The 55,887-nt window shown below is 73.9% G+C and carries 53 protein-coding genes, 1 pseudogene and 1 riboswitch (2 of these 55 only partly in view); of the genes and pseudogenes, 25 read left to right on the forward strand and 29 right to left on the reverse strand.

The window, feature by feature from the left end:
• Positions 1–1,234, reverse strand: the 5' portion of a protein-coding gene (gene uxaC, locus ACQEUX_RS06625; RefSeq protein ID WP_433042743.1) for a glucuronate isomerase. The gene continues 197 nt to the left of window position 1, outside the view; 1,234 of the gene's 1,431 nt are visible here — the first part of the coding sequence; its start codon is at positions 1,232–1,234; the stop codon falls past the left edge of the window.
• A 25-nt stretch (positions 1,235–1,259) separates the two neighbouring features.
• Positions 1,260–2,588: a Gfo/Idh/MocA family protein gene (locus ACQEUX_RS06630; RefSeq protein WP_433042746.1), complete on the reverse strand. Its 1,329-nt coding sequence runs from the start codon at positions 2,586–2,588 to the stop codon at positions 1,260–1,262.
• 238 nt (positions 2,589–2,826) lie between these two features.
• Between ACQEUX_RS06630 and ACQEUX_RS06635 the strand changes: the two genes are divergently transcribed.
• Genes ACQEUX_RS06635 through ACQEUX_RS06660 form a run of 6 tightly spaced genes read left to right on the forward strand, consistent with a single transcriptional unit; the run spans position 2,827 to position 8,854 of the window.
• Entirely contained in the window at positions 2,827–3,957 is a 1,131-nt protein-coding gene (locus ACQEUX_RS06635; RefSeq protein WP_433042749.1) for a LacI family DNA-binding transcriptional regulator, read from the forward strand.
• A gap of 19 nt (positions 3,958–3,976) precedes the next feature.
• Complete coding sequence (locus ACQEUX_RS06640; RefSeq protein ID WP_433042752.1) at positions 3,977–5,323, forward strand: ABC transporter substrate-binding protein; 1,347 nt, start codon at positions 3,977–3,979, stop codon at positions 5,321–5,323.
• Positions 5,324–5,354: 31 nt separating this feature from the next.
• Positions 5,355–6,338 carry a carbohydrate ABC transporter permease gene (locus tag ACQEUX_RS06645; RefSeq protein ID WP_433042755.1) on the forward strand — a complete coding sequence of 328 codons (984 nt, stop codon included), beginning with the start codon at positions 5,355–5,357 and terminating at the stop codon, positions 6,336–6,338.
• Positions 6,338–7,237, forward strand: a complete 900-nt coding sequence (locus tag ACQEUX_RS06650) for a carbohydrate ABC transporter permease (RefSeq protein ID WP_433042758.1) — start codon at positions 6,338–6,340, stop codon at positions 7,235–7,237. The genes ACQEUX_RS06645 and ACQEUX_RS06650 overlap by 1 nt, the downstream gene beginning before the upstream one ends.
• On the forward strand, positions 7,221–7,940 hold the full coding sequence (locus ACQEUX_RS06655; protein WP_433042761.1) for a hypothetical protein: 720 nt from the start codon (positions 7,221–7,223) through the stop codon (positions 7,938–7,940). The genes ACQEUX_RS06650 and ACQEUX_RS06655 overlap by 17 nt, the downstream gene beginning before the upstream one ends.
• Entirely contained in the window at positions 7,937–8,854 is a 918-nt protein-coding gene (locus ACQEUX_RS06660; protein WP_433042764.1) for a PmoA family protein, read from the forward strand. The genes ACQEUX_RS06655 and ACQEUX_RS06660 overlap by 4 nt, the downstream gene beginning before the upstream one ends.
• Before the next feature lie 79 nt (positions 8,855–8,933).
• Here ACQEUX_RS06660 and ACQEUX_RS06665 read toward each other — a convergent pair whose 3' ends face one another.
• From ACQEUX_RS06665 to ACQEUX_RS06750, 18 genes are all read right to left on the reverse strand, one after another.
• The gene (locus ACQEUX_RS06665) at positions 8,934–9,689 is read right to left on the reverse strand and encodes a hypothetical protein (RefSeq protein WP_433042767.1); all 756 of its coding nucleotides are present in this window, start codon (positions 9,687–9,689) and stop codon (positions 8,934–8,936) included.
• Between the two features lie 45 nt (positions 9,690–9,734).
• The gene (locus tag ACQEUX_RS06670) at positions 9,735–10,196 is read right to left on the reverse strand and encodes a hypothetical protein (protein ID WP_433042770.1); all 462 of its coding nucleotides are present in this window, start codon (positions 10,194–10,196) and stop codon (positions 9,735–9,737) included.
• Positions 10,193–11,122 carry a hypothetical protein gene (locus ACQEUX_RS06675; protein ID WP_433042773.1) on the reverse strand — a complete coding sequence of 310 codons (930 nt, stop codon included), beginning with the start codon at positions 11,120–11,122 and terminating at the stop codon, positions 10,193–10,195. The genes ACQEUX_RS06670 and ACQEUX_RS06675 overlap by 4 nt, the downstream gene beginning before the upstream one ends.
• The gene (locus ACQEUX_RS06680; protein WP_433042776.1) at positions 11,119–11,634 is read right to left on the reverse strand and encodes a phage tail protein; all 516 of its coding nucleotides are present in this window, start codon (positions 11,632–11,634) and stop codon (positions 11,119–11,121) included. Before ACQEUX_RS06680 ends, ACQEUX_RS06675 begins: the two co-directional genes overlap by 4 nt.
• On the reverse strand, positions 11,615–14,320 hold the full coding sequence (locus ACQEUX_RS06685) for a putative baseplate assembly protein (protein WP_433042779.1): 2,706 nt from the start codon (positions 14,318–14,320) through the stop codon (positions 11,615–11,617). The genes ACQEUX_RS06680 and ACQEUX_RS06685 overlap by 20 nt, the downstream gene beginning before the upstream one ends.
• Complete coding sequence (locus ACQEUX_RS06690) at positions 14,317–14,751, reverse strand: GPW/gp25 family protein (RefSeq protein WP_433042782.1); 435 nt, start codon at positions 14,749–14,751, stop codon at positions 14,317–14,319. Before ACQEUX_RS06690 ends, ACQEUX_RS06685 begins: the two co-directional genes overlap by 4 nt.
• Positions 14,748–15,086, reverse strand: coding sequence for a hypothetical protein (locus tag ACQEUX_RS06695; protein WP_433042785.1), 339 nt, complete (start codon positions 15,084–15,086; stop codon positions 14,748–14,750). The genes ACQEUX_RS06690 and ACQEUX_RS06695 overlap by 4 nt, the downstream gene beginning before the upstream one ends.
• Positions 15,086–16,678 (reverse strand): contractile injection system protein, VgrG/Pvc8 family, encoded by a 1,593-nt coding sequence (locus ACQEUX_RS06700; protein ID WP_433042788.1) that lies wholly within the window; start codon positions 16,676–16,678, stop codon positions 15,086–15,088. The genes ACQEUX_RS06695 and ACQEUX_RS06700 overlap by 1 nt, the downstream gene beginning before the upstream one ends.
• Positions 16,675–17,583, reverse strand: coding sequence for a hypothetical protein (locus tag ACQEUX_RS06705; RefSeq protein ID WP_433042791.1), 909 nt, complete (start codon positions 17,581–17,583; stop codon positions 16,675–16,677). Before ACQEUX_RS06705 ends, ACQEUX_RS06700 begins: the two co-directional genes overlap by 4 nt.
• On the reverse strand, positions 17,583–17,897 hold the full coding sequence (locus ACQEUX_RS06710) for a hypothetical protein (protein WP_433042794.1): 315 nt from the start codon (positions 17,895–17,897) through the stop codon (positions 17,583–17,585). The genes ACQEUX_RS06705 and ACQEUX_RS06710 overlap by 1 nt, the downstream gene beginning before the upstream one ends.
• Positions 17,898–19,062: 1,165 nt before the next feature.
• Entirely contained in the window at positions 19,063–19,545 is a 483-nt protein-coding gene (locus ACQEUX_RS06715) for a phage tail protein (RefSeq protein ID WP_030327509.1), read from the reverse strand.
• A gap of 1 nt (position 19,546) precedes the next feature.
• Positions 19,547–20,767 (reverse strand): phage tail sheath family protein, encoded by a 1,221-nt coding sequence (locus ACQEUX_RS06720; RefSeq protein ID WP_433042799.1) that lies wholly within the window; start codon positions 20,765–20,767, stop codon positions 19,547–19,549.
• A 23-nt stretch (positions 20,768–20,790) separates the two neighbouring features.
• On the reverse strand, positions 20,791–21,489 hold the full coding sequence (locus ACQEUX_RS06725) for a carboxypeptidase-like regulatory domain-containing protein (protein WP_433042802.1): 699 nt from the start codon (positions 21,487–21,489) through the stop codon (positions 20,791–20,793).
• Complete coding sequence (locus ACQEUX_RS06730) at positions 21,486–22,094, reverse strand: glycine zipper family protein (RefSeq protein ID WP_433042805.1); 609 nt, start codon at positions 22,092–22,094, stop codon at positions 21,486–21,488. The genes ACQEUX_RS06725 and ACQEUX_RS06730 overlap by 4 nt, the downstream gene beginning before the upstream one ends.
• An 11-nt stretch (positions 22,095–22,105) precedes the next feature.
• Positions 22,106–22,450 carry a hypothetical protein gene (locus ACQEUX_RS06735; RefSeq protein WP_089020759.1) on the reverse strand — a complete coding sequence of 115 codons (345 nt, stop codon included), beginning with the start codon at positions 22,448–22,450 and terminating at the stop codon, positions 22,106–22,108.
• Positions 22,451–22,597: 147 nt separating this feature from the next.
• Complete coding sequence (locus ACQEUX_RS06740; RefSeq protein WP_433042808.1) at positions 22,598–23,401, reverse strand: LppM family (lipo)protein; 804 nt, start codon at positions 23,399–23,401, stop codon at positions 22,598–22,600.
• Between the two features lie 164 nt (positions 23,402–23,565).
• On the reverse strand, positions 23,566–24,303 hold the full coding sequence (locus ACQEUX_RS06745; protein ID WP_433042811.1) for a hypothetical protein: 738 nt from the start codon (positions 24,301–24,303) through the stop codon (positions 23,566–23,568).
• On the reverse strand, positions 24,285–24,863 hold the full coding sequence (locus ACQEUX_RS06750; protein WP_433042813.1) for a hypothetical protein: 579 nt from the start codon (positions 24,861–24,863) through the stop codon (positions 24,285–24,287). The genes ACQEUX_RS06745 and ACQEUX_RS06750 overlap by 19 nt, the downstream gene beginning before the upstream one ends.
• An 87-nt stretch (positions 24,864–24,950) precedes the next feature.
• Between ACQEUX_RS06750 and ACQEUX_RS06755 the strand changes: the two genes are divergently transcribed.
• Positions 24,951–25,418 (forward strand): NUDIX hydrolase, encoded by a 468-nt coding sequence (locus ACQEUX_RS06755; protein ID WP_433042816.1) that lies wholly within the window; start codon positions 24,951–24,953, stop codon positions 25,416–25,418.
• On the opposite strand, the gene ACQEUX_RS06760 is transcribed toward ACQEUX_RS06755, so the two are convergent.
• Positions 25,388–26,551 carry an FAD-dependent oxidoreductase gene (locus ACQEUX_RS06760; protein WP_433042819.1) on the reverse strand — a complete coding sequence of 388 codons (1,164 nt, stop codon included), beginning with the start codon at positions 26,549–26,551 and terminating at the stop codon, positions 25,388–25,390. The genes ACQEUX_RS06755 and ACQEUX_RS06760 overlap by 31 nt on opposite strands.
• A 66-nt stretch (positions 26,552–26,617) precedes the next feature.
• Between ACQEUX_RS06760 and ACQEUX_RS06765 the strand changes: the two genes are divergently transcribed.
• Complete coding sequence (locus ACQEUX_RS06765; RefSeq protein WP_433042822.1) at positions 26,618–27,247, forward strand: TetR/AcrR family transcriptional regulator; 630 nt, start codon at positions 26,618–26,620, stop codon at positions 27,245–27,247.
• A gap of 162 nt (positions 27,248–27,409) precedes the next feature.
• Positions 27,410–28,531: an FUSC family protein gene (locus ACQEUX_RS06770; RefSeq protein WP_433042825.1), complete on the forward strand. Its 1,122-nt coding sequence runs from the start codon at positions 27,410–27,412 to the stop codon at positions 28,529–28,531.
• A 5-nt stretch (positions 28,532–28,536) separates the two neighbouring features.
• On the opposite strand, the gene ACQEUX_RS06775 is transcribed toward ACQEUX_RS06770, so the two are convergent.
• Positions 28,537–29,250, reverse strand: a complete 714-nt coding sequence (locus ACQEUX_RS06775) for an alpha/beta hydrolase (RefSeq protein ID WP_433042828.1) — start codon at positions 29,248–29,250, stop codon at positions 28,537–28,539.
• Between the two features lie 131 nt (positions 29,251–29,381).
• Positions 29,382–30,371: a LacI family DNA-binding transcriptional regulator gene (locus ACQEUX_RS06780; RefSeq protein WP_433042831.1), complete on the reverse strand. Its 990-nt coding sequence runs from the start codon at positions 30,369–30,371 to the stop codon at positions 29,382–29,384.
• Between the two features lie 160 nt (positions 30,372–30,531).
• Here ACQEUX_RS06780 and ACQEUX_RS06785 point away from each other — a divergent pair, with 160 nt between their 5' ends.
• On the forward strand, positions 30,532–31,797 hold the full coding sequence (locus tag ACQEUX_RS06785; RefSeq protein ID WP_433042834.1) for an MFS transporter: 1,266 nt from the start codon (positions 30,532–30,534) through the stop codon (positions 31,795–31,797).
• Between the two features lie 73 nt (positions 31,798–31,870).
• The gene (locus tag ACQEUX_RS06790) at positions 31,871–32,770 is read left to right on the forward strand and encodes an aldo/keto reductase (RefSeq protein ID WP_433042837.1); all 900 of its coding nucleotides are present in this window, start codon (positions 31,871–31,873) and stop codon (positions 32,768–32,770) included.
• Positions 32,771–32,910: 140 nt separating this feature from the next.
• Here the strand turns inward: ACQEUX_RS06790 and ACQEUX_RS06795 are convergent, their stop codons facing one another.
• From ACQEUX_RS06795 to ACQEUX_RS06810, 4 genes are all read right to left on the reverse strand, one after another.
• The gene (locus ACQEUX_RS06795; protein WP_433042840.1) at positions 32,911–33,579 is read right to left on the reverse strand and encodes a hypothetical protein; all 669 of its coding nucleotides are present in this window, start codon (positions 33,577–33,579) and stop codon (positions 32,911–32,913) included.
• 33 nt (positions 33,580–33,612) lie between these two features.
• A complete protein-coding gene (locus ACQEUX_RS06800) occupies positions 33,613–34,125 on the reverse strand; it encodes a hypothetical protein (RefSeq protein ID WP_433042843.1) in 513 nt (170 codons plus the stop codon).
• A 68-nt stretch (positions 34,126–34,193) separates the two neighbouring features.
• Positions 34,194–34,913 carry a hypothetical protein gene (locus ACQEUX_RS06805; protein WP_433042846.1) on the reverse strand — a complete coding sequence of 240 codons (720 nt, stop codon included), beginning with the start codon at positions 34,911–34,913 and terminating at the stop codon, positions 34,194–34,196.
• Complete coding sequence (locus ACQEUX_RS06810; RefSeq protein ID WP_433042849.1) at positions 34,906–35,487, reverse strand: RNA polymerase sigma factor; 582 nt, start codon at positions 35,485–35,487, stop codon at positions 34,906–34,908. The genes ACQEUX_RS06805 and ACQEUX_RS06810 overlap by 8 nt, the downstream gene beginning before the upstream one ends.
• Positions 35,488–35,614: 127 nt before the next feature.
• On the opposite strand from ACQEUX_RS06810, the gene ACQEUX_RS06815 reads away from it, so the two are divergent.
• The gene (locus tag ACQEUX_RS06815) at positions 35,615–35,950 is read left to right on the forward strand and encodes a hypothetical protein (RefSeq protein WP_007460726.1); all 336 of its coding nucleotides are present in this window, start codon (positions 35,615–35,617) and stop codon (positions 35,948–35,950) included.
• 82 nt (positions 35,951–36,032) lie between these two features.
• On the opposite strand, the gene ACQEUX_RS06820 is transcribed toward ACQEUX_RS06815, so the two are convergent.
• A complete protein-coding gene (locus tag ACQEUX_RS06820) occupies positions 36,033–36,740 on the reverse strand; it encodes an MBL fold metallo-hydrolase (protein ID WP_433042852.1) in 708 nt (235 codons plus the stop codon).
• A gap of 326 nt (positions 36,741–37,066) precedes the next feature.
• A riboswitch (cobalamin riboswitch) is annotated at positions 37,067–37,243 on the forward strand.
• A 25-nt stretch (positions 37,244–37,268) separates the two neighbouring features.
• Between ACQEUX_RS06820 and ACQEUX_RS06825 the strand changes: the two genes are divergently transcribed.
• From ACQEUX_RS06825 to cobA, 13 genes and pseudogenes are all read left to right on the forward strand, one after another.
• The gene (locus tag ACQEUX_RS06825) at positions 37,269–37,418 is read left to right on the forward strand and encodes a hypothetical protein (RefSeq protein ID WP_433042855.1); all 150 of its coding nucleotides are present in this window, start codon (positions 37,269–37,271) and stop codon (positions 37,416–37,418) included.
• A gap of 143 nt (positions 37,419–37,561) precedes the next feature.
• Positions 37,562–41,230 (forward strand): cobaltochelatase subunit CobN, encoded by a 3,669-nt coding sequence (gene cobN / locus ACQEUX_RS06830; protein WP_433042858.1) that lies wholly within the window; start codon positions 37,562–37,564, stop codon positions 41,228–41,230.
• A 55-nt stretch (positions 41,231–41,285) separates the two neighbouring features.
• Positions 41,286–43,588: pseudogene (locus ACQEUX_RS06835) on the forward strand (magnesium chelatase subunit D family protein).
• Positions 43,589–43,660: 72 nt separating this feature from the next.
• A complete protein-coding gene (cobO, locus tag ACQEUX_RS06840; protein WP_433042861.1) occupies positions 43,661–44,272 on the forward strand; it encodes a cob(I)yrinic acid a,c-diamide adenosyltransferase in 612 nt (203 codons plus the stop codon).
• Positions 44,266–45,621, forward strand: coding sequence for a cobyrinate a,c-diamide synthase (locus tag ACQEUX_RS06845; RefSeq protein WP_433042864.1), 1,356 nt, complete (start codon positions 44,266–44,268; stop codon positions 45,619–45,621). Before cobO ends, ACQEUX_RS06845 begins: the two co-directional genes overlap by 7 nt.
• Complete coding sequence (gene cobI, locus ACQEUX_RS06850) at positions 45,618–46,397, forward strand: precorrin-2 C(20)-methyltransferase (protein WP_433042867.1); 780 nt, start codon at positions 45,618–45,620, stop codon at positions 46,395–46,397. The genes ACQEUX_RS06845 and cobI overlap by 4 nt, the downstream gene beginning before the upstream one ends.
• Positions 46,394–47,239 carry a precorrin-4 C(11)-methyltransferase gene (gene cobM, locus ACQEUX_RS06855; protein ID WP_433042870.1) on the forward strand — a complete coding sequence of 282 codons (846 nt, stop codon included), beginning with the start codon at positions 46,394–46,396 and terminating at the stop codon, positions 47,237–47,239. The genes cobI and cobM overlap by 4 nt, the downstream gene beginning before the upstream one ends.
• Complete coding sequence (locus ACQEUX_RS06860) at positions 47,236–48,387, forward strand: cobalt-precorrin-5B (C(1))-methyltransferase (RefSeq protein WP_433042873.1); 1,152 nt, start codon at positions 47,236–47,238, stop codon at positions 48,385–48,387. Before cobM ends, ACQEUX_RS06860 begins: the two co-directional genes overlap by 4 nt.
• On the forward strand, positions 48,375–49,640 hold the full coding sequence (gene cbiE, locus ACQEUX_RS06865; RefSeq protein WP_433042875.1) for a precorrin-6y C5,15-methyltransferase (decarboxylating) subunit CbiE: 1,266 nt from the start codon (positions 48,375–48,377) through the stop codon (positions 49,638–49,640). Before ACQEUX_RS06860 ends, cbiE begins: the two co-directional genes overlap by 13 nt.
• A gap of 2 nt (positions 49,641–49,642) precedes the next feature.
• Entirely contained in the window at positions 49,643–51,364 is a 1,722-nt protein-coding gene (gene cobJ / locus ACQEUX_RS06870) for a precorrin-3B C(17)-methyltransferase (RefSeq protein ID WP_433049635.1), read from the forward strand.
• Positions 51,352–51,549 (forward strand): DUF362 domain-containing protein, encoded by a 198-nt coding sequence (locus tag ACQEUX_RS06875; RefSeq protein WP_433042878.1) that lies wholly within the window; start codon positions 51,352–51,354, stop codon positions 51,547–51,549. The genes cobJ and ACQEUX_RS06875 overlap by 13 nt, the downstream gene beginning before the upstream one ends.
• A complete protein-coding gene (locus tag ACQEUX_RS06880) occupies positions 51,546–52,142 on the forward strand; it encodes a precorrin-8X methylmutase (protein ID WP_433042881.1) in 597 nt (198 codons plus the stop codon). Before ACQEUX_RS06875 ends, ACQEUX_RS06880 begins: the two co-directional genes overlap by 4 nt.
• Positions 52,139–53,764, forward strand: a complete 1,626-nt coding sequence (gene cobA / locus ACQEUX_RS06885; RefSeq protein WP_433042884.1) for a uroporphyrinogen-III C-methyltransferase — start codon at positions 52,139–52,141, stop codon at positions 53,762–53,764. Before ACQEUX_RS06880 ends, cobA begins: the two co-directional genes overlap by 4 nt.
• A 3-nt stretch (positions 53,765–53,767) precedes the next feature.
• Here cobA and ACQEUX_RS06890 read toward each other — a convergent pair whose 3' ends face one another.
• Positions 53,768–55,887: the 3' portion of an FtsX-like permease family protein gene (locus ACQEUX_RS06890; RefSeq protein WP_433042887.1), read on the reverse strand. It continues 37 nt past the right edge of the window; only the last 2,120 of its 2,157 coding nucleotides appear in the window; the start codon falls outside the window, past its right edge — the gene reads right to left on this strand; its stop codon occupies positions 53,768–53,770.

Here is a 55,887-nt window from a genome sequence, read left to right on the forward strand (position 1 = left end):
TGTTGTAGAAGCCGGCGCTCTCGGTGACCGCCTCCCGGAACCGGCGCAGCACCTCGGGGGAGTCCAGGAACCACCAGGGCGCGCCGAGCAGCAGCGCGGCGTACCCGCCGGCCAGGGGAGCCAGCTCGCGGGTGAAGGTGTCCTCGTCGAGGGTGTAGAGCACCACCCGCAGCCGTGGGTCGTTGCCGTAGCGCTCCAGCAGCGGGGCGAGTGCGTGCACGTACTCGGTGGCCTGTGGGACGTCGCCGCCGACGTCGCGACCGTGCCGGGCGTGCAGCCAGCGGTTGTGGTTGCGCACCGCGCCGGGGTGCAGCTGCATGACCAGCCCGTCGTCGAGCGACATCCGGGCGAACTCCATGAGCATGTGCGCCCGGAACGCCTCCGCGTCGGCGGCGTCGGCCTCGCCGCGCCGGCCCCGGTCGTACAGCCGCTCGGCCTCCGCCGGTGTCAGGTCCAGCGTGCGCGCGGTGGGGTGGCCGTGGTCGGAGGACGTCGCGCCGGCGGCGATGAACGCGGCCCGCCGGGTCCGCAGTGCGGCCAGATAGCCGGTGTACGTGCCGGTGTCCTCGCCGGCCAGCTCGCCGAGGCGGTCCACATTGGTCGACCAGCCGTCGAACTCCATGTCCACCACGTCGTCGGGGCGGAACGTGGTGACCACCCGGCCGCCGGGACCGCCCCAGCCGTCGGCGGCGAGCTTGGCATGCTGGCCGAGGTCGTTCAGTGGCGACTCGGTGGTGGCCAGCACCTCGATGCCGAACCGCTCGAACAGCGCCCGGGGTCGGAAGTCCGGCTCGGCGAGCCGGGCCGCGATCTCGTCGTAGAGGGTGTCGGCGGTGGCCGGGCCGAGCGGGGTGTGGACCCCGAACACGGTGCGGAAGGTCTGCTCCAGCCAGAGCCGCGACGGTGTACCCCGGAACAGGTGCCAGTGCGCGGCGAAGCGTCGCCATATCACCCGGCCGTCGGTCTCCACCGGGCTGCCGTCGCGGGTGGGCACGCCCAGCTCCGCCGGGGGTACGCCCTGACTGAGCAGCATCCGGGTCAGGTAGTGGTCGGGCACGATGAGCAACCGCGCCGGGTCCGGGAAGGGTCGGTCCTCGGCGAGCAGGGCCGGGTCGACGTGCCCGTGCGGCGAGATGATGGGTTGTTCCGCCGCGAGGGCGTACAGCTCCCGGGCCAACGCGCGCTGGCCGGGTTCGGGCGGCAGGAGCAGATCGGTGTGGTCGAACGTCGGCACGGGGGATGGGCTCCTCGTCGGTGGGTCAGCGGGGGGTGAGCAGGTCGGCGACCCGAACCGGTTGACCGGTCTCGAAGGACCGGTTGGCGGCCAGGCCGGTGAGCAGGGCCAACGCGCCGTCGTCGGCGGTCGCGGCGCGGTCCAGCGGGTCGGGTTGGCCGCCGAAGAGCACCCCGGTCATCCGGGCGTCCGCGCCGCCGTGCCCGTGCCGGCTGCGACCCTCGACCGGGATCTGCCGGGGTGGGGCCCAGAACGGGCGCAGGGTGAGCGTCGCCCCACCGCCCTCGGCTGGCGCCTCGGTGCCGTGCAGCGCGGCACCCTTGACCGCACCGGCGGTGCCCCGGTCGACGAAGTCGTTCTCGGTGACCGCGAGCTCCAGCCGGCCCCGGCTGCCGTTGACCATCACCCGGTAACCCTCCCAGGGGGAGTACGCGGTGAGGTGGTACGTCATCGTGGCGCCGGTGGAGTAGCGGGCGAGCACCGCCATGTCGTCCTCGATGCTGACCCCGGGGGCGAAGACGTTGCGGTCGCGCTGGTAGCCGTCCTCGGCCTCGGCTTCGAGGTACAGCTCACGTAGCCGGGGGTGCGCGTCCAGCCGCAACGCGAACGGGTCGTCGGCGGCGGCAGGGGAGCCGTGCGCCCGGTCGTAGTCGCGGGCGTAGCCGTGCCGGCGGCCGCCCGCACCGTAGAAGAAGAGCCGCCCGGCCGCGTAGACCTCGACGGGGGTTGCGGCGAGCCACCAGTTGACCAGGTCGAAGTGGTGGCTGGCCTTGTGCACCATCAGCCCGCCCGAGGTGGCCTTGTCGCGGTGCCAGCGGCGGAAGTAGTCGGCACCGTGGCGGACGTCGAGCAGCCACTCGAAGTGCACCGAGCCGATCTCGCCGACCGCGCCCTCGGCGAGCAGCCGGCGGACCTGTTCGTGCAGCGGGTTGTAGCGGTAGTTGAACGCGACCGTCACCCGACCGCCGGTCTCGGTCACCGTGTCCAGGATCCGCCGGCAGCGGCGCGCGTCCACGGTCATCGGCTTTTCGGTGATGACCTCCCGGCCGGCGCGCAACGCGGCCACCACGTACTCGTCGTGCGTGACGTCCACGCTGGTCACCAGGACGACGTCGACCCGCTCCTTGTCCAGCATCGTCGCGAACTCGACGGCCGGGTAGGTGGGCACCGGATGGTGGCCCAGCTCGGACAGCCAGCGGTTGTGCGCGTCCATCCGGGCCTGGTTGACGTCGGCGAAGGCGGCCAGCTCGCTGGTGTCGGCATGGTCGAGCACCAGGGCCCGGACGAACATCTCCGCTCGCGCGCCGGTGCCCACGACGGCGTACCGAACTCGGCCGTCGGCTCTCGGTGACATTCGGTCGCCTCCCCAGTGATCCTGCAAAGGTTTGCAATGAAGTAATCACGATCGATCCGGCTGCGTCAACGACGGCGATGCAATCGGCGGTATTTGTCAGTGTTTGCGGGGCGATCAGTCACCAAGGGGAGTCTGGGCGCAACAAAGCCGTAACCATTCGCCGTTGACACTGGAGCAACCGTTTGCATTAATGGGCCACACCCACGTGACCGCCACCACATCGGACGAAGGGGCCGCCGTGCCAGTCACCATCCGGGACGTCGCCCGGGCGTCCGGTGTGCACATCTCCACCGTGTCCCGCACCTTCTCCGCTCCGCACCTCGTCAACCCGGAGACCCGGGTCCGGGTGCTGGCCTGCGCGGAGGACCTGGGCTACCGGCCGAACCGGGCCGCCCGTGCCCTGATCACCGGGCGTACGCACAACATCGGGCTGATCATCGCGGACATCGCGAACCCGTTCTTCCCACCGCTGATCAAAGCGGCGGAGAGTCAGGCCCGGCACCGCGACTACCACGTCTTCGTGGCCGACACCAACGAGGACCCGACCGCCGAGGAGGAGCTGGTCCACGCGCTGGCCAAGCAGGTGGACGGGGTGCTGCTGTGCAGCCCCCGGATGAGCAACAGCCTGATCGAGCAGCTCAGCCGTGAGGTGCCGCTGGTGGTGGTGAACCGCCAGGTGGCCGGCCTGCCCTGCGTGCTGATGGACGTCGGTCAGGGCGCCCGGGCGGCGATCGAGCACCTGGTCGGCCTGGGCCACCGCAGCATCGCGCTGCTCGGCGGGCCGCGCAGCTCGTGGACCAACCGGGAGATGCGCCGGGCCGCCAGCGTGGCCGCCCGAGCCGGCGGCGCCGAGCTGACGGTGCTCGGCCCGAACGCGCCCACCGAGACCGGCGGTTCCGCCGTCGCCGAGCAGGTGCGGCGCAGCGGAGCGTCGGCCGTGCTCGCCTACAACGACCTGATGGCGATCGGCCTCATCGAGGGGCTGGACGCGCTCGGGGTCCGGGTGCCGCAGGAGGTGAGTGTCATCGGGGTCGACGACATCACCCTGAGCCGGCTGACCCGCCCCAAACTGACGACGGTGGCCACACCCACCGGGGCCGCCGGCCGGACGGCCGTCGACATGCTGCTGCAACAGGACACCGAGTCACCGCGCGCCGCGCGGGGATCCGGTGCCGGCACGGCGCTCGGCGTCCGTCGTACCACCGCACAGGTAATGCTCCAGACCGACCTGGTCATCCGCGACTCGACCGGCCCGGGCCCGCACGCCCGACCGGCACGTCCCCTGGCCGCGCGGCAAGGCCCGGACCCGCATTGCCCTGCGGGCCCGGGCATCCCGACGGCGGCCACCGGTGATGCCGTCGCCTCCTAATGCCGAGGAGTGAGCGCACATGCACCCCGCAACGCCCCCCACCACTGACCCGCCCGTCGGGCGCACCCACCGTACCCCTCTGCCCCGGCGGCGACTGCTGCGCGGCCTGCTCGCCGCGACGGTCGCCGCGCCGCTGATGTTCGGTGCCGTCGCCTGCGGAGACGACGGCGGTGCCGCCGACCCGAACGCCCCGGTCAAGCTCTCCATCTTCTGGTGGGGCGGCGACGCCCGGGCCAAGCTGACCGAGGACGCGCTGGCTCTCTACACCAAGAAGCACCCGAACGTGACCTTCGAGAAGACCTGGCAGGCCAACCAGGGCTACTTCGACAAGCTGGCCACGCTCACCGCCGGCGGCAACCCACCGGACCTGTTCCAGATCGACGACAACTACCTGGCCGAGTACGCGGGCCGCAACACCACGCTCGACCTGACCCCCTACCAGAAGTCCGGCAAGCTGGACACCTCCAAGTTCCCCGAGAGCCTCTGGCAGTACGGCGTGGTCGACGGCAAGCTCGCCGGCCTGGCCGCCGGGGAGAACACCCAGGGCCTGGTCTACAACAAGACGCTGCTGACCAAGCACAACCTGCCCGAGCCCACCACCGGAATGTCGTGGGAGCAGCACATCGCCTGGGCCGAGGAGGTGTCGAAGAAGACCGGCGTGCCCGGCACCCAGGACCCGAGCGCCGACTACAAGGCGTTCTGGGTCTGGCTGCGCCAGCAGGGCAAGGACCTCTACAAGGGCAAGGAGCTGGGCTTCACCGCCGAGGACGTGACCAGGTGGTTCGACCTGTGGAAGGGCGCCCGGGACCGCAAGGCCACCCCGACCGCCGACGTCATCCACGAGGGCAACTCCAGCGACATCACCAAGCAACTGGTGGTCACCGGCAAGTCCGCCACCTCCTGGGTCTGGGCCAATCAGATGCCGGACCTGAAGAAGAACACCAAGGACGAGCTGGGCGTCATCGCCTACCCCGGTGACCCGAGTGCGCAGTGGGCTCGGGCCTCGATGTACTGGTCGGTGTTCAAGGGAAGTAAGAACAAGGACGTCGCGGTCGACGTGATCAACTTCCTGAACAACGACCAGGAGGCGGTCAAGCTGCTCGGCACCGACCGCGGTCTGCCGTCCAACCAGGACCTGCGCCGCGTGGTCAGCGACGACACCACCGACCCGGCCATGAAACAGTCCATCGCCGTCGAGGCGGAGCTGACCCAGAAGTTCGGCGAGTCGCCGCAGGTGCCGATCAAGGGGCACAGCAAGGTGCGCTCCGAGCTGATCAAGGCCGCCGAGAACGCCCAGTACGGCCGGGCCACCCCCGCCCAGGCCGCCGCCCAGTTCATCGAGGCGTGCAAGTCCGCCATCGCCTGACCGCCGCACCAGGCGAGGAGAGGAGCTGTTCGTGGCGTTGACCACGGCGCCCGACCCGACCCGACGCGGCCCCGGATCCGCCCGGGCCCACACCGAGAGGCGTGGGCCCGGACGCTTCCGGCACAGCGAAGGTCTGGCGGGGTACGTCTTCCTGTCGCCGTGGCTCATCGGCCTGATGGGTGTCACGGCGGTCCCCATGCTGTTGTCGCTCTACCTGAGCTTCACCAACTACGACATCCTCACCCCCTTCTCCGAGGTGGAGTGGGTGGGGCTGGCCAACTACGAACGGATGTTCACCGCCGACCCGTCGTACTGGCACGCGGTGCGGGTGACCCTGACCTTCGCGCTGATCGCCGTGCCGTTGAAGCTGGCCGCGGCGCTCGGCGTGGCGTTGCTGCTCAACCGCGCCTGGCGCGGGGTCGGGCTGTTCCGTGGGCTGTTCTACCTGCCGTCGCTGCTCGGCGGCAGCGTCGCGCTGGCCATCGTCTGGGTCAACATGTTCAACCGCGACGGCGCGTTCAACTCGCTGCTGAGCCTCTTCGGCATTCAGGGCAAGCCGTGGGTCAACGACCCGGACTGGGCCCTCGAAACGCTGATGGTGCTGGCCATCTGGCAGTTCGGCGCGCCCATGGTGATCTTCCTGGCCGGGCTCAAGCAGGTGCCCACCGAGCTGTACGAGGCCGCGTCCGTCGACGGCGCCGGTCGGTTCCGCCAGTTCCGCAACGTCACCCTGCCGATGCTCTCCCCGGTGATCTTCTTCAACCTGGTCCTGGAGACGATCAACGGGTTCCAGGGTTTCACCGCCGCGTTCGTGCTGAGCAACGGCACCGGCGGCCCGGTCGACTCCACCCTGATGTACACGCTGAACCTCTACATCACCGGCTTCACCGACCTGGAGATGGGCTACGCCTCGGCGATGGCCTGGGTCTTCCTGCTCGCCATCGCGGTGATCACCGCGATCTTCTTCAGCACCGGGCGGTTCTGGGTGCACTACTCCGACGGGGAGGACCGGTGATGGTGACGGTGACCCCGACGGCCGACGCGCCGACCAGAGCGGCGGTAACGAGCCGCCGGCGGCCCGGCGGTCGGCCTGTGCTGCGGCTCCTCATCCTGGTGGCGATCGTCGCCGTGGTGCTCTACCCGCTGATCTGGATGGTGGGCACCTCGGTGAAGTCCCAGGAGGAGATCGTCAACAACGTCGGCTTGCTGCCCGAGCGGTTCACCCCCGGCAACTACACCGCCGGGTGGAGCAACTTCGACGTCAGCTTCGGGCGGTTCTTCCTCAACAGCGCCATGGTCAGCCTGCTCACCGTGGTCGGCAACGGCATCTCCTGCCTGCTGGCCGCGTACGCCTTCGCCCGGCTGCGGTTCCGGCTGCGCGGCGTGTGGTTCGCCGTGATGATCGGCACGCTGCTGCTGCCCTCGCACGTGCTGATCGTGCCGCAGTACATCCTGTTCCGGACGTTGGGGCTGGTCGGCGGCGACTGGCCGTACCTGCCACTGCTGATCCCGCAGTTCCTGGCCACCGAGGCGTTCTTCGTCTTCCTGATGGTGCAGTTCATGCGCGGCGTCCCGCGCGAGCTGGACGAGGCGGCCCGGATCGACGGTGCCGGCCCGTACGGCATCTTCCGGCACATCATCCTGCCGCTGAGCCGCCCGGCGCTGGTCACCACCGCGATCTTCTCGTTCATCTGGACCTGGAACGACTTCTTCCGCCAACTTGTCTTCCTGTCCCAACTGGAGGACTACACCGTGCCGGTCGCGTTGACGCTGTTCATCGACTCGACGAGCCAGAGCGCGGTGGGGCCGATGTTCGCCATGTCGGTGCTGTCGCTGTTGCCGGTCTTCCTGTTCTTCGTCGCGTTCCAGCGGATGCTCGTCGAGGGGATCAACACCAGTGGCATCAAGGGCTGAGCCGGTCGACGGTGGCGGCCGACGGGACTGGCGCGACGTCGCCCGCGATGCCGCCGACCTGGCGCTGCTCGGCATCCTGCTGACACTGGCGGCGGTGCCGCTGCTCACCGCCGGGGCGGCGGCGGGCACGGCCAGCGCGGCGGTGCACGACTGGACGCGTACCGGCAGTTGGCCGTCGGCGCGGGCCACCCTGCGCCGGTTCGCCCGCTCGGTGCTGCCCGGCGTGCCGGTCAGCCTGCTCGCGCTCGTCGTGGCCGGGCTGCTCGCCGCCGACCTGGCGGCGTTGGCCACCGGCCGGGTGCCGGGCGGCCCGCCGGCGTTACTGGTGACGGCACTGGTCGCGGCCGGCCTGGCCGGGTACGCCGGGCTGGTCGTCGTCGAGGTGGGCGGCAACGGGGGCGGGCGGTGGCGGGCGGCGGCCCGGTCCGCCGCCCGCGCCTGTCTCGACGCGCCCATCCGGTGGCTCGCGCTCACCGGCGTGACCGCGCTGGCCGGGCTGCTCGCCGTCCTGGTCACGCCGGTCGCGGTGCCGATCCTCGCCGGTTACACCGTGGCCGCCCTGCACGCCGTCGCCCGGCGCCGGCCGGCCCCCGCGGACCTGGCCGTACGCCGGCCGGGCCCCGCTGACCTCGCCGGCCGCCGGCCGGTCTCCGCTGACCTTGCCGGCCGTGGGCCGGGTCCCGCCCACCCGGAGTTGCCGTGAGCACCGAGCACGCGGCCGGCCGCACCGAACAGCCGGCGCGGCTGTCGGTCGGGGGGACGGAGGTGGCCCGGTACGTGCTCGACCCGGCGCTGGACGCGCGGCACGGGCCCCGGCCGTACCTGCACCCGGTGCGCACCCTCGGCGGCACGGTGGTCACCGACGCCCTCCCCGCCGACCACGTGTGGCACCTCGGTGCCTCCCTGGCCGTGCAGGACGTCAACGGCGCGAACCTCTGGGGAGGGCGCACCTACGTCCGCGACGTCGGCTACACCTGGCGCGACGATCACGGCGTCATCGCGCACACCGCCTGGTCGGAGAGGTCCGCCGACCGGCTTGCCCACCGGCTTGAGTGGCGCGACCCGCACGGGGCGGTGCTGCTCAGCGAGCGCCGCCAACTCACCGCCGTCCCGCTGACCGGGGACGGGCCGAGCGGGGACGGGCCGAGCGGGGACGGGCCGAGCGGCGTGTCGGCCTGGCGGCTGGAGCTGGACTACACGCTGAGTGCCCCGGCCGGACAGGACGTGCGGCTGGGCAGTCCGGCCACCAACGGTCGCCCCGGCGGGGCCGGTTACGGCGGGTTCTTCTGGCGAGCGGTCTCGGCCGAGCCCGCATCGGTGTTCAGCGCCTCGGCGACGGGGGAGGAGGCGGTCAACGGCTCCGCCGAGCCGTGGGTCGCGCTGCGCGGCACCGGGCCGGACGGTAGGGCGTACACCCTGGTGTTCGCCGGTCTCGGCGACGGCGACCGGTGGTTCACGCGGACCGCCATGTACGCGGGCGTGGGGGTGGCGTTCGCGTTCGAACGTCCGGTCACCATCGCGGCCAACACCGAGCGGAGTGGCCGCCACCGCGTCGTCATCGCCGACGGCGCGCTCGACCGCGCGACCGCCGCAGCCCTCGCCCGCTCCACATGTTGACCATGGAGTTGTTGCCACGACACGCCGGACGCGGTGGCAACAACTTCATGATCAACGGCGCGGGGCCGGGTGGGCGTCGTCAACGGGTGGGCAGCGCGGCGGTGACCCGGATGGCCTTCACGATCGCCGGGATCGAACCGATCAGCAGCACCAGCCCCCAGATGATCGCGATCACCGCGAAGACCAGCGCCGCCACGTCGTCGACGATGCTGACCAGGATCACCGGCACGAGGTTGTGCAGGAATTCCAGCACGACCGTGCAGAGCAGGGTGGTGAGGATCAGCAGGACGAGGCCCTTGTTCTGCAGGAAGCGCGGCTGGGCCAGCACCAGCAGCCCGGCCCACACGAGTTTGAGCAGCAGCACCAACCCGAGCAGCACCGCCGCCTCGCCCACCGGGAAGAACCCCCACAGGGCCAGGTATGCCAGCGTGCCGAACGGGACGGCCAGGAACAGCGACACCATGATGGACAGCTCCACGAACGCGATGACCAGCGCGATCAGCCCGACGATGATCAGGATGATCGAGAAGATCAGGCTGGCGACGCCCTGCACCCGGCCCTGGACGCGTTCGGGCAGCAGCAGCCCCAGGCAGAACAGCCCGGTGCTCCAGACCGCCACCGCGTCGATCAACGCCAGGTAGCCGGTGCCCCGGCCGGACGGTTCGCTGACCCCGGACACGTCGTCGAGCTCCACGTCCAGCGTGCCGGCGCTGTCCGCGAGGGCCGCGCCGGCGTCGGCGCCGCCGAGCAGCAGCCCGGCGCCGAGCTCCACGCCGATCGCCAGGACGATGGCGAGCATGGCCAGCAGCAGGAACGGCTTGCGCAGGTCACCCACGGCGGCACCTTCCTCTCGGGTCAGAACGTGGCCACGACGATCGGGTCAGGACGTGGCCACGACGACCGTGCAGCCACCCAGGACGGGGCAGCTCAGGCCCACCTCGGTGGCCTGGTCGACGGCGACCTTCGCCACCGCACCGGTGCCGTCCGACGCCGGCTCGACCTCGTCGCGGATGGTGAGTTCGGCGTCGCCGGGTGCCGGTGCGACGACCGTGAACTGCGCCGCGCTGCGCAGCACCAGCGTGCGCAACCCGCCGGGGTCGGCGACCCGCACCACGCAGCTACCGGAGAAGACCAGCCGGCCGGTCTCGTCGGCGCAGTCGGCGCGGACCGTGGCCGGGTCCACCGCGGCACGCTCGCCACCCAACGCGGCCAACCGGTCGACCAGCCCGTGCCGGGCACCGGGATCGCCCCGGTCGTCGCGACCCGCGCCGACCGCGACCACGAACAGCGCCACCAGCAGGACGGCGAGCAGCCCCAGCAGCGCCTTCTGCCGGCCACTCATCGCGCCACGGCCCGCGCCACGACCTCGGTGAACCGGATCTCGTCGACGCCCGCGAAGTACCGGTTGGTGCCCTGCGTCTTGCCCACCACCGCCAGCGTGACCCGGTGCGGGCCCTTGGTCAGCCGGACCGTGCCCACGTCCAGCAGTTCCGTCTTGCGCACGGTCGGGGTGAAGCCGAGGAACGCCCCGCCGACCTGGCTGCCGTCGATCGCGAACACCGTGTTGGCGTAGTCGAACGAGGTGGTGCGCACCGCCGCGAAACGCCACGTGCCGTCGGCCGGGATCTGCACCGTCACGGTGACCTGGTCGCCGATGGCCAGCCCCTGGAAGAACAGCTGCTTGTCCCCGGACCAGGTCACCCCGCAGCAGTTGGGTTGCGCCACCACGACCGCACCGCTGGTCCGGGGCGACTCCACCACCGCGCCCTCCACCAGGCTCTCCGCCTCGACGGTGACCACCCTCGGCTCGCCGGGGGCCGGCTCGCCGTCACGGGTCAGCAGCACCACCCCCACGGTCACCACCACCAGCACCAACGCCGCCGCGGCGGCGATCCACAACCACGGGGTACGCCGTGGCGGCGCGACCGCCCGCACCTCGTACGTGACCCGGCCGCTGGAGCGGGAACTCTCCTCCGGCGCGGTGTTCGCCGAGTACGCGAACCCGGTCATGTCGTAGCGCCGGGGCGGGGTGCCGGCCGGCACGGCAAGCTTGATCAGGAACGACACCGAGCCCTGCCCGGGGACCACCCGCTGCGGCTCGGTGACGGTGAACCACGCCCGCTGGGAGCCGTCACCGGGCGCCACGTCGAACACCACCGTGTCCGGTGCGTTGCCCGGGTTGGAGACGGTGAAGGTCAGCTCGCCGCTGTTGCGCGGATCGAGGGTGAACTGCTCGGCGGCGGCGACGACCGCCCACTCGGTGGTCATGACGACTCCTCTTCCAGGACGATCTCGACGGTGGTCGAGGCCGGCTTCTCCGCCTCGACGATGCGGGTGATCACGGCGAGCTGGCCGGCGGCGGCCGGCGGCACCCGCACCACGACGTGAAAGGGCTGCTCGGCGGGTTCGTCGATCGCGAAGCCCCGCATCCCGGTGGCCAGCTCAAGGGCCCTGCGCATGCCGTACGGGGTGCCGCGCCACCGGGCCAGCAGCGCGGCGTTGGCCACCAGGTCGCGCAGCCGGCCCACCGGCAGCGGCAGCGGGGCGTCCGGTCGGGGCGCGGCCACCACGTGGTCCATCGCCACCCAGCGGGTCAACCGCACCACCAGCCCGTCCGGCGCCCGGTACGGGTCGAACAGGGCGTCCACCTCGGCGAGGATCGCCTCGTCCGGCGCGTGTAGCCCCTCCATCACGTCCAGCAGCGCCCAGAGCACGCTGCCCGGCACACAGGCCCGCTGGTAGGCGGCGGGCAGCAGCCGTTCAATCGCCGAGCGCCGCATCGTGGCTCACCACCTCGATGTCGTGCTCGCCGGAGCAGAGCAGCCAGGTGTCCGGGACGGTCACCACGTCGGCGGTGGCCTGGTTCGCGCTGGGCGTCCAGTCGACGGCCCCGGCGCTGCGGTACACGCCGCGTTCGCCGCCGGCCAGGATCAGCCGCTCCGGTGTGCCGCCGCCGGTGGCGCCCCCGCTCACGCTCACGGCGATGGCGTCGACCGGCACGAACCGGGTCCGGTCCCGCAACGGCAACCCGCAGTTGACCGACACCGCCTGCCACTGCGGCCGGGCGGCCAGGGTGTCCAGCCGCAACACCCCGCCACTCTGCGTCGCCGCGAGCGCCAGCGGTCCGGCGAACGTCAGGTCCCGGCAGGTGCCGCCGATCCAGCCGCCCTGCACCGACTGCCACTGCACGTCGGATTCGAACAGCCGGGTGCGGTGACAGCCCTGGCCGGGCCTCTTCGGGTCCGGTTCGCCCGCGCCGCTCCAGAGCAGCGTGGCCGGGCCGTCGTACTGCACGGCGAGGACCCGGTTGTCCACGTTGGAGAGGCCGACGTGCGTGAAGCTGCCGGGCCGGCCGCCGGCGGTCGACAGGTACACCCCGAAGCTCGCCTGCGCGGCCACCGCCACGCCCGGCGCGCCACGCTCCGAGACGAACGCGCGCACCGCGTAGAACCCCCGGTCGGCGTCGGACGGGTCGACCAGGATCTGCAAGGGCACGGCCCCCGGCAGCAGCGACACCTCGTACAGGCCGGTGTCGGTGGCGACCAGCAGCGCGCCCGCGCCGTCGCGGTCCAGCCAGGCCACGTCGGAGATCCGCGAATCCAGGTCGGTGAGCAGCGACCACGTCTCGCCCAGGTCGGTGCTCAGGTGCACCCGGGAGCCGCCGGAGGCCCGCAGCGTCACCACGGCCACCGAGCCGGGACGCGCGACGATGCCCGGCCGTACCGGCGCGGGCGCGGGTGCCACCCGAAGCACCGTCTCACCGTCGAAGCGGCCGGCCGGCTCCCAACCCGCGCCGCCGTTGCTGGAACGGAACAGCACCGGGCCGCGCCCGGCGTACCAGGTGCGGGGCTGGTACTGGTCGACGGCGAGGGCGCGTACCTCGGCGTCGGGCGCCTCGTCGACCACGAACCGGACCGACTCGACGTAGCGCACGCCCGGCTCGGCGTGCTCCAGCAGCCGGTACACGTTGGACGCTCGCAGTGGCTCGCCGAACGGCCAGCCGGTCGGGTTGAGCGCGGTCGGCAGTGGGCTCAACGTCTGGTGCAGCCGGTCGTGGATCCGGCGACGGACCGCGTCCACGTCCTCCTCCCGCCGGACCACCACCCGGGCCCGTACCGACACCGCCTTGAAGCGGGCCCAGGTCGCCCGGGACCGGATGCCGACCATCCGGCGCTCCTCGAGGTCCGCCTCCACCCGGCGCCGCGCCTCGGGCACCTCGTGCTCACGCAGCACCAACACCGGCAGCCGGCCGCCGGGGCGGGCTGCCGGTGGCACGTACGGGACCAGCACCACCTCGACCTCGCCCGGCCGGGCGAAGCTGTACACCGCGGCGCGGGTGAACGCCCGGGCCCGCGCCACCGCGCCGGAGCTGGTGGCCAGCACCTCGAAGTCGCGGGCGGTGACCGCCCGTTGCTGGGCGAAGAACTCGTACGGGCCGCGCAGCAGCACCGACTCCAGCGCCTCCATCTCCCGACCGCCGGCGGCCGGCGCGGGGTTGTCCACGCGTACCCCGGGTAGTGGGTCACGCAGGCTGGTCAGGGTGTCCGCCGCCACGTTGCCGGTGGGCCCGCCGCCGGCCCGGTACCAGAGGCGGACCTGCCTGCCGGCCGGCGGCACGGCCGCCACGGTCACCGGCGTCGGGCCGCTCACCCCGGCAGGTTCGGCGGCGTCGGTCGTGGCCGGGACGGTCTCGCCGGTCGTGGCCGGTCCGTCGTCGCCCGGTGTGACGTGGGGCGTCTCGACGGGCGGTCGCAGATCGAGGGCCGGGGCGAAGGTGAGGGTGCCCGAGCAGCGGTCGACCAGGTAGACCTTGGCCTGCGGGCCGAGCCCGGCGAAGCTGTCCACCGGCCGCCAGATCTCGAACGTGCGGCCGTCGTACTCGCGGGCCGCCGCGCCCAGCTCCACCGTGCCGGCCGGCACCTCCACGCCGAGCAGCAGGTCCAGCGGTTCGGCGGTGTGCGCCAGTGGGGCGCGGGCCGCCCGCAGCACCTGACCCGGCTGGCCGGTGCCCACGCCGAGCAGCTCCGCCTCGACCGGTTCGCAGTGGTGCATCCGTACCGTCACCGACTCCTCGCCCACGGGCAGCAGCGCCGGCTCGGTGGTGACGAACACGACCGGCCGGGGATCCGCGCCGCGGGCCGCCGCGACCCGCAGGCCGGCCGGGATCCGTATCGCGGCGCGGTCGGTGCCGCTGCGGGTGAACCGGACATCCGCCCAGGCCGCCGTGGGCGCGTGCCGGGCGACCCCGAGCAGGTTCAGGAACGAGACGTACGCCTTCTCCGGCAACTGGTTCAGCCGGTAGATCATCACCTCGGTCAGGTGCGCGAACGCCTCCACCAACGCCATGCCCGGGTCGTGCGCCGACAGGTCGGTCCAGGCCGGGCAGGACTGCCGGATCCGTTCCCGAGCCTCGGTGACCAGGTCGAGGAACCCGCGGTCGTCCAGGTGTGGCACGGGCAGCGTCATGAGGATCCTCCCTGCGCGGGTTCGTCGGCCGGGAGCAGGTCCACGGAGAAGACCAGCTGCCCGGGCGTCAGGCTGGCCCGCACCCGGTAGTCCAACCGGATCACCAGCCGCCACCCGTCGTCCGGGTCCGGCCCGGCGTCCACGTCGATCACCTCGACCCGTGGCTCCCAGCGGGCGATGGCCTGCCGGACGTAGTGGATGGCCAGGCCGGCCGTGGTGTCGTCGTTGGGCGCGAAGACCAGCCGGTGCAGCCGGGAGCCGTACCCGGGTCGCATCAGCCGCTCGCCCGGCGTCGTCGACAGGAGCAGGAACAGCGCCTGTCGTACGCTCTCGTCGCCCTCGGTCATCGCCAGGCCGCCGGCCGCGGTGAGCGCCAACCCACCGTTGCGTCCGGCGTCGAAGCCGGCGCCGACGAAGCGGAACGCCCTCATCGGTCCGCCCCCAGGAACCGCTGACGCGGGTCACGCACCGTGTGGTGGACCGCGTTGGGCGGCGTCCCGTTGGTGAACCCCTCCAGGTGCGACAGCACCACCCGATGCCCGTCGACGCGGACCCAGTCGCTGTAACCGACGCGCAGGCTCTCGGTCCTGGTGCACGGCTTGATGGTCGGGCCGTAGTTCGGGCAGGCGACGATCGTGCGTCCCTCCGGGTCGGCGTCCACCAGCACGGGCACGCCGGTGACGGTCACCCACTGCTGCGAGGGCCGGTTCTCGACCCGGCCGTCGTGATCGCAGGTGATCACGGAGTCACGGTGGATCCAGCGCATCAGCCGCCTCCTTCGTGGTGGGCGCGGGCGAGCGAAAGGGCCTGCCGCGCCGCGGTGGTCGGGTCCTCGGTCGACTCGGCGTGCAGGAAGTCCACGCTGCGCGCGCGCACCACCATGGCCCGGCCGGGCGCGGAGATCACCAGGTCGGACGCCGCGTGCAGAGTGGCCAGATCGGGGGTCAGTTCCAGAAAGCTCCCGCCCTCGGTGGCCAGCCGCAGGCTGCGCCGCACGTCGTCGACGACGATCGACTGCCCGCCGGCGGTGCGCAGCGTCCAGCGACGCGCCCGACCGTCGTCGATACCCGCGTCGTGCGGCTCGACGGCGCCGAACAGCGAACCGAGCACGATGCCCGAGGCCGGCTCGCCGCCGGGCAGCACCACCAGCACGGTGTCCTTCGGGTCGGGGAGCGCCACCAGGCCCTTGCCCGGCCCCGCACCGGGGCACAGCACGGCGAGCCAGCCGGCGTCCAGGTCCCCGTACGCCGGCAGGGTCAGCCGGACCCGGCCCAGCCCGTCCGGGTCGGCGACGTCGGTGACGGTGCCGAGGGTGACCACCGCGCCCCCGGTTGGGGTCGATGGGGTGACCGGCGGCATCGTGGAGAACCGCGTCAGGTGCCCGTTGCCGTCGATGGTGTGCACCACCTCGGTCAGCACGTACGCCCCGGCTGCCGGGTCGGGCACACCGCTCAGGTCGATCCGGCGGCCCGGCCGCAGCGCCGGATCACCCTCGGCCACCCCCTCGGCGGTGACCAGTGCCGCCGCGCGGGTGTCCAGCCGCGCCTGGGCCAGCGCCGCCAACTCGTCGTCGCTGCGGCCGGGCTGGTCGACGGCGGTGCGTACCCCGTCGGCACCCACGTCGGCCGGGTCCGGTCGATCGCCGGCCGGACGGCCGCAACGTGCCTCGTCGGCCTGTTGGCTGATCAACTCGGCCCGCTGCGGATGCCAGCCCAGCGCGGCACTGGCACCGCTGGCCTGGTCCGAGTTGGTCGTGAGCCGCAGGGTGTGCACGCCCGCGCCCAGGGTCAGCGCGACCGGCTCCCCGTAGCCGGCGAGAGTGATCAGCCGGATGCCGTCACCGTCGGCGGCCAGGTGCAGCCCGGCCCGGCCGGCCACCTCGCGCAGCAGCTCCAGGTCGCTGTGCCGGTGCTGCAGCAGCCGCTCCAACCGTGGCCCGTCAGCCTCCGCCGTCACGTCCAGCCCCACCTCACCGCACAGCTCCCGGGCCAACTCGGCCGCGGTGACCGAGGTGAAGACCCGCAGCCCCTGCCGTTTACGCAGCCGGTGCAGCGCGTCGTAGGCCCGCAGCCGCAGGACCGCCGCGCCGTCGGCGGCGTACTCGACCTCGACACAGGTGACCTCTCCGGTGAACAGGGCGTCGGTCTGGTCGGCGAGCCGCACGTCGAGCGTCGTGCCGAGGCGGACCGCCGGGTCGAGCGCACCCACGCCGGCGGCGGTGGCGAGCACCAGCTCGGCCTGGGTGGGCTGGTCGAGCCGCGCTGCCACCCGCAGCGAACGGACCCGCTGGCGGGCGGCGCCGGCCAGCTCGGCCCCGTCGAGCAGGACGATCAACGCCCGGGGCGCGGCGCTGCTCACGGCGTACCCCCGGGGCCGGGGCCCGGGTTCGCGCTGGTGAGGATGGGTCCGGTCGACGGTCCGGTCGTGGCGCCCCGGGCGGCGGGCGCGGTGGCGATCGAGGCGCCGACGAACGACGCGCCGGCACCTACCGCGCCGGCCACCGCCCGCGCGACTCCGGCCATGGCACCCGCCACTGTCGACCCGCCCGGGGCGCCCGGCGGCGGGACGGCCAGCGTGGTGCCGGCCGGTACCGCCAGCGGATCGGTGATCCGGTTGTGTTCGGCGAGCAGACGCCAGCGCAGCGGTGAGCCGAGCGCGTCGTTCGCCAGCAGGTCGAAGCGCACACCGGAACGGCCCGGCTCCGCCGCGCCGTCGCCAGCGGCGATCACCGCGCTGCCCGGTGCGGCGGTCGGGGTGCTCGCCGCGGCCAACTCCTCGGCGAAGCCGGCCTCGGCCTGATCGGCTGTCTCGGCAGCCCGGACCAGCTTCAGCCGCAGCCAGGAACGTCGGGGCGAGCCGGTGCCGGTGAACGCGTCGAACCGCTCCGCCACCGCGACGATCACACCGGGCACGTTCCAGGTCTTGCCCCAGACCAACCGGACCAGCGGCGGTCGCAGCCAACCATGCTCGGCGGTGGAGTTCTCCGCCAGCATCCAGAGGGGACGGGTGAGCACCCGGACGTCGGCCGGGCGGACCTGCGCCTCCACGAAGTCGACGTCGAAGAGCAGGTCGAGCACCAGCTCGGTCCGACCGCCGCCGGTGAAGACCAGCGGGTCGTCGGCCAGCCCGGACCCGGTGAGCTGCCCGTCGGCGGCACCCCGGCGGCGTACGCCGGCGAGCCGGGTCACCTGCACGGTCTCCGGGTTGAGCAGGCAGTCCACCCGCTCGCCGGAGGAGTCGATGAGGAAGGCGACGCGTTCCATCAGCCGCCTGCCTGTTCCCGGTCCAGGCGCGCCAGTCGGGCCGCGTCCAACGCCGCACCCGGCACGGTCCACAGGGGCCCGTCGTCCGGCAGTGCCGGCCAGCGGTCGGCGGCGTCAGCCCATCCGTCGCGGACGGCCCCCGCCCCGCCGGTGCCCGGGTCTGGCCCGCCGGCCAGGTTTCCGGACCACGCCGGCTCGTCCGGCAGGGCCGGCCAGGGTCCACGACCGGCGGTACGGGCCAGGCCCGGTGGGCCAGCATTCGGCACGGAGGCCGCGCGAGCCGGACGGGTCACCAGAACCGGTCCGTCGGCCACGCCACGAGCCCGCCGGTGCGGCGGACCGTCAGTCGACACCGTGCCGTCCGGCAGTTGCGCACCGCCATCGGCGTAGCCGTCGGAGGCCGCAGCGGATCGTGGAGGGAGACCGCCCCTGGAGGGGCCGACATCGTCCACGCTCCGGTCCGCACGGGGAGTCGGCGCGGGGTGCGCGGGCCGGCGGTGGGGTCGGTCCGGCTCCCAGGGCGGCACCGGCGGGCCGGGAACCGCCGGGCGGACCATCGGCGGGGCCGGCGTCACCCCGGCCGGACCGGTGCCGCCCCGATCTGTTCCGTTCTGGCCGGCCCGGCTCGGAATGCGTCGACGCGCCGATTCACCCGGTCGGAGTGGTGCGCCTGATCCGGCGGGCCGAGCAGGTCCCGTCGCGGCAGCCGGTCCCGGCGCAGGAGGCCAGGCGGACACCGCGGCCGGGGCCGGTGCGTCAGGCGCGGTGGGCACACCGGGCCCGGTCGTCGAGCCGACACCCCGACGCACGGGCGGTGCCTGCGGCGTGGGTGTTCCGGGCGCCGTGAGCCCCCGCTCCGCCCCGGGCGTTCCACCGCCGCCCGGAGCACCCGCGTGATCCGAGGTGCCGGTCGGACGCGTGCGGCCAGCACCGAACAGGTCGCCACCGCCGTCCCGGGAACCGGGGCCATCCGTGGCCCGTGGCGGTGTGGACCGGTCGGTCGCGCCAGTGTTCCCGGTTCCCGAGGCCACGCCCGTATCGCCGCGCCCGCCGCCCGCACCCCGACCAGGGACGCCACCGCCGGGAGCACGCCGGTCGAACCCGGCCCCACCCGGGAACCCGGCCGAACCCTGACCGTCGGCCGCGCCGGCGGTGGCCCGGTGGCCCGGCTCGCCCGGCCCCGCTGCGTTCGCGGCCGCATCCGCCAGCACGGACGGGTCGTCGTGCCCGTCCTCGGAGCGAGCGTCGGCAGGACCGACCCGGGACGCGTCGAGGTCCAGTTCGCGGAGCAGGCCGGGGGCGTGTGCGGCGACCAGGTCCAGCCAGTGCCGCGGTGGTTCCCCGAACCGGCGGGGAGCCGCCGTGGGCGCGTCCGTCGGCCGGAGCGTCAGGAGCTGCCCGGTCGCCTCTGTGGGGTCGACCCGACCGGCGAGGCGCTGCACCGCCCCGGCCGCCGAGCGCAGCCGGTCGGCCAGCCAGCTACGCGGGAGTCGGCGCGGTGGCACCGCCGGTCTCCAGCTCCAGGCCCTCGTAGCGCAGGGTCAACGAGGCGATGGCGATCTCGTGGCTGAGCGTGTTGAGGTGTGCGCCGCGCCACCGGGTGGGCCAGGCGTCGATCAGGTTCCAGCGCAGCACCTCGGCGGTCCCGACCGAGTCCAGCAGCACGACCGAGACGTTGCGACGGTTGAGCGTGCCCTGGGCGGTGGCGTTCACCCAGTCCCACAGCTCCCGGGAGGCGGTGAGGCCGAAGTGCAGCGTCACCGGCTCGTACTCGGCCTGGCCGGGCACCATCCGCATCCGGCCCAGGCCGTGCTCCCGGTACGGCTGCCCGGGGATGTTCACCTCCAGCCCGGTCATCTCGGTGAAGTGGCCGTTGGTGACGCCGTTGATGAGCAGCCGGAAGTTGTACGCCCGGTACGGGTCGACCGGGGCGCCGGGCTGTGGGGTGGCGGTGGTGGGCATGTCAGCCTCCGATCGTCTCGGTCTCGGTGCCGCCGGCCCACTGGCTCAGCTTGAACACCACGAACTCGGCGGGCTTGACGACGGCGATGCCGATGTGGGCGATCACCATGCCGGCGTCGCGCACGTCGGGCGGGTTGGTCTCCTCGTCGCACTTGACGAAGAACGCCTCCTCGGGGCTGCGCCCGAGCAGCGCGCCGTCGCGCCACACCCGGGTGAGGAACGCCCCGATGTCGCGCCGGATCGAACGCCAGAGGGTGAAGTCGTTGGGCTCGAAGACCATCCACCGGGTGCCGTTGGCGATGGCCTGTTCGATGGCGATGCTGAGCCGCCGGACGTTGAGATAGCGCCACTCGCTGGCCTCGGCTGCGAGCGTACGGGCGCCCCAGACCCGGATGCCCTCGCCGGCGAAGTAGCGGATCACGTTGACGCCCCTGGGGTTGAGCACGTCGTGTTCCGGTCGGGTGACCAGGTAACCCAGGTCGACGGCGCCGCGTACGGGTTCGTTGGCCGGCGCCTTGTGCACCCCGCGCAGGGCGTCGGTGCGGGCCCAGATGCCGGCCAGGTGCCCGCTCGGCGGCGTGAGTTCCAGCTCCCCGCTGATCGGGTCGCGTACCCGCAACCACGGGTAGTAGAAAGCGCCGAACTCGGACTGCCGGGGCCGGTACGCCGCCACCTCAGCCCCGCCCGACCCAGCGGCCGCCCCCTCAGCGGGTTTGGGTGGCTTGCCGGACGACGGCGTGGCGACCCGGGTCAACGCGGAGATGTCGTCGACGTCCGGCGGTGGGTCGCAGATCGCGACCATGGTGCGGGTGCGCTCGGCCATGCTGAGCAGCGCCTCGTGTGACACCACGTCATGGAAACCGGGCGCGGCGATGATGGAGATCTCATCGATGGCCTCCAGCAGTTGCAGGCCGCCGCGCCGCTGCCCGGTGCCGGTGATCGCGCCGCCGTCGCCGACGTTGACCACCCAGCAGCGGGCGCCCCCGTTGTCCAGGAAGCCGAAGACCGCCCGGGCCAGCGGGCTGCTCTCGACCCGCTCCCCGTCGGCGAAGAGCCGCAGGAACTCCGTCCAGTTGTTGACCGGCACCGCCTTGCCCAGTTGGGCGGAGCGGTTCGGGGCGACGCCGACGAAGGCGGCGATGCTGGTGCTCGCCGGGCCGATCGGTCGGGCGCCGCTGGGGACCTCCTCGACATAGATGCCGGGGGAGAAGTAGCTGGGCATCGGTCCTCCTGTGCGGGTGGGCGTCAGTGGGTCGGTGGCGCGCAGACGATGACGATGTCGGGTTCGGCGGGGTCGACGTCGGCGCTGAGCACGAGCCCGCGCCCGGTGAGCCGGAGCCGGACCGGGCTGGGGTGCTCCGGGTCGTGCGGGACGCCGACGAGCAGGAACCGGCCTTCGGGGTCGGTGCGGGTGGCGGAGCCGGTGCCGGGAAGCTCGACCCGCATCGCCGCCAGTGGTTGGTCCTCGGGGCCGACCACCCGGCCGGTGAGGGAACGCACCTCCAGTCGCCGCAGCCGCAGCGGTTGCAGCACCGGCGGGGCGGCCGGGGTCGGGTGGTCCACCTGGGCGGGCACGTCGATCAGCAGTGCCGGGCGAGGTGCGGTGCCGAATGCCGTCCACAGTGGCGCGTCACCGGCCTCCAGGACGACCGGGTAGCTGCCGTCGCCGGTCGCGGCGGTGAGCACCCGGTCCAGTCGGGGCAAGCCGGCTGGACCGGTCACGCAGAGCAGGTAGCGGACCGTGAACCGGTACGGTTCGCGGACCGCGCCGCTGGAGCGGGTCTGTCGGGCCGGGCGCAGCTCCATCGGCCAGAGGGTGAGCCCGGCGGCGTCGCCGTCGGTGCGGGGCGGGCCGATCGGGACGGGTTCCCCCGCCGCGCTGGTCAGCCAGGCGGCCAGTTCGGCGGTGGCCGTCTCGATCGGTCCGCGCCCGTCGGTGCTCATCGCGGCGGCGTCCCCTGGATCCGGTACGCGATGGCCTCGTTCCACACGTGCGGGTAGACGCCGATCTCGAAGTACCGGGTGAACCGGTTGATCGGGGCGTTGGTGTGGTCGTGGTAGAGCAGCCACACCGGGGCGATGGTGAACAGCACGTAGTTCGCCAGCACCAGCGGGATGTAGAGCGGGCCGAGCAGGCGACCCTGGAAGATGTGCACGTCCTCGTGCCGTTGGATGCCGGAGCTGGAGCCGGCGCAGACGGTGCCGATGGTGGTGGCGTAGCGGGGCGAGACCCCCTCCACCACGCTGACCCGGCCGCTGCCCTGCGAGGTGGGCCGGTCCAGCGAGTGGCCGAAGATCAGGTGTACCGCCAGGTAGATGGCCCCGACGACCGTGTTGAGCAGGCTCCAGGTGTGGTCGACGACGAAGAGGAAGATCCCTCGGGCGTCCGAGGCGTACACCGTGGCGGAGGCCACCGACCAGCCGAAGACCGCGCCGAACAGCAGGCCCACCACGGCGCCGATCAGCAGCCCGACCGGGCCGCCGGCGAGGAGGCCGAGCAGGGCGCCGAAGCCGACCTGGACCGCCGCGCTGATGATTCCGAAGACCATGACGTCACCCCTCAGACCCAGGAACGGAAGACTCGGGGCTCACGACCCTGCGCGACCTGGGTCGGCGACGGCTGGGTCGCCTGCCGGTTGCCGGGCGGGAACTGGTTGACGCCGAGCGCGGCGGAGAAGATGACCAGCGCGTTGAAGAACGCGATGATCCACTTCTCGCCGCCGGCGTCGTCGGCGAACGCCGCTGTCACGTAGGACAGCAGGAGCGCGATGCCGATGGCGATCCACTTGCGGAGCTTGTCGCCGCTGGGGCCGATCAGCCCGCCGATGACGTTGGTGGCCAGTAGGGTGGCGGCGCTCGCGCCGGCGAGGCTGCCCAGGGCGGCCCAGGTGAAGAGATCGTTCATGGCGATCCCCCTTTTCTGCGATGGTGCGACCGGGATGTGGTGGTGGTGGTGAGGTTCGGTGCTCCCGGTCGGGAGCACCGGGACCGGTCGCCGCCGTCGGGGGCGGCCGGGGCCGGGCGTGGCCGGCTGAGCCGGCCACCAGGTGGATCAGCCGGGCCCCGGGGCGCCGGCGGGCGGGCCCGGCGGCGGGGTCGGGCCGGGCGGGCCCGGCGGTGGGGTCGGGCCGGGCGCAGCCGGTGCCGCGGGGTGGCGGCGGCGCACCAGGAGTACGCCCACCGCGGCGAGCAGCAGCAGGAGGAGCACGCCGCCGACGACCAGCAGCCAGGGGAACCCGCCGTTGTCGCCGGCGGCGGCCGGCGAGGCGGACGGTCGAGGCGGTGCCTCGGCGACGGCCCGCAGCTCGGTTGGCTTGTCCTGGTTGGGGTCCACCTTCCAACTGACCGACCGACCGTTGACGGTGCCATTGCTGTCGATCACTCGGCCGGGAAATGTCACCGAGATCTCGAACGACATGAGCTTGAGGAATGCCTCCTGCTGCTGCGGATTCTGTTCGGCTATCTTTCCGCCGTATTTCTTCGGGTCCAGCGGCAACGTGAAACGGTAGAATTCGCCGTCTCGGACAAGTTTGACGCTCTCGGTGTCGAAGCCCGCCAGCGGTGCCCTGTGGTAATTGATCTGGGTGCCGAGGAGTTTGCTGTCCTCGTAGCCGGTCTCTTCGCCCGGCGGGAGGGCGGGGATGTTCTGCCGCAGCTCCGCGAAGGCCGCAGAGATGTTCTTGTTACGTGCGCTCAGCAGGTCCTTCTGGGCCGTCAGCAGCAGCTGCCCGTCGACCGTGTCGTCGGCGTTGACGGTGAGGCCCATGTTGAGTTGCATACAACCGCTCAGCGCGGCGAGAAGAAGGAGACACACCGCGACGCGGAGTGCCTTACCGCGGTGGACTCTCCTGTTCATGGGCTCAGTGTGTGTGATCGCTTTCACCATGAGCAGTCAGCGATCGGTCACAAGGCAGTCGCCGATTTTACCGCTGTGCTGTCATGTTCGGCTGAGGCCGATCCCGGTGCAATTGACTACTCTGGAGTTTTGGGCCCAGCCCCTCTTTCGCGGGCCGCGTCGTGCTACATCTGGCCGCGGAGACTGTTCAGGATCTTCTCCGCCGTAGGTCGGTGGTCGGGCCAGTTCGTCACGCGAGCCGCCACGTAGAGGGTCTGTGCCGGGGAGCCCGGTCCCGGTAGCCCGGCCGGCGCCGCCCAGACGTGCTCCATCATCAGGTGCAGGGTCCGGCGGCCCATCCCGTCCGCAGGTGTCAGGACGTCGGCAAGCCAGGTGGTGTCGTCGACGGCCCGGGCGGGCCGGTCCACGAACGGCGGCCGCAACTGGGCCCTGGCCTCGGCATCGCACGGCGACGGGCATGGTGCCAGCAACACGCGTAGCGAGGTCGTCTGGCCGGTCGTGTCGCCGGACCCCTCGGAGCACTCCCACTCGGCTGTCGACGCGGTGCCGGCGCCGGTGCCGGGAAGCCTGAACACCAGGCACCGCCACTCGGTGCCCCTGGGCACCAGAACTGTGACCGGAAGCCCCGGTTCGCCGAGGGGCGCCGCCTCGTCCGCGACGAACCGCGCGCCACCGACGGTTCCGGTGGGGGGCGACATCGCGCGTGGCGTCGACAGTGGATAGTGCGGCGCCGCCGGCAGGGGAGGCATCGACACCGGGGCGGCCAACCGATCCACGACCGCTGCCTGTGCGCGCTCAACCGGCCTGGCGGCGACCTTTCCCAGCGCGTAGCCGCCCACGGAGAGGGCCACGGCGACGAACACCAGCACGGCGCCCGATTCGCTCAGCATCCTGCGTGGCATCGCGCGGCCACCTCCTGCACCAGATTCCGCACGGCCTCGAACATCGCGTCCCGGGACGCGTATGCCGTGTCCAGTTCGGCGACGATCGTCACCGTGCCGATCCGCGCGGTGACCTGCGCCGTCTGCCGTCCGTCGTCGTATGTGCGGCCGTACTCGTAGGACTCATCGCCGATCCGAACGGGCGTCGGACGTGGCCGGCAGGGGAGACAACGCCAGACGCTGACGTCGTCGCGGGCCCGTCGCACTGCGGACTTGCCCTCCGCCCGCGTGTGCCGGTGGTAGCCGAACCAGAGCACCGCCTCGTCCCGGTGGGCGCCCGCACCCACCCAGCCGGAGTACACGCACCAGACGTATCCCTGGCCGCCGGGCTCGGTCGTCGGCTGCGACGCGTCGGGCACCAGTCGAGCGATCGTCTCGGGACGGACGAGGCTGCAGACGTCGACGGCCGGGGGGCGGCTCGGCACGTCGGCGGTCAGCGTCTGCCAGCCGAAGAGGCCCATGCCGACGGTGCCGCCGATGATGAGCGCGTTTCGCAGCCGGTAACCGATCCGCCACCGCATGCTGTCCAAGGGTAGGGCGCCCGCACGCCACTGCCATCGCCTGAGCGCCTACCCGACAGGGACACCTGCCCGGCCTAGGCTGGCGGAATGATCGTTGTCGCGTGCGTACTGCTGGTGGATCCTGACGGCCAACTGCTGCTGCAACTGCGCGACGGCAAAGCCCGCTACCACCCCAACGTGTGGGGGCTGCCCGGCGGGCACGCCGAGGCGGGCGAGACGCCGGAGCAGACCGCCGAGCGGGAGCTGCGGGAGGAGACCGGCCTGCGCGCCGACGGGCCCCTGCACCCGATCGCCGTGCAACCGCTGCCCGAGCTGGGCCGGGTGAAGCACTACTTCCTCGGTTTCACCCGGGCCCGGCAGGAGGACGTGGTGCTCGGTGAGGGCGCGGCGATGGTCTTCGTACCCGGCGAGGAGGTGCTCGACGGCCGACCCTGGACTCCGGGCACCGTCGAGGTGCTGACCCAGTTCCTCACCTCACCCGATTACGCCGCCGCGGTCATCGGCCGCTCGACCACGGAGCCGACTCAGCCGGCCGGAGGTCGCCAGCCCGCGTAGCGGGCCATGCCCCGCAGAGCGGTCCGGGCCGGGGTGAGCCGCAACGCGGTGTCCCGCAGCGCGACGGCGACGGGGTTGCGCAGTTGCTGGCCGTACCGGCCGGCGTTGAAGGCGGCCCGGGCGATGGCCTGACTGCGCGGGCGACGCTGCTCGTCGTACGCCGCCAGGGCGGCCGGCAACCCCTCGGCACCGTCGGCGCAGACGGCACCGAGCACCACCGCGTCCTCGATCGCCTGCCCGGCGCCCTGTCCGAGATTGGGTGTCATCGCGTGGGCGGCGTCGCCGAGGAGCGCCACCCGCCCCCGCACGTACGAGGGCAGCGGCACGGCCAGGTGGTAGATGTCGTTGCGCAGGACGACCCCGGGCGGGGTCGCCGCGAGGAGCGCCGGGACGGGGTCGTGCCAGTCGCCGAAGCGCTCCCGCAGGGCCGCCAGCTCGTCGGGCGCGTGGCCGCCGGGCGGGGCGTTCAGTGCGCCGTACCAGTAGACCTGGCCGCCGCCGAGCGGCACCATGCCGAACTCGGCTCCCGGACCCCAACTGATCGCGACCGGGACCGGGTCGGGAAACGCGATGGCTGCTCGCCAGGCCGTCGACCCCGCGTACGCCGGGGCGGGGTGTTGTGGCCAGAGCTGGGCGCGGATCCGGCTGCGCAGGCCGTCGGCGGCGACCACCAGATCGGCGGTCACGGTCTGGGAGCCGGCGTGGCCTCGATAGTGCACCTCGGCGCGGCCCGGGCCGGACTCCACGTGCTCCACCTCGGCATCCGTCCGCAGCGACGAGGCGGGCAGTGCCTCGCGCAGGGCGCGGTGCAGCATGGCCCGGTGTACGCCCACTGCCGTGGTGCCCAACTGCCGGGTCAGCTCCGCCCCGTCCACCCGGGACAGCCACCGCCCGCGCCGGTCGCGGATCCCGCCGGGCGCCTCGGCGTGCCCACCCCGGCGCACGGCCGGGCCGAGGCCGAGGGCGTCGAGCCCGCGCAGCGCGTTGGCCATGAGGGTCAGACCGGCGCCGACCTCGCGCAGCTCGGCGGCGCGTTCCAGCACGGTGACCCGCCACCCGCGCCGGTGCAGGGCGAGCGCCGCGCTCAACCCTCCGATTCCAGCGCCCACCACCACGGCGTGTGAGTCGTCCATGTCGACCACCCCTTCTACAGCTGTAGAAGAGTGATACTACCTGCGGACCTCGGGAAGGGGAGTGCCGTGACGGCCCGGACGAACCGGATCGCGTTGCTGGCCGACGCGGCCATCGAGTTGATCGCCGACGGTGGCATGCGCGCGCTGACCCACCGGGCGGTCGACGGCCGCGCCGGAATGCCGCCCGGCACCACCTCGGCGTACCTGCGGACCCGACAGGCGCTGATCGAGGCGGTGGTCGGGCGGCTCGCCGAACGCGACCGGGACGACCTGGCGGCGTACGACCTGCCGACCGGTCCGCCACCTCCGCCACCCGCCCCCCGGCTCGACGGCACCGACCTCGACCAGCTCGCCGCCGGCGTGGCCCAGGTGCTCGACCGGTGGTTGAGCACCGGGCGCAGCCGGACGCTGACCCGCTACGCCTGCCTGCTGGAGGCGGTGCACCGGCCGGAACTGCGTGGCATCCTGCAGCACGGCACCGGCCTGCGCGTGCAGGCCCGGGACCTGCTGACCCGCGCCGGGGCCACGGACCCCGACCGGCAGGGCGACCAGTTCGTCGCGTTCGTGGACGGGCTGCTCTTCGATCGGCTGGTCGGCGCGGGCGCGCTCAGCGCCCCGCAGGCCGGAAGCGCGGCCAGCCGTGCCGACCTGAGCGCCGCGGTCCGTACGCTGCTACGCGCCCTGACCGGGAGCTGACCGCCCGGATCGGTCCGATCCGGCGTCGGCGCCTGGGGACGGGGTCGCGGAGCAGCCCGGTGGGCAGGTCCGTCGCGTGATGGGAGACGATCACGAGGGCGCTTCCGGCGCCGTGAGCCACCGGCGGGGTGCCGGCGCGCGGCGTACGGGGAGGTGGACGAGGTGCGGTTCAGCGGCCTGCGGACGGCCGGCGGGCGGCTGCGGCACGGCTGGCGGCCGGTGCTGGAGGCGACCGTCGCGGCGACCGTGGCGTGGCTGCTGGCCACCCGGTTGCTCGGGCATCCGCAGCCCTTCTTCGCGCCGGCCGCCGCGCTCATCGTTCTCGGTCAGGCTCGGGGGCAGCGCATCCGCCGGGCCGTCGAGGTCGTCCTCGGGGTCGCCGCCGGGGTGCTGGTCGCGGACCTGGTGGTGCAGGCGCTCGGCCCGGGCAGCACCTGGACCGTCTTCACCGTCATCCTGCTCACCGTCCTCCTCGCGGTGGCCTTCGGCGCCACCGGCGTGACGTTGGTGCAGGCCGCGGTCTCCGCGCTCTACCTGGTGGTGGTCGCACCGCCGAACGGGTCGCTGGTGCCGTTCCGTTTCGTCGACGCGCTGGTCGGTGGTGTGGTCGCCCTCGCGGCCAGCCTCCTGGTCGACGCCCGACGCCCGCTGGCCCCACTGGTCGTCGAGGTACGCCGGACCTTCGACGAGCTGGCCGGGCTGCTGGGCGGCATCGCCGACGCGCTGGACCACCGCGACGAGGCGGCCGCGACTGCCGCGCTGACGCGGGCCCGGGGGATGGACGCCAGGGTGGCCGGGTTGCGCGAGGGAGTGCTGGCCGCCGGTGAGGCGCTGCGGCTCAACGTACGTCGGCGTCGGCACATCGGCCGGCTGAGGTCGGTGGACGAGTCGATCCGACAGACCGACTACGCCGTACGCAACGTCCGGGTGTTGGCGCGCGCCGGTGTGACGCTCAGTCGCTCGCACACCCCGGCGCCACCCGAGCTGGGCTCCGCCCTGCGGTCGCTTGCCGAGGCGGTCGGCCAGGCCGGCGCCGCCCTCGCCGCCGACCTGAACGGGCAGGACGAGGCCGCGGACCGGCACGCCACCCGAGCCGACGAGTCGGCGCTGGCCGCGGTGCACATCGCCGGGGCGCTCTTCGGCTCCACCCAGACCCTCCCGCTCGCGATGATCATCGGTCAGGTCCGTGCCACGGCCATCGACCTGCTGCGTGGCGTCAACCCCGAGGACGACGCCGCCGTTCTCGCCCGCGTCGACGAAGCCCTCGGCCTCCCCGCCGTCTGACGCCGTCAGAGTGGGGTTGCGGTTGTCAGCCAGGTGATGGCTCTGTCGCGGATGGGGGCGGGGATCTCGTGGCCGCCCTGGAACTCTTCGTAGGTGACGTCGTAGCCGAGGCCGTGCAGGTCCGGCACGAGCCGGCGGCTGCACATGTCGATCGGCAGCACCCGGTCGTCGACTCCGTGCGAGATGAATATCCGCGGGTGGCCGTGGGTGGTCGGTGGCGCGGCGAAACCAGGGGAGAAGGCCAGCACCGCGTCGACCAGGCCGCCGTTGGCCAGCCCCAACGACAAGGCGTACGAGGCACCGTCGGAGAAGCCGCCGAGCGTCACGTCGCGCACCGGGTAGCCGTCGAAGACGGTCGCCAGCAACCCGTCGATACGCCCCACGTCCGCCCCGAAGCCACCGGCGATCAGATCCCAACTTGCCGCCGACGACTGCGGGGCGACCAACAGCAGGTGGTGCGCGTCCGCGACGGGCAGCAGCAGGTCCAGCCCCTGCCGCGCCGAGCCCCCCGCACCGTGCAGAAGCAGCACCAACCGGTACGCCGAACCGTCGGCTGCCGGCTCCGGGGCGTACGCCATCGCCGGCCGGCGACCGTCGGGGCCGGTCATCGGCACGAACCCGGTGGGCCCCGGTGTTGTCGGCGAACGGCGGCGCGCGGTCAACCGGCCGTGCCGGGGATCCTCCGCCGGGTCCGGGTACGGCGGCGCGGCGTCGGACACGGCTCACCACTCCTCGCGGTCGACGGAACGTCCGACGCGGTTACCCGGCCCGCCGCGGGTTAACCGGCGGCGGGCTCAGGCGCTGACGCGGGCCACCAGGGCGGTCAGGCCCAGCCGCGACACCAGGGCGGTCACGCGCTGGCGCGGGCCACCAGGGTGGACGGGAAGAGAGTCACCCGAGCGGCCGGACGCCCGTCCAGCAGGGCGGTCACGGCGGCGACGGCGATCCGCCCCACCGGGTGGCTCGCCGTGGTCAGCGCCGGGGCGGTCATCCCGGCCAACGGGATGTCGTCGAAGCCGGCCACCGCGACATCGCCCGGCACCCGCACACCGGCGTCCCGCAGCGCCGCGATCACCCCGAGCGCGGTGTCGTCGCTGATCGCGTAGATCGCGTCGACGTCCGGCCAGCGGCGCAGCGCCTCGTCGGCCGCCACCCGACCGCGTGCCGCCGTGAAGTCGCCGGGCAGAATCCGCTCCGGCAGGCCGGCCTGGCGCATGAGCCGGCGGTACGTCTCCACGGGGCGTTGCGCGCAGGGCAGCCACCGGGGGCCGGTCACCATGGCGATCCGGCGGCGACCCGTGGCGTACAGGTGACGAAGCACCGCGTCGGACCCGGCGCCGTTGTCGACGTCGAACGACGGCACGGTCGCCGAGCCGATGCCGATCGAGACGATCCGGCCGTGTAGCGACCGTGGCACCGCCTCCAGCAGATCCTCGGTGGTGTTGACCAGAATCACCCCGCACACGCTGCGATCGGCGGCGAGTTGGTCGAGGCCGCGCGGCTCGCCGAGCCGCAGCCAGTGCAGCGCCACCCCGACGCCAGCGGGCGTGCACACCCGGGCGGCCGAGCCGACCACCCGATGGACGTACGGGTCGTCCAGCACCGCCGCGCTGGTCCCCAGAACGGTCACCACCAGTCGTACGCCGCCGCCGCGGACCAGCGCCCGGGCGGCCGGGTTGGGCACGTAGCCGAGCTGGTCAACGGCTTGCGCGACCTGCTCTCGGGCGGCCGGCGAGGCGAACCCCGTGCCGGCGATCACCCGCGACGCGGTGGACCGGGACACCCCGGCGACCCGCGCGACGTCCTCGAGAGTGGCCGGTCGGTGTGGCGCTGCCGTCATCGTTGCCTCCTGCGGCGGCCCATCCGGTCGGACAAACGCCTATCCCATCATGCCCCCGCCGCTCTGCCAGCGGTAAGGGGCGGCTGCCGCTTGTGGTGGTAGCGCTCTCAGGTGTGCGATCGTGCCAGGAGATCACCCCGAGGGAAAAGGACCTGACCCTGTGAGCGCCCCCACCAGCCGACCCGTTGTTCCGGAGACCGCACCGCCGCCGTCGCGGGCTGTGCGGCTTGCCCGCAACGGCGTCGCCGTCACCTTCACCCTCAACGGGCTGGCCGTCGGCAGCTGGTTCTCCCGGGTTCCGGCGGTCCGCGAGGCGCTGGACCTCTCCGCCGGCCGGCTCGGGCTGCTCCTGCTGGCGATGAGCGTCGGCGCGCTGCTCGCCATGCCCACCGCCGGCCTGCTCGCCCAGCGACTCGGTGCCGCCCGCACGGTGACCCTGGCGACCGTGCTGGTCGCGGTCGGCGTCACCGTGGCGGGGCTGGGTGCCACGGTGACCGGGTCGTTCGTCGTCGTGGCGCTGGGGTTGGTTGCCTTCGGCTACGGCTCCGGCGCCTGCGATGTGGCGATGAACGTCGAGGCCGCAGCGGTGGAGCGGCGGCTGGGGCGGAACATCATGCCCCGTTTCCACGCGGCGTGGAGCCTCGGGTCGGTGGCCGGCGCGGGGCTGGGTGCCGGGGCGGCACGCTTCGACGCGTCGGTCGGCGCGCACCTCGCCATGGTGGCGGTGGTCGTGTTGACCGGGACGATGCTCGCCGCCCGGACGTTCCTGCCGCTGCCGGGAGGTGACTCCACCAGTGACCCGGCGGACGCCACCCCGGCTGCCCGCCGTCGGGCCCAGCTCGCCGCCTGGCGGGAGCCGCGCACCCTGCTCATCGGGCTGTTCGTGCTGGTGGCGGCGTTCACCGAGGGCGCCGCCAACGACTGGCTGGCCGTCGCGTTCGTGGATGGTCGGGACCTGAGCGAGGCGGCCGGTGCGGCGGTCTTCGGTGTCTTCGTCGTGGGCATGACCGTTGGGCGCACCACGGGCACGATCGCGCTGGACCGGTGGGGTCGGGTGCCGGTGCTCACCGGCACCATCGGGCTCGCCGTGGTCGGCGCCGGCCTGGCCGTGCTGGCCGGTTCCGGGCCGGTGGCCATCGTCGGCGTCGCGCTGTGGGGCCTCGGGGCGTCGCTGGGCTTCCCGGTCGGGATGAGCGCGGCGGCCGACGAGGAGGCACACGCCCCCGTGCGGGTGAGCGTGGTCGCGGTGATCGGCTACACCGCGTTCCTGGGTGGGCCGCCGTTGCTGGGGCTGCTCGGCGATCAGGTCGGCACCCTGCGTGCGCTGCTGGTGGTGCCGCTGCTGTTGCTGCCGACCCTGCTGCTGGTGCCGGTGCTGCGCCCGCCGCACGTCGGCGAACCGACTCTGTCAGCACAGAAAAACTAACCCACCACGCCGCCGAGCGGTATCGGGTGCGCGGCCGACTGTGCCGTGCACCCGCGCTGGCTAGGGTCGCCGGATGCCAACCGACGAGATCACCGCCGCTGCGGCGGGCACCTGGACCCTGGGCGACCGCACCGTGCACCGGATGGGCTTCGGCTCCATGCGGATCACCGCGAACCCCGACCGTGACCGGGCCATCGCCCTGCTGCGCCGCGCCGTGGAGTTGGGCGTCAACCACATCGACACGGCCGCGTTCTACGTTTCGCCCGGTGGAACCCTGGGGGTCGGCACCGGACCGGCCCGCTACGCCACCGAGCTGATCCGTGCGGCGTTCACCCCGTACCCGGAGGATCTGGTGATCGCCACGAAGGTCGGTTTCGGGTACGACCCGGAGGCGGGCTTCACCGAGGCGCTCACCCCGGAGCGGTTGCGCGCCCAGGTGGAGGAGAACCTGCGTCGGCTCGGCCGCGACCAACTCGACGTGGTGAACCTGCGCCTCGGCCGGGGGCCTGGCCCGGTGCCGCTGGCCGATCGGTTCGGCGCGCTCGCCGAGCTGCGCTCGGCCGGGCTGATCCGGCACCTCGGGCTCTCCAACGTCCGGCGCGAGCGGTTGGACGAGGTGGCGGGCATCGCGCCGGTGGTCTGTGTGCAGAACAACTACGGGGTGGACGCCTACCGGGAGCAGCAGGACGACATCGTCCAGGTCTGCGGCGAGCGGGGTATCGCCTACGTGCCGTTCTTCGCGCTGGCCGGCACCGGCCGGGAGGCGGGCGCGAGCACCGCCCAGGCTGAGGCCGTCGAGGCGGTCGCCCGCGCCCACGGCGTCACCCCGCATCAGGTACGCCTGGCCTGGACGCTGCACCAGGGCCCACACGTGCTGGCCATCCCCGGCACCGGCGACCCGGCACACCTCGCGCAGAACATTGCGGCCGGAGCCCTGCGCCTGACCCCCGAAGACCTGACCCGCCTCGCCTGACCGCCCGCCCCTCCCCGGACCGCCCGCCCCCTCCCCGGACCGCCCGCCCCCTCCCCGGACCGTTGATCATGAAGTTGGCGACGCCGATGCCGGCGTGTCGCGCCGCTAACTTCATGATCAACGGGGTGGGGTGGGGTGGGTCAGTTGTGGAGCCAGACTCGGAGGGGGCCGGTGGGCAGGAGGCCCGCTTGCAGGGCTGGGGGTAGGTCGGGGGTGGACTCGTAGCCGACCAGGGATGCGTCGGGCAGGATGGCGGACACCGCCTGCCAGATGGCCCGGGGGTCGTCGGTGTGGGTGAACAGGTTGGAGACGCCGTACACGCCGCTACCGCCGCTGAGCACCGCACCGCCGGTGACCACGCCCTGGTCGTCGTGGCGGGCGAGCACCCGTACCCGTGGGTCGGTCAGGATCGCGGGGCGGAACAGCTCCCCGCCGCCGTGTGCCGCTGCCCAGGCCGCCAACTCGTCGGGGGTGCTGACCGGGGTGAGCGGCGCGTCGACCGGTGGTTCCGCCGGAGGGCGGTGGATCCACTGGGCGTCGAAGAGCACCCGGAACCCGTACCCGGACAGGTCGAGGTCGGCGAAGCTGTCCTTCACCGACGCGCCAGGCCCCGCGTCGATCCGGGCCAGCAGGGCCTCGGCGTTGACGCCCGGCCGCAGGGTGACCGCGTCCGGGTACCACGGTGGCGAGCGGCGGGGGACCGACCAGGCCTCGGCGTCGGTACGGCCGGTCAGCCCGTGGCTGCCGCAGACGATGTCGCACCATTCGGCGTTGTTGCGGGCCGCCGCCGCCCGCGCGTCGTTCAGCACGCCCGGCAGCCTAGGCGGCCCCAGGGCAGGAGGTCACGGGGCGTAGACCAGGTCCATCGTGTCGGTGTGCCCGGACCAGCGGAGGTCGAGGCGCCAGCAACCGGCCTGTGGCATGTCGATGATCGACGGGCCCGGACCGCCGGCGACCTCCCGGGTCACCCGGGTGTCGGTGCCGTCCAGCGTCGCGGTGATCACCAGGGTCGCCGGTGACGCCGGGTCGGGCGACGTCGTGGCGGCGCGGGCGACCCACAGGATCTTGTTGTTCGACCCGTCCTTCCTGTCCTGGCGCAGCGGATGGGCGAACAGCACCGCCACGATGTCGCCCTTCGCGCCGAAGACGTGCGGAACCCGGGCGTCCCCGCTGAAACCGGCGTCCGCCCAGTCCGGCAGGGAGTCGGTCTCGACCCGCGAGTCGCAACCGGTCGCGGCGCTCGCCGTGGTGGCGCCGGCGCCATCCGGCGTGGCTGACCCGCCGCTGGTCGTGGTCGTGCACCCCGCCAGCACGACCACCGATGACGCCAGCACCAACCTGCCCCATGAACCCATCTCGACCCTCCCGGTACGCGTCGACGACTCGTCGCATCTACACGACACCGGCCGGCCCTGCCGGGTTCCTACCGCAACGATTCGGCGATCTCGATCGCCTCAGCCTTGGTGAGGGCACCCTCAAGCCGGTAGCTCACGCCGACCCCCTGCCAGATCAGGGTCGAGGCGGCCAGCCGGGCGGTCTCCCGGCGGACCTCACCCGCACGGTCGACGTACGACAGCACATGTGGACCGTCCACCCAGACGGCGAAGTCGCCGTCGACCTGGACCCAGGCCACGCCCGGCGGGGTGACCTCCTTGTGGAAGGCCAGATCGAGACGTCCGTCGAACGCGTCGAGGCGCAGCGCGCCCCCGTCGTAGAGCACGGACGCCACCCGACACCTGCCCGTGGCGTCGGGGTCGGCGACCAGCACCTGCTCGGGCGGGCCCAGCTTCGCCGGTAGGCGGATCGGGAACCGCACCGACCGTTGCGCCTCGTCCAGGGCGACGCCCCGCTGCGCGGGCAACGGCGACGGAGTGCCGCTGGGCGGCGTCGGCGGGGGCGAGGTGGCGATGCTGACGCCGGCGAAGCGCAGCAGCCCGGCAACGGCGTCGGCGATGGCGGCACGTGTCGGCGGTAACACCGCCACGAGCAGGACGACGAGCGCCACCGTCGCGAGCGAGCGCCACCGGCGCCGTCGGAGCGGGGGCCTGCTGAGCCGTACGCGGACACGGGCGGTCACGTCGGGCGGCTCGGGCGTCTCCAGCCAGGCGGACAGGTCGCGCAGCTCCCGTTCGAGGTCAGCCATGCCGAACCTCCTCGCGGTCGAGCAGGCCGCGGAGCTTCGCCAGCGCCCGGGATGTGCGCGACTTCACGGTGCCCCGGGGCCAGCCCAGTGCCGCCACCGTCTCCTCCTCGCTGAGGTCGAGGAAGAACCGGCACACGATGACCTCGCGGTCGCGCACGGGGAGTTGACGCAGGGCCTCCACCAGCGAGGCGCGGCGCTCCCCGGCGAGGACCGCGTCGACCGCCGCGTCCTCGGCGATCTCGGCCGGGGGGTTCGCGGTCGCGGCCCGCAGGACGAGGCCGTCACGCCGACCCCGGGACCGGTGCAGGTTGCGGGTCTCGTTGGCGACGATCGCGAGCAGCCACGATCGGAAGGACGCCTCGCCCCGATAACGGGACAGCTTGCGGTACGCCTTCACGAACGCCTCCTGGATGACGTCCTCGGAGTCCGAGCCCGCCCCGAGCAGCACCGCCGTCCGGTGCGCGGACGCGGTGTGCCGGGCGACCAGGAGGTCGTACGCCTCCAGGTCACCTGCCCGAGCGCGGGTGACGAGCGCCTCGTCGTCCAGGGGAGCCTCCGTTCGGATCACACTCATGACACCGCGCAGGCGCCGCGGGTTCCACCCGTGGTTTCCGGAGCGGGTCAGCTCCCTCCCATCCGGCGTGCAGCGGATTGCCAGGAATCGGTGCTGCACTGGAGGGCGTCGAGGAGAGGAGCGGGGCATGAGCTGGTTCAATCGTCGGTCGCGGGGTGCCGAGGCGACCCCGACGAAGCTGGACCGGGAGGCGACCCGCGACGACCTCGCGGCGCTGGAGGCGTTCGTCGCCTCCCGGCGGGGGGTGGAGTTCTACCTGGAGCCGGAGACCACCGCGACGGACACCACGGTGGTGGCGATCGCCCACGACGGCGAGTGGATCCGTCGCCGCACCGGCACGCCGCGCGCCGCGGGCGCCATCGCCCGCAAGCACGCGGTGCCGCTGTACGAGGCGGCGCGCACCGGCTACCCGGAACGGATGCGGGTGTGGAACCGCGCCCACCCGGAACGGCACGCCCGCTGAGCATCAGGTCTGCTGAGCGCGTGCCGGCTGAGCGCGCGCTGGACGACTTCCGTGTCGACTGAGCGCGGCTGTGGCACCGTGCTCAGGCGCCCTCGACGGCTGTTCGGGCCTGCTCAAGCGTCATCGGCTCGGCGTGGCTGGACACGTACCAGCTGACGTCGTCGTCGAGCAGTCGCCGGACCAGATCCAGGTCAGGGCCGTCATCGGGTCGACGCAGGTGCGCCGGCGGCGGATAGAAGCAGTCGCCCAGCAGCAGGACCCCCGAGTCGGGCACCAGCACCACGGTCGAGTCCGGTGCGTGCCCGCCGCCGACGTGGCGTAGCCGAACCCCCACAGGCAACTCCGCCACGTCGCTGAAGGTCCGGGTCGGCGGCAGGACGGCGAACTCCTCCCAGGAGTCCATCGCGCGTGCCCGGGCGCGGAAGCTCGGGCCGAGGCGGGGGTTGGCGCGCACCTGCTCGTCGAGGTAGCGGTGGCTCCACGGCCGGGCGGCCTCGGCGCGCAGCAGCGGCACGGCCGTCTCGTGCCCGACGATCTCCACTCCGGGCCAGGCGCAGGCGCCCCAGACGTGGTCCCAGTGGTGGTGGGTGTAGACGAGCCAGCGCGGCTCCGGCAGCCCGGCGGCGGCGAGCGCGGCCTGGATCTCGCCGGCGTGCGCGGGGCTCTGCCCGGCGTCGATCATCACACTGCCGCGTTCGTCGGCGACGACGGCGACGCCGGCCTGGACCCGGGCCGGGTCGGGGTCACCCGGGCAGAGCCAGACGCGGCCCGCCAGGTGGCGGAACTGCATGGCGACGATGGTGATCGACCTCCGAGATTGATCGCGGACGCTGGGCCGGCGATCGTCGATCTTAGGTGACGGGGCCATGTGGCATCGCCTCGCCGGACGATCGACGCAGGCCAGAGCATGTGCGAACACGCTTCGCTCTGCTTACCCGGGCGCAACGGAAACGCGTCGTCCCTGGTACGCCCGGGTAAGCAGAGCAAAGGACGGGCGGTATTGACCCGGGGCATTGCGATGCTGGCGTTCGAGCGCGGGCCAATCGACGAGCGCCGATAAGCGGCACCCGCTCGTCGGCGCCGGGGTCGGCGTTGACCGGCGGCGGAGGGGTGTGGCAGCATTCGCGGCCTGACGGCAGTGAAGGAAGTCGGTGAGATTCCGACGCGGTCCCGCCACTGTCACCGGGGAGCGATCCCCCCTCGTGAGTCACGGCCGTGTGTCTGCGGTTGGAAGGCCGGGGGAGAGCGTTGATCCGGAAGCCAGGATACTTCGGCCGTCGGGACGTACCCCAGGGCGTGGACACCCGAGGAGGACCCGATGACGCACGGCGTCTCATTCATCGACGAGCATCGTCATGACCCGCGGAGCGGGCGCTTCGCCGCGCCCATGACCGGTGCCGCCCGCGTGCTCCGGGCCTGCCACGTCGGCGTGCACCGGGGCGCCCCCGCCGGCTACCGGCACCACTGAGCTGACCGTCCCGGCGCTGACCGACCCCGACGCCCCGCGCCGGTGAGTCGTCCGCCCGGCCGTCGTACCGGCTGACGCCGCACCCACCCGCATCGTCCAGGCCACCCACATCGTGGTCAGGGCGTCACCCTCCGGAGCCTGCCGTGCGCATCCTGCTGCTCTCCACCGCCGACACCGACCTGCTGGCCGCCCGCGCCAGCGGCGCCGACTACCGGCTGGCCAACCCCGCGCGGGTCGCCGCCGACGAGGTGCCCGCCCTGCTCGACGGGGTCGCCCTCGTTGTCGTACGCCTGCTCGGGGGCCGGCAGGCTTGGTCGGACGGTCTCGACGCGGTGCTCGGCACCGGCGTGCCGACGGTCGTGCTCGGTGGCGAGGCGCTGCCCGACGCGGAGCTGATGGCCATCTCCACCGTGCCGTCCGGGGTCGTCACCCAGGCGCTCGCGTACCTGGTCGAGGGCGGGCCGGACAACCTCGGGCAGCTGGCCCGGTTCCTCTCCGACACGGTGCTGCTCACCGGCGAGGGGTTCGACCCGCCCAGGCCCACCCCGGCGTACGGCGTGCACGGCGTGCACCCGACCGACCCGGACCGGCCGACCGTGGGAATCGTCTTCTACCGGGCGCACGCGCTGGCGGGCAACACCGGGTTCGTCGACGTGCTGGCCGAGGCGGTACGGGCGGCCGGCGGCAACCCGCTGCCGATCTTCTGCGGCTCGCTGCGCGGGCTCACCGCGGGCGCCGGCCCGCTCGGGCTCTTCGCCCGCTGCGACGCGCTGCTGGTCACCGTGCTCGCGGCCGGCGGCGCGGTCGCGGCGGACGCCTCCGGAGGCGGCGACGAGGACGCCTGGGACGTCGGCGCGCTGGCCGCCCTGGACGTGCCCGTCATCCAGGCGCTCTGCCTGACCAGCACCCGCGAGCAGTGGGCCGGCAGCGACGCCGGACTGTCCCCGTTGGACGCCGCCATGCAGGTGGCGATCCCCGAGTTCGACGGCCGGATCATCACCGTGCCGTTCTCGTTCAAGCAGATCGACGCGGACGGCCTCTCGGTCTACGCCGCCGACCCCGAGCGGGCCGCCCGGGTCGCCGGGATCGCGGTGCGCCACGCCCGGCTGCGGTACCTGCCCAACCCCAACAAGCGGGTCGCGGTGGTGCTCAGCTCGTACCCCACCAAGCACTCCCGGGTCGGCAACGCCGTCGGGCTGGACACCCCGGTCTCGGCGGTCCGGTTGTTCGCCGCGCTGGCCGAGGACGGCTATGACCTGGGCGACGCGCCGCCGCCCGCCGACGGGGACGCGTTGATCCACGCGCTGATCGCCGCCGGTGGCCACGACGTGGAATGGCTCACCCCGGAGCAGTTGGCCGCGGCCGAGGCCCGGATACCGGGGCAGACCTACCGGCGCTGGTTCGACCAGGTCCCGGCCGAGCTGCGCGAGCGGATGCGGGAGCACTGGGGTGAGCCACCCGGCGAGCTCTACACCGAGGGTGGCGACATCGTGCTCGCCGGGCTGCGCTTCGGCAACGTGGTGCTGCTGATCCAGCCGCCGCGCGGCTTCGGGGAGAACCCGATCGCCATCTACCACGACCCGGACCTGCCGCCCAGCCACCACTACCTGGCCGCGTACCGCTGGTTGGCCGCGCCGGTCGCCGACGGCGGCTTCGGTGCGGACGCGGTGGTCCACCTGGGCAAGCACGGCACCCTGGAGTGGCTGCCCGGCAAGGGCCTCGGTCTCGCCGCCGACTGCGCGCCCGACGCGGTCCTCGGTGACCTGCCGCTGGTCTACCCGTTCATCGTCAACGACCCCGGCGAGGGCACCCAGGCCAAGCGGCGGGCGCACGCCGTCGTGATCGACCACCTGGTGCCGCCGATGGCCCGCGCCGAAACCTACGGCGACCTGGCCAAGCTGGAGCAGCTGCTCGACGAGTACGCCACGGTGCAGGCCCTCGACCCGGCCAAGGTGCCCACCGTGCGGGCGCAGATCTGGGACCTGGTGCGTGCCGCCGAGCTGCACCACGACCTGCACGCCGAGGCGATGCCCGACGCGGACGACTTCGACGACTTCGTGCTGCACCTCGACGGGTACCTCTGCGAGGTCAAGGACGTGCAGATCCGCGACGGGCTGCACATCCTCGCCGACGCGCCCACCGGTGAGCCCCGGGTCAACCTGGTCCTCGCGGTGCTGCGCGCCCCACAGATCTGGGGCGGCGCCCGCGCCCTGCCCGGCCTGCGGCAGGCCCTCGCCGTCGCGTACGGGCTCGACGAGCAGGCGCTGCTCGCGTCACCCGGCCAGCGACTGGCGCTACCTACCGCGCTGACCGACGTGGTGGACGGGCCGGCCGGCACCGCCGCCGACGCGATCGACCTGATCGAGGGTCTCGCCCGGCGGCTGGTGGTCGGCATGGAAACCCTGGACTGGGCGGTGGACGCGGTCGACGCGGTGGTCGCGGAGGTCACCGGCCGGCCGATCCCGGACGTCGCCGCGGTGCTGCACTTCGCCGCCACCGAGCTGGTGCCCCGGCTGGACCGGACCACCGACGAGCTGACCAACGCCCTCCGGGCGCTCGACGGGCGGTTCGTACCGCCCGGTCCGTCCGGCTCACCCACCCGGGGCCTGGTCAACGTGCTGCCCACCGGGCGCAACTTCTACTCCGTCGACCCGAAGGCCATTCCCAGCCGCAACGCCTGGGACGTCGGGGTGGCCCTCGCGGAATCCCTGCTGGACCGGCACCTCGCCGACACCGGGGCGTACCCCCGCTCGGTGGGTCTGACCGTGTGGGGCACCAGCGCCATGCGGACCCAGGGCGACGACATCGCCGAGGTGCTCGCGCTGTTGGGTTGCCGGCCGGTCTGGGACGACCGGTCGCGGCGCGTCACCGGCATCGAGGTGGTGCCGACCGCCGAGTTGGGCCGGCCCCGCGTCGACGTCACCGTGCGTATCTCCGGCTTCTTCCGCGACGCGTTCCCGCACGTGGTGGCGCTGCTCGACGACGCCGTCCGGCGGGTCGCCGCCCTCGACGAGCCGGACGAGGACAACTATCTGCGGGCGCACGTGGCCGCCGACCTCGCCGAGCACGGCGACGAGCGGCGGGCCACCGCCCGGATCTTCGGCTCCAAGCCCGGGGCGTACGGCGCGGGACTGCTGCCCCTGATCGACGCCCGGACCTGGCGCAGCGACGCCGACCTGGCCGAGGTGTACGCGGTGTGGGGCGGCTACGCCTACGGCCGGGGCCTGGACGGGCGGGAGGCACGCGCCGACATGGAGCGCTCCTTCGCCCGGATCGCCGTGGCGGTGAAGAACCAGGACACCCGCGAGCACGACATCGTGGACTCCGACGACTACTTCCAGTACCACGGCGGGATGGTGGCGATGGTCCGCCACCTCACCGGCACGTCACCCCAGGCGTACGTGGGTGACTCGGCGATGCCGCACGACGTGCGCACCCGCACGCTGGGCGAGGAGACCCGGCGGGTGTTCCGCGCCCGGGTGGTCAACCCGAAGTGGATCGCCGCGATGCGCCGGCACGGCTACAAGGGCGCGTTCGAGCTGGCGGCCACCGTGGACTACCTGTTCGGCTACGACGCCACCGCCGGCGTGGTCGACGACTGGATGTACGAGCACCTGGCCGCCGCGTACCTCTTCGACGAGACCACCCGGGAGTTCCTGGAGCGGTCCAACCCGTGGGCGCTACGCGGCATCACCGAGCGACTGTTGGAGGCCGCCGACCGGGGGCTGTGGGCCAAACCCGAGCCGGCCACCCTCGACCGGCTCCGCGACACGTACCTGGCCAGCGAGGGCGACCTGGAGGACCGGGTGTGAGCGCGAGGAGTGAGCCGGTTTTGCGAGCCCCGCAGTCGCGAACGAAGGAAGCGCAGTGAGCGCGAGGAGTGAGCCGGTTTTGCGAGCCCGCAGTCGCGAACGAAAGAAGGTCCAGTGACCGTCACCTATCCGTTCAGTGCCGTGCTCGGCATGGCCGACATGCGCCTGGCGTTGCTGCTCAACGCGGTCTCCCCGGCGATCGGTGGTGTGCTGGTCCGCGGCGAGAAGGGCACCGCCAAGTCCACCGCCGTGCGGGCCCTCGCCGCGCTGCTGCCCCCGGTCCGCCGGGTCGCCGGTTGCCGCTTCGGCTGCGACCCGGCCGAGCCCGACCCCGGCTGCCCGGACGGCCCGCACCCGGCCGACGCCGCCGCCGAGATCCGCCCGGCCCGGCTGGTGGAGCTGCCGGTCGGTGCCGCCGAGGACCGGGTGGTCGGCTCGCTGGATCTGGAGAAGGCCCTCGGCGAGGGGGTACGCGCCTTCGAGCCGGGCCTGCTCGCCGCCGCGCACCGGGGCGTGCTCTACGTCGACGAGGTCAACCTGTTGCACGACCACCTCGTCGACCTGCTGCTCGACGCGGCGGCGATGGGTCGCAGCCACGTCGAGCGGGAGGGCGTCTCGGTCAGTCACGCGGCCCGGTTCCTGCTGGTCGGCACGATGAACCCGGAGGAGGGGGAGCTGCGCCCGCAGTTGCTCGACCGGTTCGGGCTCACCGTCGAGGTGGGTGCCAGCCGGGACCCGGAGATTCGGGTCGAGGTGGTGCGCCGCCGGCTCGCCGCCGACGCCGACCCGGTCGGCTTCGCCGCCCGCTGGGCTGACGCCGACGCCGAGATCGCCGGCCAGGTCGCCGCCGCCCGCCGCCGGCTTCCCGGGGTACGACTCCCGGACGCCGCGCTGCGCCAGATCGCCGAGGTGTGTGCGGCGTTCGACGTGGACGGGATGCGCGCCGACATCGTCACCGCCCGTACCGCGCTGGCCCACGCCGCCTGGCACGGCCGGGACCGGGTCACCATCGACGACGTCCGGGTGGCCGCCCGGTTGGCCCTGCCGCACCGCCGCCGCCGCGACCCGTTCGACACTCCCGGGCTGGACGAGAAGCGCCTCGACGAGGCGTTGCAGCGCGCCCAGGACGCCCATCCCGACGACCCGGACGACGCCGGCCCCGACGACCGCGGCCCGGACGACGGCGGCCCCCCGCAGGGCGGTGGCCCGGCCGGTGGCGGCGGTCCGAACGGGGGCGGACCAAGCGGCGGCGGTCAGCAGGGCGGTGACGGCGGCGGCGACGGCGTCGACCAGGGTGAACCGGGGTCGGCCGGGCACTCGGCGGCGCGTGACGGCGCTGGCCCCGATGGGCGCACCGACGGCCCGGACGGCACCGACGGCTGGCCGCAGAGCCAGCCGGGCGACGGGGGCGACGACGACGGCTGGCCGCAGCACCAGCAGGGCGACCGGGGTGACGACGGCCAGAACTCGCGCCCGCGCGGTGGCCGGCAATCGGCGACCGGTGCCGACGACCCCACCGGCGGCGGGGAGTCCCAGCCGGTGGCCGTACCCCGGGGTGGGTTGACGGCGCGGGTGCTCACCGCGCCCGGCGTGGGTGACGGGGTGCCCGGCCGGCGTTCGCGTGCCCGCACCGGGCGCGGGCGCACCACCGGGGCCCGGGTGCCGACGGGCCGGGTCGGGGCCCTGCACCTGCCGGCGACCGTCCGCGCCGCCGCGCCGCACCAGGCGGCCCGGGGACGGTTGACCGGCCCACTGCGGTTGCGCCCGGACGACGTGCGCGAGGCGGTTCGGGAGGGGCGCGAGGGCAACCTGGTGCTGTTCGTGGTGGACGCGAGCGGCTCGATGGGTGCCCGGCAGCGGATGACCGCCGTGAAGGACGCGGTGCTCGCCCTGCTCACCGACGCGTACCAGCGGCGGGACAAGGTCGCGGTGATCGCCTTCCGGGGTGCCGGCGCGCGGACGCTGCTGCCGGCCACCTCGTCGGTGCTGGCCGCCTCGACCCGGTTGGCCGAGTTGCCCACCGGTGGGCGTACGCCGCTGGCCGAGGGGCTGCTCGCGGCCGCGGATCTGCTGCGGGTGGAACGCCTGCGCGACCCGAAGCGCCGTCCCCTGGTCCTCGTCGTCACCGACGGCCGCGCCACCGCCGGGAACCGCCCGCTGGACAGGGCGGCAGCGGCGGCGGCGGTCCTGGCGGCGACGGGCGCCCCCTGCGTGGTCGTCGACTGCGAATCCGGCCCCGTCCGCCTGCACCTGGCAACCCGGCTGGCAACCCAGCTCAATGCCCCCCGAACCCCTCTGGAGGCCCTGACCCACCCCCACCCCCGCCCCCGCGATCTTGCACTTCCTGTCGCGGCATAACGGGCGAAGTACGTATATGACGAGCAGAAACTGCAAGATCGCGGGAGTGTTCGCGGGACAGGGAGATCGCTGATGCCGCAGGGACAGCCGAGTTCGGTGCCTTCTGACGGGTTGACGACCCGGCAGCGGCGGCACCGGCCACTGTTGATGGTCCACACCGGACAGATGAAGGGGAAGTCGACGGCCGCTTTCGGGTTGGCGTTGCGGGCCTGGACGGCTGGTCTGCCGGTCGGTGTGTTCCAGTTCGTCAAGAGCGCCAAGTGGCGGGTGGGGGAGGAGAGCGCGTTCCGGGCGCTCGGCGAGGTGCACGAGCGTACCGGCCAGGGCGCACCGGTGGCCTGGCACAAGATGGGCGAGGGCTGGTCGTGGATCCAGCGCGGCGGTGACGCCGACCACGCCGCCGACGCCCTGGAGGGCTGGCGGCAGATCCAGCGCGACCTGGCCGCCGAGCGCTACGGACTGTACGTGCTGGACGAGTTCACCTACCCGATGAAGTGGGGCTGGGTGGACGTCGACGAGGTGGTCGCCACCCTGGCCGACCGACCCGGTTTCCAGCACGTGGTCATCACCGGGCGGGACGCCGACCCGTGCCTGGTCGCCGCCGCCGATCTGGTGGCCGAGCTGACCAAGGTGAAGCACCCGATGGATGCCGGCCAGAAGGGCCAGAAGGGCATCGAGTGGTGAGCGGGCACTGGGCGCTGCCCCGGGTGGTCGTCGCCGCGCCGGCCAGCGGCCACGGCAAGACGACCATCGCCACCGGGCTGCTCGCCGCGCTGCGCCGTCGCGGCCTGACGGTCAGCCCGCACAAGGTCGGTCCGGACTACATCGACCCCGGCTACCACGCCCTCGCCGCCGGCCGGGCCGGTCGCAACCTCGACCCGTTCCTGGTCGGCGCGGAGCGGATCGCCCCACTGCTGCGGCACGGCGCGAGCACCCCGACGCCCGCCGACATCGCCGTGGTCGAGGGCGTCATGGGCCTGCACGACGGTGCGGTCGGCCGCCGCGACTTCGCCTCCACCGCCCACGTCGCCCGGCTCATCGACGCACCCGTGCTGCTGGTCCTGGACACCACCGCGCAGGGCCGCTCGGCCGCCGCGCTGACGCTGGGCATGGCCGCGTTCGACCCGGCGGTGCGGATCGGCGGGGTGATCCTCAACCGGGTCGGCTCGCCCCGGCACGAGACGCTGCTGCGCGACGCGCTGGCCGAGGTGGGCGTACCAGTACTCGGGGCGGTCACCCGCGCTGCCGAGGTGGCCGCGCCGGCCCGGCATCTCGGGTTGATCCCGGTCGCCGAGCGGGCACCCGAGTCCCTCGCGATCGTCACCGCGCTCGCCGAGCTGGTCGAGGCCACCGTGGACCTCGACGCCGTGCTCGACCTGGCCCGCTCCGCCCCACCGCTGACCGCCCCGGCGTGGGACCCGGCCGCCGCGGTCGGCGGGCCGGCCGGCCCCGAGCGACCACTGGTCGCGCTCGCCGGTGGTCCGGCCTTCACCTTCTCGTACGCGGAGACCGCCGAGCTGCTCACCGCGGCCGGCGCGGACGTGGTCACCGTCGACCCGCTGCGCGACCCGGCGCTGCCCGCCGGTACCCGCGCGGTGGTGATCGGCGGCGGGTTCCCCGAGGCGTACGCGCAGGCGCTGGCCGACAACGCCGCGCTGCGCGCCGAGGTGGCCGACTTCGACGGGCCGATCGTGGCCGAGTGCGCCGGGCTGCTCTACCTCGGACGTTCGCTGGACGGCGCGCCGATGTGCGGCCGGCTGGATGTGACCGCCCGGATGACCCGCCGGCTCACCCTCGGCTACCGGGAGGCCGTGGCGGTCACCGACTCCCCGGTGGCCCTCGCCGGCGAGCCCGTACGCGGCCACGAGTTCCACCGCACGACCACCGACCCGGGGCACGGCGACGCGTCGGCGTGGCGCTGGAACGACACCGAGCACGGCTTCGTCGCCGGTCGGGTGCACGCGTCCTACCTGCACACCCACTGGGCCGGCCACCCGGACGCGGCCCGCCGGCTGGTCGAGGCGTGCCGATGAGCGCCGACGCCACGCTCACCGGGGTCGGCGTCGGCCCGGGCGACCCGGAACTGCTCACCGTCAAGGCGGTGCGGCTGCTGCGCGAGGCCGACCTGGTCTTCGTACCCGTGATGGCGGACCGGGTCGCGCCCACCGACACCGCCGGCCCGACGCCGGCCGTTGCGGACGCCGGGCGGGCCGAGGCGACAGTGCGCTCCCACGTCGCGGCGGAGCGGCTGCGCCGGCTGCCGTTCGCGCTGGACGACCGGGGTGGGGTCACCGCGCGCCGGGCGGCGGCCTGGGACGACGCGGCCCGGGTGGTCGTCGAGTCGATCGACGCGGGCGCACGGTCACTGGCCTTCGCCACCATCGGCGACCCGAACGTCTACTCCACCTTCGGCTACCTCGCGCAGAGCGTCCGCGCGCTACGCCCGGCGGTGCGGGTGGCAACCGTGCCCGGGGTCACCGCCATGCAGGAGCTGGCCGCTCGCAGCGGCACCCCGCTCTGTGAGGGACGCGAGCCGCTGACCCTGCTGCCGGCCACCGCCGGACTGGCGCTGTTCGCCGACGCGCTGGCCGGGCCGGGCAGCGTGGTCGTCTACAAGGGCTGGCGGCGGCATCCGGAGCTGCTCGCCGAGCTGCGCCGGCAGGGCCGGCTTCCCGACGCCGTGCTCGGGCGGAGCCTGGGGCTGCCCACCGAACGGATCGGCCCGGTCGACGACACCGGGCACGACCTGCCGTACCTGTCGACGCTGCTGGTCCCGGCCCGCCGCGACCAACGAGGAGGAAAGTTGTGACCAGCGACGGCAAGGTGTGGTTCGTCGGCGCCGGCCCCGGTGCGGCGGACCTGCTGACCCTGCGGGCCGCCCGGGTGATCGCCGAGGCGGACATCGTGATCTGGGCGGCCAGCCTGGTGCACGCCGACGTGCTCGACCACGCCCGCCCCGGCGCGGAGATCGTCGACTCGTCGCAGCTACCCATCGAGGGGGTGCTGCCGCTCTACGAGCGGGCCGCCGAGCAGGGGCTCACCGTGGCCCGGATCCACTCCGGCGACCCGGCGCTGTGGGGCGCGGTGCAGGAGCAGCTGGACCTGTGCCGGGCGCTCGGCCTGGCCGTCGAGATCGTCCCCGGCGTCTCCTCGTTCACCGCCGTCGCGGCGATCGTCGGACGGGAGCTGACCGTTCCCGAGGTCGCCCAGTCGGTGATCCTCACCCGCCTCGAAGGCGGCAAGACCCCGATGCCGCCCGGCGAGCGGGTCCGCGACTTCGCCCGGCACGGCACCACCATGGCGCTGTTCCTGTCCGCCGCCCGCTCCGGGCAGGTGCAGGCCGAGCTGCTGGCCGGCGGCTACCCGGCGGAAACCCCGGCCGTGGTGGCGTACCAGGCGACCTGGCCCGACGAGCTGGTGGTGCGCTGCACGGTCGGCACCCTGGAGGAGACGGTCAAGCAGCACAAGCTGTGGAAGCACACCCTGTTCCTGGTCGGGCCGGCGCTGGCCGCCGAGGGCACCCGCTCGCACCTGTACCACCCCGGGCACTTCCACACCTTCCGCCGGGCGGAGCCGGCCGCCCGCGCCGAGCTGCGCCGCCAGGCCGGCGCCCGCGCCGGGGGGACAGCCACGCCGGGACACACACCGTGACGTACGCCGAGCCGCCGCTGCGCGAGCCGGACCTGCCGCGTACCGCGAAGGTCCGGCCCACCGCGCTGCGTACCGGCTGGACCACCGGCGCCTGCGCGACGGCGGCGGCCAAGGCCGCCGTCACCGCGCTGGTCACCGGTGCGGCCCAGGCGGAGGTGGAGATCGGTCTGCCCGCCGGGCGGCGGGTGCGCTTTCCGGTGGCACGGTGCGAACTGACCGGCAGCCCGCCGGTCCGGGCCGAGGCGGTGGTGGTCAAGGACGCGGGGGACGACCCGGACGTCACCCACGGGGCCGAGCTGACCGCCACCGTGGACTGGACCGACGTTCCCGGTCTGCGGCTCGCCGGCGGTGCCGGCGTCGGCACGGTCACCAAGCCGGGTCTCGGCCTCGCGGTCGGCGGCCCGGCGATCAACGACACCCCGCGCCGGATGATCGGCGAGGCGGTGGCCGAGGTGGTCGACCTCACCGAGGTCGGCGTCCGCGTGGTGATCAGCGTGCCCCGAGGCGAGATCATGGCCCGCAAGACCACCAACCGGCGGCTCGGCATCCTCGGCGGCATCTCGATCCTCGGCACCACCGGGATCGTGCGTCCCTTCTCCACCGCCTCCTGGCGGGCCAGCGTCGTACAGGCCGTGCACGTGATGGCGGCCCAGGGCGAGCGGACCGTGGTGCTCTGCACCGGCGGGCGTACCGAGCGGGCCGCCCGCGCGCTGCTGCCCGACCTGCCCGAGGTCTGCTTCGTCGAGGTCGGCGACTTCACCGGTGCCGCGGTGACCGCCGCCGTGGGCGACGCGATGACCGGGGTGGTCTTCGTCGGGATGGCCGGCAAGCTGGCCAAACTCGCCGCCGGTGTGTTGATGACCCACTACACACGCTCCAAGGTGGACCTCTCCCTGCTCGGGGCGGTGACCGCCGAGGCCGGTGGTGACCCGTCGCTCGTCGCCGCCGTGACCGAGGCGAACACCGGGCGGCACGCGTACGAGCTGTGGGAGGCGGCCGGGCTGCTCGGCCCGGCCGGCGACCTGCTCTGCCAGCGGGTCCGCCAGGTGCTGCGGCGCTTCGCGGGGCCGACGGTCACCGTGGACGTGGCGATGGTCGACTTCGCCGGAGCGCACGTCGTCGCCTCGTCCGGCCGGTGGCCCCGGTGACGCGGATGGAGCCGGTGGCCGGTGTGACAGTGGTCGGTCTGGACGCGGCCGGCGCCCCACCGCACCCCGCGCTCGCGCCGGTGCTGGCCGCCGCCGGGCTGGTGGTCGGGGCCGCCCGACACCTGGGCGCGGTGCCCGTACCGGCCGGCGCGGAGACCGTCGCCCTCGGGCCGCTCGCCCCCGCCGTGCACCGGCTGACCGCCGCCGTCGCCGCCGGGGTGCCGGCCGTGGTGTTGGCCAGTGGGGATCCCGGCCTGTTCGGCATCGTCCGACGGCTGCGCGCGGCCGGGCTGCCGCTGCGGGTGGTGCCGGCGGTGTCCAGCGTGGCCGCCGCGTTCGCCCGCGCCGGGCTGCCCTGGGACGGCGCCGCCGTGGTCACCGCGCACGGGCGCGACCCGCGACCGGCCCTGAACGCCTGCCGGGCGCTGCCACTGGTCGCGGTGCTCACCGCGCCCGGTGCGGGTGCGGCCGAGCTGGGCGCCGGCCTGCTCGGCTGGCCGCGCCGCCTGCTGGTCGCCGAGCACCTGGGCACCGACGCCGAACGAATCCGCGAGGTGACCCCCGAGCAGGCCGCCGCCCAGACCTGGTCCGACCCGCACGTCCTGCTCAGCCTCGCCGAGCCTGTCGAGTCCGAACGCGATCGGGTCACGGCCGGTGGGATGCGTGCGGACAACCAGCCGGCCGCAGCCCCGGTCGGCGGGTGGGCGCTGCCGGAGAGCCGCTACGCCCATCGCGACTCCATGATCACCAAGTCGGAGGTGCGCGCCCTCGTCGTCGCCCGGCTGCGACCCCGACTGGGCCGGCTGGTCTGGGACGTCGGTGCGGGCAGTGGCTCGGTCGGCATCGAGTGCGCCCTGCTCGGCGCTGCCGTGCTCGCCGTCGAACAGGATCCGGAGGCCGGCGCGACCATCCGGGCCAACGCCACCGCCCACGCCGTGGACGTCCGGCTCGTCAGCGGGCGAGCCCCGCAGGCACTGGCCGGCCTGCCCGAGCCGGACGCGGTCTTCGTCGGCGGTGGCGGTGCCGACGTCCTCGCCGCCGTGGTGGCCCGCCAGCCCGAGCGGGTGGTGCTCACCCTGGCCGCACTGGACCGGGTCGCACCGGCCGTGGGTCTGCTGCGCGCCGCCGGTTACACGGTCGAGGGCAGTCAGCTCTCCGCCGCCCGCCTCGCCGACCTGCCTGGCGGGTCGATCCGCCTCGCGGCCACCAACCCGGTGGTCGTCCTCACCGGGGAGCGCCCGTGCACGACCTGACCATGACCACCCGGATCGGTCTGGTGGCGGCCACCGCCGCCGGCCGACGGCACGCCCACACCGTGGCCGCCGCGTGGCCGCACGCTCGACTGGTCGAGGGGGAGACCGTGGCCGACGCGCTGCGCAGCGCCTGGGTGGGGTGTGACGCGGTGGTCGCGTTCCTGGCCACCGGCGCGGTGGTGCGGATCCTCGCGCCGCTGCTCGACGACAAGCGCAGCGACCCGGCCGTGGTGGTCGTCGACGAGGCCGCCCGGCACGCCGTGGCGCTGCTCGGCGGGCACGCCGGCGGCGGCAACGACCTCGCCGAGCAGGTCGGCGCGTTGCTGGACGCCCGACCGGTGATCACCACCGCCACCGACTCGGTCGGCCTGCCGGGGCTGGACACCCTCGGTTGGCCCGTGCAGGGCGCGGTCGCCGCGGTGTCCCGGGCCATCCTGGACGGCGAGCCGGTCGAGCTGATCGCCGACGCCCACTGGCCACTGCCCGCCCTGCCCCCGAACGTCCGGCCGCAGGCCGTCGACGCTGTCGAAGCCGTGGACGCCGGGTACCGGTTGCTGGTCACCGATCGGGTGGTGCCGCTGGACGAGCGGACCGCCGTGCTGCGACCGCCGTCGCTGGTCGCCGGGGTGGGCGCGAGTCGGGGCGTGCCCGCCGCCGAGGTGGCCGAGCTGCTGCACCGGGTGCTGTCCGAGGCCGGCCTCAGCCCGGCGAGCCTGCGCTGCGTGGCCAGCGCCGACGTCAAGGCCGACGAGGCGGGCATCCTGAGCACCGCCGACGCGCTCGGCGTACCCCTGGTGACCTGGCCGGCGACGCGGCTGGCGGCGGTCGACGTGCCGCACCCCAGCGAGGTGGTGCGTGCCGCGGTCGGCACGCCGAGCGTGGCGGAGGCCGCGGCGCTGCTCGGCCCGGCGGGCCGGCCGGGCGACGCCACGCTGCTGGTGGGGAAGACCGCGTCGGCGATGGCCACCGTGGCGGTTGCCCGGCACGCGCCACGCGGCCGGCTGGCCGTCGTCGGTCTCGGGCCGGGCGCCGCCGACCTGCGCACCCCCCGCGCGGTGGCCGAGCTGCGCCGCGCTGCCGTGGTGGTCGGCCTGGACCAGTACCTCGACCAGGTCCGCGACGTGCTCCGCCCGGGCACCCGGGTGCTCGCCAGCGGGCTGGGCGCGGAGGAGGCTCGCGCCCGCACCGCCGTCGCCGAGGCCACCGCCGGCCGGGCGGTCGCGCTGATCGGCTCGGGCGATGCCGGGGTGTACGCGATGGCCAGTCCCGCCCTGGAGTACGCCGACGAGCGAATCGACGTGGTGGGTGTGCCCGGGGTGACCGCCGCGCTGGCCGCCGGCGCGCTGCTCGGCGCACCCCTCGGCCATGATCACGCCTACCTGAGCCTGTCCGACCTGCACACCCCGTGGGAGGTCATCGAGCGGCGGGTGACCGCGGCCGCCGACGGCGACTTCGTGACGGTGTTCTACAACCCGCGCAGCCGGGCGCGTGACTGGCAGCTCGGCAAGGCGCTCGGCGTCCTCGCCGCGCACCGGCCACCGGACACCCCGGTCGGTGTGGTGCGCAACGCCAGTCGCCCCGGCGAACGGGTGCACCTCGCCACCCTGGCCACCCTCGACCCGGCCGTGGTCGACATGTACAGCGTCGTGGTGGTCGGCAGCAGCGATACGAGAGTGGTCGCCGGCCGGATGGTGACACCCCGGGGGTACCGATGGCGCTCGTGACGATCGACGCGTGCCAGGGCTGCGGCGCCTGCCTACTCACCTGCCCCACGCACGCGATCCGACCGGTTGCCGGCGGCCTGACGGTGCGCGCCGAGCGCTGCACCGGCTGCCTGGAATGCCTGGAGATCTGCCCGGTCGACGCGATCCGCGTCGTCGAGCCCGACCCTGCTGGAGGAGCCCGATGAGCCGGGTGGTGCATCCGATCGAGGTCGAGTCGTACCGCATCCTGCGTGAGCGGGTCGACCTGTCGCACCTGCCGCCGCTGAGCCGGGCGGTGACCGAGCGGGTGGTGCACGCCAGCGCCGACCTCGCGTACGTCGATGAGCTGGTCTGCGACGAGCCGGCCCTGGAGTCGGGGCTGGCGGCGCTGCGCGCCGGCGCGCCGGTGGTCACCGACGTGGCGATGGTCGCCGCCGGGATCACCCGGGCCGGCCTGGAACTGGTCTGCCCGGTCGGCGAGCCGGCCGCCGCCGAGCTGGGTCGCTCGGCCGGGATCACCCGGTCGGCCGCAGCCGTGCGGATCGCGCTGACCCGGGTCGGCCCGGGCGCGGTCTGGGTGGTCGGCTGCGCGCCGACCGCGCTTGTCGAACTGCTCACCCTGGACGCCGCGCCCGCGCTGGTCGTCGGCCTGCCGGTCGGCTTCGTGGGTGCCGCCGAGTCGAAGGCGGCGCTGCGAGCCAGCGGCCTGCCCGGGGTGTCCAACGTGGGCGAGAAGGGTGGCTCGGCGGTCGCCGCCGCGGCCCTCAACGCCCTGCTCTACGTCGAGGAGAAGTCATGACCGGGTTGGTCATCGTCGGGCACGGTACGCGCAGCGCGGCCGGGGTCGACCAGTTCGCCGCGCTGGTCGAGCGGGTCCGTCGTCGCGGTGCCGTCGGCGACGTCGAGGGCGGCTTCATCGAGCTGTCCCGTCCGCCGCTGACCGACGCGGTCGGCGCGCTCGTCGCGCGCGGGCACCGGGCACTGGTGGCGTTGCCCCTGGTGCTCACCGCCGCCGGACACGGCAAGGGCGACATCCCCGCCGCGATGGCCCGCGAGCAGGAACGTCACCCCGGGCTGAGCTACCGCTACGGCCGCCCGCTCGGCCCACACCCGCTGCTGCACGACGCCCTCGAACAGCGCATCGACGCGGCGCTGGCCGGTGCCGACCGGGCCGGCACGTGGGTCGCGCTGATCGGGCGGGGCTCCACCGACCCGGACGCCAACGCGGAGGTCGCCAAGGTCGCCCGGCTGCTCTGGGAGGGACGCGGCTACGCCGGCGTGGAGCCGGGGTTCATCTCCCTCGCGCAACCGTCGGTGCCGGCGGTGCTGGAGCGGCTGCGCCGCCTCGGCGCGCGTCGGATCGTCGTGGCGCCGTACTTCCTGTTCGCCGGGGTGCTGCCCGACCGGATCGTCGCCCAGTCGGCGGAGTTCGCCGCCGCCCACCCCGACCTCGACGTGCGTGTCGCCGAGGTGATCGGCGACTGTGACGCCCTCGCCGACCTGGTGCGGGAGCGCTACGCCGAGGCGCTGGGCGGAGACATCCGGATGAACTGCGACACCTGCGCGTACCGGGTGCTGATGCCCGGCTTCGCCGACAAGGTCGGCCGCCCGCAACGCCCGCACGACCACCCCGACGACCCGGTCGGCCACCACCATCACCACGACCACGACCACGACCACGGGCACGGTTCGGTCGCCGTGGTCGGCGGCGGGCCAGGGCCCGACGACCTGATCACGGTACGCGCGAAGGCGCTGCTCGACGCCGCGGACGTCGTGGTGGTCGACCGGCTCGCCCCGCAGGGGCTGCTCGCCGGGCTGCGCCCCGACGTGCTGGTCATCGACGCCGCGAAGGTGCCCCGTGGCCCGTCGATGTCCCAGGACGCGATCAACGCGGCCCTGGTGGCGCACGCCCGCGCCGGCCGCCGGGTGGTTCGGCTCAAGGGCGGCGACCCGTACGTCTTCGGACGCGGCCACGAGGAGGTGCTGGCCTGCCGGGCGGCCGGCGTACCGGTGACGGTGGTCCCCGGGGTGAGCAGCGCCCTCGCCGCGCCGGCCCTCGCGGGCGTGCCGGTGACGCACCGGGGTGTGGCGCACGACGTCACCGTCGTGTCCGGGCACCTGCCGCCCGGGCATCCCGGCTCGCTTGTCGACTGGGCGGCGCTGGCCCGGGCCCGGGGCACCGTCGTGCTGCTGATGGCCGTCGACACCATCGCCAAGATCGCGGCCGCGCTGGTCGAGCACGGCCGCGCCCCGGACACCCCGGTGCTCGCCGTGCAGGACGCGGGGCAGCCCGGCCAGCGGTCGGTGCCGGCCCGGTTGGACGAGATCGGCGCGGTCGCCGCCCGGGAGGGCATCGGCCCGCCCGCCGTCTTCGTCCTCGGCCCGGTGGTCGCTCTCCCGACCACCGGGCCGACGGCCTGACGACTACTCGCTGCGGGCGGTCTCCGGCCCGGTGATGCGTTCCAGCAGCGGCAGGGTGGAGGCGATGACGCCGAGGCAGGTGACCAACCCGACGACGACGATCACGTAGAAGCGCGGCTCCGGCGCGATGAGCGTGTAGTCCATCTGGGCTCGGAGGAACAGGTGCGCGGCGAGCAGGCCCATCCCGATGGCGACCGCGGCGACGGCGAGCATCGGTACGGCGCTCTCCAAGGCGATCACCCGGCGCAGGACCCGTACCGGTGCGCCGCTGAGGCGCAGCAGGCTGAACGGGCGCCTGCGCTCGGTGAGACCGCCGATCACGCTGACCGCGAGGCTGCACCCGGCGAGCGCGAGGCTGGCGACGATGATGACGTTCGCCAGTTGTTCCCAGCCGCGCAGCGTGTTGGCGAACTCCGACTCGAAGTCGCCGGGCACGTTCGGCGCCACCCGGAAGGTCGGGAAGGTGGCTTCGAGGACGGTGCGCGAGCGTTCGACGGCGGCGGCGGAACCGTCCGTGCCGACGACGACCGACAGCACCGGCAGTCGTTGCAGCTCGTCGAGCGGGACCGACGCGGTCTGCCAGACCCTCGTGGGCGACGCCGAGTCCCGGAACGGGACCAAGCCCATCGCCACCTCGGCGACGCCCGCGCCGTCGGCGCACCGGCCGTACGCGCTCGGGATATCGGTGCACGCGATCAGCCCGGGCTCGCTCGCGTGGAACATGTCCGGGTTCTGCCGGATCGCGGTCGCGGACCGCACACCGGTGATCGAGCGCAGCTCGGCCAAGAGCGTGTCGGGCATCGGAGGTGCCTTCTCGCCGAAGTCCATGGACACGGTGCCCGCCTCGGTCGAGCCGACCGGCGCGGGCCCGCGGTTGGCGACGATCGTGGTGATCACGCCGACGGCCACGCTCGTGACGAAGAGCGCGACCATGATGCCGCTGATGGCCCGGAAGCCGGCCTTCGGGTTGTCGGCGAGGCGTCGCGCGGCGATGAGCGCGGCCGGGCGGCTGGCGTACCGGGCCATGACCCGGGCGCCGACCATCGTCAACCACGGACCGGCGAGGACCAGGCCGGCCATGATGAGCAGCAGGCCGGGCAGGAACACCGCGGTCTGACCGTCGGACGTCGCGGGCCGGAAGCCGATGGCGAAGAACAGCACGGCGACACCGAGCAGGATCGGGATCAGCCGGTACGCCCTCGGCGCGCGGGGGGTGACCCGCCGGGTGACGCCCAGCGGCGAGATCCGCACACGGCGCAGCGAGACCTGGGCCGCCACCGCCGCTCCGGCCGGGACGCCGAGCGCCACGAGCAGGATGTCCAGCACGCTCAGCGACATGTCGCTGGGGAAGAACGGCATGCCGGTGAACGGGATGCCCGCCATCGGGCCGCGCAGGGCGTAGAACAGGACGAAGCCGAGGGCGGTGCCGACGACGGCCGCGGCGGTCGCCTCCACCGCCGCGACCACCGAGATCTGCCTCGGTGTCGCGCCGACCAGGCGCATCGCGGCGAAGCGCTGCTCCCGGCGGGCGGCACTCAGCCGGGTGGCGGTGCCGATGAAGATCAGCACCGGGAAGAGCAGCCCGCCGGCGATCACGCCCAGGATCAGGTTCACCGCGGTCTCGGGGAGCGCGGGGGTGTCGCCGACGTTGGTGACCTGCCTGGCGAGGGGCAGCCTGGCGACCTCGTCCGGGGTGCCACCCATGATGACGAGCAGGGTGTCCGGTGAGGTCAGTGCGGCCGGGCCGACGGTGCCGAGGTCACGCCCCGGGTAGCGCTCGCCCAGTTGGTCGGCCGGCTGCGCGGCCAGCAGGCGCTGCAATGAGGGCGAGGCGTAGTACTCCCCGGGGCCCGGGGTGGTCGGGATGCCGACCGGGGTGGGCGCGTTCGGCCCGGTGGCCGCGACGTCGATCCGGACGATCTGCTCGCCCTGGAAGTAGTCCTCCCGGGTCGACCACCACAGGGGATCGACGTCGCCGCCCGTCGAGGCGCCGGGATGGACCGACGCGGCTCGGGTGAGCTGCGCGTTGACGGCGTTGACCCCGGCCAGGGTGGTCAGCAGCAGTCCGCTGCCGACCGCGACGGCGGCGGCGATGACGACCAGGCGGGTGAGCGCCTCGCGGC

It is taken from the genome of Micromonospora sp. CA-259024 (genome assembly GCF_050936255.1).
Taxonomy (GTDB): domain Bacteria; phylum Actinomycetota; class Actinomycetes; order Mycobacteriales; family Micromonosporaceae; genus Micromonospora.

What these genes read in the sequence shown, in the direction of transcription:
- ACQEUX_RS06630 (WP_433042746.1), bottom strand. Translation starts at nt 2,588, where the DNA reads ATGTCACCGAGAGCCGACGGCCGAGTTCGGTACGCCGTCGTGGGCACC.
- ACQEUX_RS06640 (WP_433042752.1), top strand. Translation starts at nt 3,977, where the DNA reads ATGCACCCCGCAACGCCCCCCACCACTGACCCGCCCGTCGGGCGCACC.
- ACQEUX_RS06650 (WP_433042758.1), top strand. Translation starts at nt 6,338, where the DNA reads ATGGTGACGGTGACCCCGACGGCCGACGCGCCGACCAGAGCGGCGGTA.
- ACQEUX_RS06670 (WP_433042770.1), bottom strand. Translation starts at nt 10,196, where the DNA reads ATGAGTGGCCGGCAGAAGGCGCTGCTGGGGCTGCTCGCCGTCCTGCTG.
- ACQEUX_RS06675 (WP_433042773.1), bottom strand. Translation starts at nt 11,122, where the DNA reads ATGACCACCGAGTGGGCGGTCGTCGCCGCCGCCGAGCAGTTCACCCTC.
- ACQEUX_RS06680 (WP_433042776.1), bottom strand. Translation starts at nt 11,634, where the DNA reads ATGCGGCGCTCGGCGATTGAACGGCTGCTGCCCGCCGCCTACCAGCGG.
- ACQEUX_RS06685 (WP_433042779.1), bottom strand. Translation starts at nt 14,320, where the DNA reads ATGACGCTGCCCGTGCCACACCTGGACGACCGCGGGTTCCTCGACCTG.
- ACQEUX_RS06690 (WP_433042782.1), bottom strand. Translation starts at nt 14,751, where the DNA reads ATGAGGGCGTTCCGCTTCGTCGGCGCCGGCTTCGACGCCGGACGCAAC.
- ACQEUX_RS06695 (WP_433042785.1), bottom strand. Translation starts at nt 15,086, where the DNA reads ATGCGCTGGATCCACCGTGACTCCGTGATCACCTGCGATCACGACGGC.
- ACQEUX_RS06705 (WP_433042791.1), bottom strand. Translation starts at nt 17,583, where the DNA reads ATGGAACGCGTCGCCTTCCTCATCGACTCCTCCGGCGAGCGGGTGGAC.
- ACQEUX_RS06715 (WP_030327509.1), bottom strand. Translation starts at nt 19,545, where the DNA reads ATGCCCACCACCGCCACCCCACAGCCCGGCGCCCCGGTCGACCCGTAC.
- ACQEUX_RS06720 (WP_433042799.1), bottom strand. Translation starts at nt 20,767, where the DNA reads ATGCCCAGCTACTTCTCCCCCGGCATCTATGTCGAGGAGGTCCCCAGC.
- ACQEUX_RS06725 (WP_433042802.1), bottom strand. Translation starts at nt 21,489, where the DNA reads ATGAGCACCGACGGGCGCGGACCGATCGAGACGGCCACCGCCGAACTG.
- ACQEUX_RS06730 (WP_433042805.1), bottom strand. Translation starts at nt 22,094, where the DNA reads ATGGTCTTCGGAATCATCAGCGCGGCGGTCCAGGTCGGCTTCGGCGCC.
- ACQEUX_RS06735 (WP_089020759.1), bottom strand. Translation starts at nt 22,450, where the DNA reads ATGAACGATCTCTTCACCTGGGCCGCCCTGGGCAGCCTCGCCGGCGCG.
- ACQEUX_RS06740 (WP_433042808.1), bottom strand. Translation starts at nt 23,401, where the DNA reads ATGAACAGGAGAGTCCACCGCGGTAAGGCACTCCGCGTCGCGGTGTGT.
- ACQEUX_RS06745 (WP_433042811.1), bottom strand. Translation starts at nt 24,303, where the DNA reads ATGCCACGCAGGATGCTGAGCGAATCGGGCGCCGTGCTGGTGTTCGTC.
- ACQEUX_RS06750 (WP_433042813.1), bottom strand. Translation starts at nt 24,863, where the DNA reads ATGCGGTGGCGGATCGGTTACCGGCTGCGAAACGCGCTCATCATCGGC.
- ACQEUX_RS06755 (WP_433042816.1), top strand. Translation starts at nt 24,951, where the DNA reads ATGATCGTTGTCGCGTGCGTACTGCTGGTGGATCCTGACGGCCAACTG.
- ACQEUX_RS06760 (WP_433042819.1), bottom strand. Translation starts at nt 26,551, where the DNA reads ATGGACGACTCACACGCCGTGGTGGTGGGCGCTGGAATCGGAGGGTTG.
- ACQEUX_RS06780 (WP_433042831.1), bottom strand. Translation starts at nt 30,371, where the DNA reads ATGACGGCAGCGCCACACCGACCGGCCACTCTCGAGGACGTCGCGCGG.
- ACQEUX_RS06790 (WP_433042837.1), top strand. Translation starts at nt 31,871, where the DNA reads ATGCCAACCGACGAGATCACCGCCGCTGCGGCGGGCACCTGGACCCTG.
- ACQEUX_RS06800 (WP_433042843.1), bottom strand. Translation starts at nt 34,125, where the DNA reads ATGGGTTCATGGGGCAGGTTGGTGCTGGCGTCATCGGTGGTCGTGCTG.
- ACQEUX_RS06805 (WP_433042846.1), bottom strand. Translation starts at nt 34,913, where the DNA reads ATGGCTGACCTCGAACGGGAGCTGCGCGACCTGTCCGCCTGGCTGGAG.
- ACQEUX_RS06810 (WP_433042849.1), bottom strand. Translation starts at nt 35,487, where the DNA reads ATGAGTGTGATCCGAACGGAGGCTCCCCTGGACGACGAGGCGCTCGTC.
- ACQEUX_RS06815 (WP_007460726.1), top strand. Translation starts at nt 35,615, where the DNA reads ATGAGCTGGTTCAATCGTCGGTCGCGGGGTGCCGAGGCGACCCCGACG.
- ACQEUX_RS06820 (WP_433042852.1), bottom strand. Translation starts at nt 36,740, where the DNA reads ATGCAGTTCCGCCACCTGGCGGGCCGCGTCTGGCTCTGCCCGGGTGAC.
- ACQEUX_RS06825 (WP_433042855.1), top strand. Translation starts at nt 37,269, where the DNA reads ATGACGCACGGCGTCTCATTCATCGACGAGCATCGTCATGACCCGCGG.
- cobO (WP_433042861.1), top strand. Translation starts at nt 43,661, where the DNA reads ATGCCGCAGGGACAGCCGAGTTCGGTGCCTTCTGACGGGTTGACGACC.
- cobI (WP_433042867.1), top strand. Translation starts at nt 45,618, where the DNA reads ATGAGCGCCGACGCCACGCTCACCGGGGTCGGCGTCGGCCCGGGCGAC.
- cobJ (WP_433049635.1), top strand. Translation starts at nt 49,643, where the DNA reads ATGACCACCCGGATCGGTCTGGTGGCGGCCACCGCCGCCGGCCGACGG.
- ACQEUX_RS06875 (WP_433042878.1), top strand. Translation starts at nt 51,352, where the DNA reads ATGGCGCTCGTGACGATCGACGCGTGCCAGGGCTGCGGCGCCTGCCTA.
- ACQEUX_RS06880 (WP_433042881.1), top strand. Translation starts at nt 51,546, where the DNA reads ATGAGCCGGGTGGTGCATCCGATCGAGGTCGAGTCGTACCGCATCCTG.
- cobA (WP_433042884.1), top strand. Translation starts at nt 52,139, where the DNA reads ATGACCGGGTTGGTCATCGTCGGGCACGGTACGCGCAGCGCGGCCGGG.